Here is a 57,305-nt window from a genome sequence, read left to right as displayed (position 1 = left end):
GGCGCGAACCAGTTGCGTGCGCACCTGCTGCTCTACCGGCAATTCGGCCAGGTGGTCGAGGCTGGGGTGGCTCAGGGCCTTCAGCGCGCTTTTGGGCTGGTTGCGGGCCATGGCCAGTTCCGCGGCCAGGGTGCTGGCGAAGATCTGCTGCGCCGGTTTCATGCTGTCGAGCGGGATCTGCTCCAGGATGCGAGCGGAACGGCCGATGTCCTGCTGCTTGTACGCAAGGTCAGCAGCAGACAGGCGGAGCAGTACGGCTTCTTCCGGCTCGGCTTGGCTGGCTTGCTGCAGCAGTTGCTCGATGCTGGCCTGGGGTGTGCGGGGCAGTTCGCCAAGGCTGGACGAGGGCGAACTGGCGCAGGCAGCCAGCAGGCCAGCGAGGCAGAGGGCGGAGAGCGGACGCAGGCAAGCGATCATTTATCGGTCCCGATACTCGTTAAAGAAAGGTGCGATTGTACCCAAGCCCCGGTTGAGGCGCGATGTCGGGCCGGTGAATCGGGATACAATGCGCGCTTTCAGTCTTTTCCGAGGTGCCTTGTGACTCTTTCTTCCGCCAGCGGCAGTGCGGTCGGTACGCTTTATGTGGTCGCAACGCCCATCGGCAACCTCGACGACATCACTGCCCGGGCCCTCCGAGTGTTGCGGGACGTAAAGCTGATCGCTGCCGAGGACACGCGCCACTCGGTTCGCCTGTTGCAACACTTCGGCATAGAAACGCCGCTGGCCGCCTGCCACGAGCACAACGAACGTGACCAGGGCGGGCGCTTCCTGTCGCGACTGCAAGCCGGGGATGATGTCGCGCTGATCTCCGACGCGGGCACTCCGCTGATCTCCGATCCGGGTTTTCATCTGGTGCGCCAGGCTCGTGCGGCCGGCATTCCTGTCGTTCCCGTACCGGGCGCCTGTGCGTTGATCGCAGCGTTGTCGTCGGCTGGCCTGCCTTCGGATCGATTCATCTTCGAGGGCTTTCTCCCCGCCAAGGCCACTGCTCGCCGTGGCCGGTTGGAGGGCATAAAGGAAGAGCCGCGAACGCTCATCTTCTATGAAGCGCCTCATCGTCTCCTGGAGTCCCTGGAGGATATGCGGGGCGTATTTGGCGGCGATCGTCCGGCGGTGCTGGCGAGGGAATTGACCAAGACCTTCGAGACCTTGAAGGGGGCGCCATTGGAAGAGTTGTGTGCCTGGGTGGCGGCGGACTCGAATCAGCAACGTGGCGAATGCGTGGTGTTGGTCGGTGGCTGGCAAGCGCCGGAAGGCGAGGGTGCCTTGAGTGCGGAGGCGTTGCGGGTGCTGGATCTTCTTCTGGCCGAACTGCCCGTCAAGCGGGCCGCTGCGTTGGCTGCCGAGATCACGGGGGTGCGCAAGAACCTGCTCTATCAGGCGGCCTTGGAGCGTCAGGCGGATGTCTGAGCTTGTTCTTGAGGGCGCCTGCCGTTAACCTTGGCGGCGGAGAGTCGATCGGACAGTCGCTGTCTCATTTCGTTCTACGATTTGAGAGGGAGGAAAGTCCGGGCTCCATAGGGCGGAGTGCCAGGTAACGCCTGGGAGGCGCAAGCCTACGGAAAGTGCCACAGAAAATAACCGCCTAAGCGCGCAAGCGCCGGTAAGGGTGAAAAGGTGCGGTAAGAGCGCACCGCACGACTGGTAACAGTTCGTGGCTAGGCAAACCCCACTCGGAGCAAGACCAAATAGGAATCCATGGCGCGGCCCGCGTCGGATTCGGGTAGGTTGCTAAAGGCTGTCAGTGATGGCAGCCGTAGATGAATGACTGTCCTCGACAGAACCCGGCTTACAGATCGACTCTCTGCTTTTTCTCTTCTCGCGTTAGCTCTTCTCCGCTCTTTGTCCCGCCTTCGAAATACCGAAAAGATCTTACTCTTAACAAATTACTTTAAGTTCGAAGTTCAGCTTCTTGTAAGTGCTGGATTTTGCTTCTCCTTTGCCCCTCCAAAACCGCCCAAATGCCTTCCGAACCCTCGCTAAATTGCCGTCCTGTAAGGAGTTTTCCGCTTTTCCGCGCCTTGACGGTGGGGCTAGCGCATTTCTATAGTGTGCGGAAGTGGAGCGAAGTGGGTAGAAGTGGGATTTACTGGCACGGAAAGCCAATCAAAGGGGAAGCGCAGCCTTGTTTCGCGGAGCTAACGCCATCAGTCTCGACGCCAAAGGGCGACTCGCGATGCCAAGTCGGTATCGGGACGAGCTCGTTTCGCGTTGTGGTGGGCAGCTCATCGTCACAATCGACGCCGTCGATCCCTGTTTGACTGTCTACCCCCTGCCTGAATGGGAACTCATTGAAGCCAAGCTGAGAGAGCTGCCCTCCCTGCGCGAGGAAACTCGCCGCCTGCAACGCCTGCTGATCGGTAATGCCGTGGACCTGGAGCTGGATGGCGCCGGGCGCTTTCTGGTTCCTCCGCGCCTGCGCGAGTACGCCGGATTGGACAAGCGGGCCATGCTGGTCGGCCAACTGAACAAATTTCAACTGTGGGATGAGGATGCCTGGACCGCGATTTCCGAGGCAGACCTCATGGCAATCAAACAGCCCGGCGGTCTGCCGGACGAACTACGTGACCTGATCCTGTGAGCGCAACCAGCACCTTCCGCCATATCACCGTACTGCTCGAAGAGGCAGTGGAAGGCCTCGCCCTGCGCGCAGACGGCTGCTACCTCGACGGCACGTTCGGGCGCGGAGGGCATAGCCGGCTCATCCTGGAGCGGCTGGGGCCTGGAGGTCGCTTGCTGGGGTTCGACAAAGACCCGCAAGCGATTGCGACGGGGCAAGCTCTGGCGGCCGATGACGGCCGCTTTGTCATTGTGCAAAGGAGCTTTGCCGAGCTTGGCGACGAAGTGCGCACGCGCGCGCTTGCCGGGCAGGTTGACGGCGTTCTGCTGGACCTTGGCGTGTCTTCCCCGCAGCTTGACGATCCGGAGCGTGGCTTCAGCTTCCTGAACGATGGCCCCCTGGATATGCGCATGAACCCTGATCGCGGCCAAAGCGCTGCGCAGTGGATTGCCAGTGCCAGCGAGGACGAAATCGCCCGTGTCTTCAAAGACTATGGCGAAGAGCGATTCGCCAAGCGTATGGCGCGTGCCGTCGTGCAGCGCCGTGCCGAGAAGCCTTTCGAACGTACCGCCGACCTGGCAGCTGTGCTGACTGTTGCCAATCCGGCGTGGGAGAAAGGCAAGAATCCCGCTACCCGCGCCTTCCAGGGCATTCGTATTCATGTCAACAATGAGCTGGGCGACCTGGAGCAGGGGCTGGATGCTGCGCTCGAAGCGCTCGCTGTCGGTGGTCGCCTGGTGGTGATCAGCTTCCATTCCCTGGAAGACCGCATCGTCAAACAGTTCATGCGCAAGCACGCCAAGGGCGAGGCAGACAAGCTTCCCCGCGACCTGCCGATCCGCCTGGCTACCTTCGAACCGCGCCTGAAACTGCTCGGCAAGCCCCAGTACGCCTCCGATGAAGAGCTCAAGGCGAATCCGCGCTCGCGCAGCGCCGTCATGCGTGTGGCGGAGAAGCTGCGATGAGCCGCCTCTACGCCAAACCCCTTCCGGGCGGCAGCCTGATCATGCTGCTGCTGTTCGTCGGCGTGCTGTTCTCCGCTATCGCGGTGTCCTACAGCGCCCATTGGAATCGCAAACTGCTCAACGAGCTGTATGCGGAACTCAGCGTGCGCGACAAGGCCCAGGCCGAGTGGGGGCGCCTGGTACTCGAGCAAAGCACCTGGACTGCGCATAACCGCATTGAATCCCTGGCCAGCGAACAGCTGAAGATGCGCATCCCCGATCCGGCAGAAGTGCGGATGGTGGCGCAATGATGAAGCTGGAAGGCGCACTCTACCCCTGGCGTTTCCGGGTGGTGCTGGGTCTTCTCGCCATCATGGTCGGCGCGATTTCCTGGCGCATCGTCGACCTGCATGTGATCGACCATGACTTCCTCAAGGCTCACGGCGATGCGCGCAGCGTGCGGCACATCCCGATTCCTGCCCACCGCGGTCTGATCACCGACCGCAACGGGGAGCCGCTGGCCGTAAGTACCCCGGTCACTACCCTCTGGACCAATCCGAAGGACCTCATGGCGCTGCGCGACGAGTGGCCGCGGATCGCGCAGTCCCTCGGCCAGGACCCGAAAGCCTTTGCCCAGCGCATCGAGCAGAACGCCAATCGCGAGTTCATGTACCTGGTGCGTGGCCTGACGCCGGAACAGGGGCAGGCCATCATGGCCAACAAGGCGCCTGGCGTGTATGGCATCGAGGAATTCCGCCGCTTCTATCCGGCCGGCGAAGTGACCGCGCATGTAGTGGGCTTTACCGACGTCGATGACCGTGGTCGCGAAGGCGTCGAGCTGTCGTTCGACGAGTGGCTGGCCGGTGTGCCGGGCAAGCGCCAGGTTCTCAAGGATCGCCGTGGTCGCCTGATCAAGGATGTCCAGGTCGCTCGCAACGCAAAACCCGGCAAGACTCTCGCACTGTCCATCGACCTGCGCCTGCAGTACCTCGCCCATCGGGAGCTGCGCAACGCCCTGGTGGAGAACGGTGCCAAGGCGGGCAGCCTCGTGATCGTCGATGTGAAGACGGGCGAAGTGCTGGCGATGGCCAACCAGCCCACCTACAACCCGAACAACCGCCGCAACCTGCAACCTGCAGCGATGCGTAACCGCGCGATGATCGACGTGTTCGAGCCAGGCTCGACCGTGAAACCGATTTCCATGTCCGCTGCCCTGCAGTCCGGCCGCTGGAAGCCCGAGGACAAGGTCGAGGTCTACCCCGGTTCGCTGCAGATCGGCCGTTACACCATCAAGGACGTATCCAAGACCGAGGGCCCGATCCTCGACCTGACCGGCATCTTGATCAACTCCAGTAACGTCGGCATGAGCAAGATCGCCTTCGACATTGGCGGCGAGGCCATTTACGACACCATGCGCAAGTTGGGCATGGGCCAGGACACCGGCCTCGGCTTCCCCGGCGAGCGCGTAGGCAACCTGCCCAACCATCGCGAGTGGCGCAAGGCGGAGACCGCGACGCTGTCTTATGGCTACGGCCTCTCGACCACGGCGATTCAGCTGGTCCATGCATACGCGACGCTGGCCAACAATGGCGTGGCCGTACCGCTGTCCATGACTCGCGTGGACAGCATTCCCGACGGTGCACAGGTAATTCCCGCCGATGTGGCCAAAACGATGCAGGGCATGCTGCAACAAGTGGTCGAAGCACCGCGCGGCGTGTTCCGCGCCCAGGTGCCGGGTTACCACGTGTCCGGCAAGAGTGGTACGGCGCGTAAAGCCAGCGTAGGAACCAAGGGCTACACCCAGAACGCCTATCGCTCGCTCTTCGCGGGCTTCGGTCCTTCCACCAATCCGCGTATCGCGATGGTGGTGGTGATCGACGAGCCCAGCAAGGCGGGCTACTTCGGCGGCCTGGTTTCGGCCCCGGTATTTGGCAAGGTCATGGCGGGTGCGTTGCGACTGATGAACATCGCGCCGGACAACCTGCCCACCGAGGAACAACAGACCGCGAATGCGGCCACCGGCAAAGGAGGGCGGATCTGATGCCCATGCCACTGAACCAGTTACTGTCCCAGGCGCAAAGCGCCACGTTGATCCGCGAACTGACCCTGGATAGCCGCAAGGTACGTCCGGGCGATCTGTTCCTGGCGATTCCCGGCGCCCAGCACGATGGTCGCGCCCATATTGCTGACGCTGTCGCTCGCGGTGCCGTCGCCATCGCCTATGAAACCGCCGGTGCCGAGGTGCCTGAAGTTGCCGGTGCTGAGCTCATTCCTGTCAAAGGCCTGGCCAACCAGCTTTCGGCCATTGCTGGACGCTTCTATGGCGAGCCTAGCCGTGCACTGCGGCTGGTCGGCGTCACCGGGACCAACGGCAAGACCAGTGTCAGCCAACTGCTGGCACAGGCACTCGACCAACTGGGCGAGCGCTGCGGCATTGTCGGCACCCTGGGCACCGGTTTTTACGGCGAGCTGGAAAGCGGCCGCCATACCACGCCTGACCCGCTTGCCGTGCAGGCCACGCTGGCCAATCTGAAACAGGCCGGCGCGCGCGCCGTGGCCATGGAAGTTTCGTCCCACGGTTTGGAACAAGGGCGTGTAGCCGCACTGGATTTCGACGTGGCAGCGTTCACCAACCTGTCCCGTGACCACCTGGACTACCACGGCTCGATGGAGGCCTACGCGGCCGCCAAGTCCAAGCTGTTCAGCTGGCCCAACCTGCGGGCCCGGGTGATCAACCTGGACGACGCGTTGGGACGCAAACTGGCAGCGGAACAGCATGAGTCGCGGCTGTTCAGCTATAGCCTGGAAGACCCCAGCGCCTTCATTTATTGCCGCGAAGCCCACTTCGACGATCACGGCGTCCGCGCCCAGCTGGTTACCCATCAAGGCGAAGGCCTGCTGCGCAGCCCGTTGCTGGGTCGCTTCAACCTGAGCAACCTGTTGGCCGTGGTGGGCGCTCTGCTTGCCATGGATTACCCGCTGGTGGATGTGCTCGGCGTCCTGCCGTCGTTGCAAGGCCCCGTCGGGCGGATGCAGCGACTTGGCGGCGGCGAGAAGCCGTTGGTAGTCGTGGACTACGCACATACCCCGGATGCCCTGGAAAAGGTCCTGCAAGCCCTGCGTCCCCATGTTCGCGGAAGCCTGCTCTGCCTGTTTGGCTGTGGCGGTGATCGTGATCGTGGCAAGCGCCCGATCATGGCGGCCGTCGCTGAGCAGCTGGCCGACCGGGTTCTGGTAACCGACGACAACCCGCGCACTGAAGACCCTGCTCAGATTTTCGCCGACATTCGTCCCGGCTTCACTGCCCTGGACAAGGTCGAGTTCGTCGCTGGCCGTGGCCTGGCGATTGCCCGATTGATCGGCACTGCTGGCGTGGACGATGTCGTCCTGCTGGCCGGCAAGGGCCATGAGGATTACCAGGAGATCGCTGGCGTACGCCATTCCTTCTCCGATCTCGATGAAGCCGCCAAGGCACTGGATGCCTGGGAGGTGCCCCATGCTTAAACCCTTCCAGCTGTCTGAACTGCTTGGGCCGTTGCAGGCTGAACTGATCGGTGCGGACGTGGCGTTCAGCAGCGTCTCCAGTGATAGCCGCAAGATTGAAGCCGGGCAGTTGTTCATCGCGCTGGTCGGCCCGCGTTTCGACGGCCATGACTATCTTGCCGATGTAGCCGCCCAAGGCGCCGTCGCAGCCCTGGTACAGCGCAAGGTGGCGAATGCGCCGATCCCGCAACTCCTGGTCGCCGACACCCGCGAAGGGCTGGGTCGCCTGGGCGCCTACAATCGCGACGGTTTCACCGGTCGCGTGGCCGCGGTGACGGGCTCCAGCGGCAAGACCACGGTCAAGGAGATGCTTGCCAGTATCCTGCGTACCCAGGGTTCCGTGCTGGCCACCCGTGGCAACCTGAACAACGATCTCGGCGTGCCCCTGACCCTGCTGGAACTTGGTTCCGAGCACGACAGTGCGGTGATCGAGCTGGGCGCGTCGCGCGTCGGCGAAATCCTCTACACCGTAGGCCTGACCCGGCCACAGGTGGCGATCCTCAACAACGCCGGTACTGCCCACGTGGGTGAGTTCGGTGGTCCGGAAAGGATCGTCGAGGCCAAGGGCGAGATTCTCGAGGGCCTGCCTGCTGATGGTGTGGCGATCCTCAATCGCGATGACCGCGCCTTTGCAATCTGGCACAGGCGTGCAGCCGGTCGCACGGTGCTGAGCTTTGCCCTCGCTGACGCCGGGGCGGACCTGCGAGCCGAAAACATTACCCGCGATGCCCGTGGATGCATGGCCTTCAGCCTTCGTGGCGTAGCCGGCGAGGCGGACATCCAGCTCAACCTGTTGGGGACGCACAACGTCGCCAATGCACTGGCCGCCGCCGCCGCTGCGCACGCCCTTGGCGTGCCGCTGGTCGGGATCAAGGCCGGCCTGGAAAACCTGCAGCCTGTCAAAGGCCGCGCCGTAGCGCAGCTCGCCACCAGCGGCATGCGCGTAATCGACGACAGCTACAACGCCAACCCCGCGTCGATGCTGGCCGCCGTTGATATACTCGCCGGCTTTTCCGGCCGCACCGTCCTGGTGCTCGGGGATATGGGCGAGCTTGGCGATTGGGCCGAGCAAGGACACCGCGAAGTCGGTGAATACGCTCGCGGCAAAGTCAGTGCCCTGTATGCCGTTGGCCCGCTGATGGCGCACGCCGTCACTGCCTTCGGTTCCCAGGGACGCCACTTCGCCGACCAGGCCAGCCTGATCCAGGCACTGGTCAGCGAGCAGGACAAAAACACCACAATTCTGATCAAAGGCTCCCGCAGCGCGGCGATGGACAAAGTCGTCGCGGCATTCTGCGGGACGGGGGAGGCTCACTAATCATGCTGCTGCTGCTCGCTGAGTACCTGCAACAGTTCTATAAAGGGTTCGGTGTATTCCAGTACCTGACCCTGCGCGGGATTCTCGGCGTCCTGACAGCGCTGTCGCTGTCGCTCTGGCTCGGTCCCTGGATGATCCGCACCCTGCAGATCCGCCAGATCGGCCAGGCCGTACGTAACGACGGCCCGCAATCGCACCTGTCGAAATCTGGCACGCCGACCATGGGTGGCGCGCTGATCCTGACCGCCATCGCCATCAGCACACTGCTTTGGGCGGACCTGTCCAATCGTTATGTCTGGGTGGTGCTGGCCGTGACCCTGGCGTTCGGCGCCATTGGCTGGGTGGATGACTACCGCAAGGTGATCGAGAAGAACTCCCGTGGCCTGCCGAGCCGCTGGAAGTATTTCTGGCAATCGGTGTTTGGCATCGCTGCTGCGATCTTCCTTTATGTGACCGCGAGCACTCCGGCCGAGACCACGCTGATCCTGCCGCTGGTGAAGAACATCGAGATCCCGCTGGGCATCGGCTTCGTGGTGCTGACCTACTTCGTGATCGTCGGCTCCAGCAACGCGGTCAACCTGACTGACGGCCTCGACGGCCTGGCGATCATGCCGACCGTGATGGTCGGCGGCGCGCTGGGGATCTTCTGCTACCTGTCGGGCAACATCAAATTCGCTGACTACCTGCTGATCCCTTACGTACCGGGCGCGGGCGAGCTGATCGTGTTCTGTGCCGCCCTGGTGGGCGCCGGTCTCGGCTTCCTCTGGTTCAACACCTACCCGGCCCAGGTGTTCATGGGCGACGTGGGCGCTCTCGCCCTGGGCGCGGCGCTGGGCACCATCGCCGTGATCGTGCGCCAGGAAGTGGTGCTGTTCATCATGGGTGGCGTCTTTGTGATGGAGACGCTCTCGGTGATGATCCAGGTAGCCTCGTTCAAGCTGACCGGTCGTCGTGTATTCCGCATGGCCCCTATCCATCACCACTTCGAGCTGAAAGGCTGGCCCGAACCCCGGGTCATCGTACGGTTCTGGATCATCACCGTGATCCTGGTCCTGGTGGGCCTTGCCACCCTGAAACTGAGGTAACCGAGAGTGACGTTGATCGCTTCCGACCAGTTCCGCATCGTTGTCGGCCTCGGCAAGAGCGGCATGTCCCTGGTGCGCTTCCTGGCGCGGCAGGGCGTTCCGTTTGCCGTGGCCGATACCCGCGCGAACCCGCCGGAACTGGCGACGCTGCAAAGCCAGTTCCCGCAGGTGGAAGTGCGTTGTGGCGAGCTCGATCCGGATTTCCTCAGTCGCGCCAGCGAGCTTTACGTGAGCCCCGGTCTTGCCCTGGCAACTCCGGCGCTGCAGGAAGCCGCGAGCCGCGGCACCAAGCTGTCCGGTGATATCGAACTGTTCACTCGCAATGCCAAGGCGCCGATCGTTGCCATCACCGGTTCGAACGCGAAGAGCACTGTCACCACCCTGGTGGGTGACATGGCTGCGGCTGCCGGCAAGCGCGTCGCCGTCGGCGGCAACCTCGGCACGCCGGCGCTGGACCTGCTGAATGATGACGTTGAGCTTTACGTGCTTGAGCTGTCCAGCTTCCAGCTGGAAACCACGGATCGCCTGAATGCCGAGGTGGCCACAGTCCTCAACGTCAGCGAAGACCATATGGACCGCTACGCCGACATGCAGGCCTATCACCTGGCCAAGCACCGTATCTTCCGGGGCGCGCGTCAGGTCGTGGTCAATCGTGGAGATGCCTTGTCGCGGCCGCTGGTAGCTGACCAGCTACCGTGCTGGACCTTCGGGCTTAACAAACCCGACTTCAAATCCTTCGGCTTGATCGAGGAAGAGGGCGAGAAGTTCCTGGCCTATCAATTCGACAAGCTGATGTCGGTACGCGAACTGAAAGTCCGTGGTGCCCACAACCAGTCCAACGCCCTGGCGGCGCTTGCACTGGGGCATGCGGTCGGTCTGCCGTTCGAACCGATGCTGGATACCCTGCGCACCTTCACCGGCCTGGCCCACCGTTGCCAGTGGGTCCGCGAGCTGCACGGTGTGTCCTACTACGACGACTCCAAGGCCACCAACGTCGGAGCGGCACTGGCTGCGATCGAAGGCCTGGGTGCCGACATCGATGGCAAGCTCGTGTTGATCGCGGGCGGTGACGGCAAAGGTGCCGACTTCTCCGCTCTCAAAACTCCGGTGGCAAGCTTCTGCCGTGCCGTCGTGCTGCTGGGGCGCGATGCGGAACTGATTGCCGAAGCCTTGGGTCATGCCGTACCGCTGGTGCGGGTCAAAACCTTGGATGACGCTGTGCAGCGTTGCGCCGAACTCGCTGAAGCGGGGGATGCGGTGCTGTTGTCGCCGGCATGCGCCAGCCTGGACATGTTCAAGAACTTCGAAGAACGCGGGCGCCTCTTCGCCCAGGCCGCGGAGGGACTTTCCTGATGCTGGCCCGTCTGCTCGCCGCCCCGTCGCCGCTGCGCAGTCGCCGCGGAATCGACATCGACTTCCCGCTGCTGGCCGGCTGCCTGTCGCTGCTGGGCCTGGGCCTGGTGATGATCACCTCGGCTTCGTCGGAAGTGGCTGCGGCGCAGTCCGGCAACCCGCTGTACCACATGATCCGCCACCTGATTTACCTGGCGATCGGTCTTGGCGCGGCGCTGGTTACCCTGCAGATCCCCATGGCCTTCTGGCAGCGCCACGGCGCGCGGCTGATGCTCGCGGCCATCATTCTGCTGGTGCTCGTACTGCTGCCGGGCATCGGCCGCGAAATCAACGGCGCCAAGCGCTGGATCGGCTTCGGTCTGTTCAACCTGCAACCGTCCGAGCTGGCCAAACTGTTCACCGTGATGTTCATCGCCGGCTACATGGTGCGTCGCCAGGATGAAGTTCGCGAGAAGCTGACCGGCTTCATCAAGCCCATGCTGGTTCTGGGTCCGATCGCCGTACTGCTGCTGGCCGAGCCGGACTTCGGCGCCACCGTGGTGCTGGTTGGTTCCTGCATCGCGATGCTCTTCCTGGGCGGTATCAACCTGGTTCGCTTCATCCCCCTGGCAGGCGCGGTACTGGCTGCCGGCGTCCTGGTAATGACCAGCCAGAGTTACCGGATGCAGCGTCTGACCAACTTCGTGGACCCCTGGGCCGACCAGTACGGCGCCGGCTATCAGCTGAGCCAGGCGTTGATCGCTTTCGGTCGCGGCGAATGGTTTGGCGTCGGTCTGGGCAACAGCATCCAGAAGCAGTTCTACCTGCCGGAGGCCCATACCGACTTCGTGTTCGCCGTGCTCGCCGAAGAGCTTGGAATGCTGGGTGCACTGGCAACGGTCGGCCTGTTCGTCTTCGTCAGTGTCCGAGCCCTCTACATCGGTCTGTGGGCCGAGAAGGCGCGCCAGTATTTCTCCGCCTACGTCGCCTACGGCCTCGCTTTCCTCTGGATCGGCCAGGTGTTGATCAACATCGGCGTGAACGTCGGTCTGCTGCCGACCAAGGGCCTGACCCTGCCGTTCCTCAGCTATGGCGGCAGCTCTCTAGTGATCTGCTGCGTCAGCCTGGCCTTGTTACTGCGTATCGAATGGGAGCGGCGTACCCAATTGGGCAATGAGGAAGTGGAATTCGTCGAAAGCGATTTCTTCGACGAGGAGGTGCGCCCATGAGCGGCAATGTGCTGATCATGGCCGGCGGCACCGGCGGCCACGTATTCCCGGCCCTGGCTTGCGCTCGTGAGTTCCAGGCGCGCGGGTTCAAGGTGCATTGGCTCGGTACGCCGAAGGGAATCGAGAACGAGTTGGTACCCCAGGCGGGCCTGCCGCTGCACCTCATTCAAGTGAGCGGCCTGCGCGGCAAGGGGCTGAAGTCTTTGCTCAAGGCACCCTTCGAGTTGCTCAAGTCGCTGTTCCAGGCACGCCGAATCGTGCGTGAACTGAAACCCGTCTGCGTACTCGGCATGGGCGGCTATGTCACCGGTCCCGGTGGACTGGCAGCACGCCTGTCCGGTGTGCCGCTGATCATCCACGAGCAGAACGCCGTGGCGGGGACCGCCAATCGCAGTCTGGTGCCTCTTGCCAGCCGCGTGTGCGAGGCCTTCCCCGATACCTTCGGACAAAGCGACAAACGGCGCACCACCGGCAACCCGGTGCGCGAGGAGCTGTTCCTGGAAACGCCACGTGACGCTCTGGCAGGACGCAAGCCGCGCCTGCTGGTGCTGGGCGGCAGTCTGGGCGCCGAGCCGTTGAACAAATTGCTGCCGGAAGCGCTGGCGAAGGTCCCTGCTGACCTGCGTCCGGAAGTGTTCCACCAGGCGGGTCGCAAGCATGACGAGATCACCGCGGAGCGTTATCGCGAAGCCGCGGTCGAAGCCGAAGTCGCACCCTTCATCAAGGACATGGCACGTGCCTATGCCTGGGCCGACCTGGTCATCTGCCGTGCAGGTGCCCTGACCGTGAGCGAATTGGCCGCCGCCGGGCTGCCGTCGTTCCTGGTGCCGCTGCCCCATGCGATCGACGACCACCAGTCGCGCAATGCCGAATATCTGGCGAAGGAGGGCGCAGCTGTCCTTCTTCCGCAACATTCCACTGACGCGGCCAAGCTTGCCGCTCAGCTGACCGAGGTTCTGATGCAGCCCGAAAAACTCAAGGCCATGGGCACCACCGCCCGCCGTCTGGCCAAACCCGCCGCCACCCGCACCGTGGTCGAGATCTGCCTGGAGGTGGCCCATGGTTGAGAGCCAGAAAGCCATGCCCCAGCCGGAAATGCGCCGCATCCGCCGGATCCATTTCGTCGGTATCGGCGGCGTGGGCATGTGCGGGATCGCTGAAGTGCTGCTGAACCTGGGCTACCGCGTGTCCGGTTCCGACCTCAAGACCTCGGCGGTCACCGAGCGTCTGGAGAAGTTTGGTGCCCAGATCTTCATCGGCCACCGCGCCGAGAACGCTGAGCACGCCGATGTTCTGGTGGTGTCCAGCGCCGTGAACAAATCCAACCCCGAGGTTGCGGTTGCCCTGGAGCGCCGTATCCCGGTGGTACCGCGCGCCGAGATGCTGGCCGAACTGATGCGTTACCGTCACGGCATCGCCGTCGCCGGTACCCACGGCAAGACCACCACCACCAGCCTGATCGCTTCGGTGTTCGCTGCCGGTGGCCTTGATCCGACCTTCGTCATTGGCGGTCGTCTGAACGCTGCCGGCACCAACGCCCAGCTTGGAACCAGTCGCTATCTGGTAGCCGAGGCGGACGAGAGCGACGCCAGCTTCCTGCACCTGCAGCCGATGGTGGCCGTGGTCACCAACATCGACGCGGACCACATGAGCACCTACGAAGGGGACTTCAACAAGCTGAAGAAGACCTTCGTGGAGTTCCTCCACAACCTGCCGTTCTACGGGCTGGCCGTGCTTTGCGTGGATGACCCGGTCGTGCGCGAAATTCTGCCTCAGGTCGCACGTCCCACCGTGACCTACGGCTTCGCCGAAGACGCCGACGTACGCGCCATCAATGTTCGCCAGGAAGGCATGCGCACCTGGTTCACCGTCCTGCGCAAGGACCGCGAGCCGCTGGATGTCTCGGTGAACATGCCGGGTAACCACAATGTCCTGAATTCCCTCGCGACCATTGCCATTGCCACCGACGAAGGCATCAGCGACGAAGCCATCGTCCAGGGCCTTTCCGGCTTCCAGGGCGTGGGTCGACGCTTCCAGGTCTATGGCGAGCTGGAAATCGAAGGCGGCAGCGTGATGCTGGTGGACGACTACGGCCACCATCCCCGTGAAGTGGCTGCGGTGGTCAAGGCCGTTCGCGGCGGCTGGCCGGAGCGTCGCCTGGTGATGGTCTATCAGCCGCACCGCTATAGCCGGACCCGCGATCTCTACGACGATTTCGTGCAGGTCCTCGGCGAGGCCAACGTACTGCTGCTGATGGAGGTCTACCCGGCCGGCGAAGAGCCGATCCCCGGCGCCGACAGCCGTCAGCTGTGCCACAGCATCCGTCAGCGCGGCCAGTTGGACCCGATCTACATCGAGCGCGGCGTCGACCTGGCGCCCCTGGTCAAGCCGCTGCTGCGTCCCGGCGACATCCTGCTCTGCCAGGGTGCCGGCGACATCGGCGCGTTGGCCCCGCAACTGATCCAGAACCCGCTGTTTGGTGGCCAGTCTGACGACGCCACCAAGAGGAAGTCGAAATGAGCGCGCAATTGAAATCCACCCTCGAACCGGCTGCGTTCGGTCGGGTCGCCGTGCTCTACGGTGGCAAGAGCGCTGAGCGTGAAGTGTCGCTGAAATCCGGCGCGATGGTGCTGCAGGCCCTGCAGGCTGCTGGCGTGGACGCCTTCGGCATCGACGTGGGCGATGATCTGCTGCAGCGACTGCTGGCCGAGAAGATCGACCGCGCCTTCATCATCCTCCACGGCCGTGGCGGCGAAGACGGCAGCATGCAGGGCCTGTTGGAGTGCCTGGGCATTCCCTATACCGGCAGCGGCATCCTTGCCTCGGCCCTGGCGATGGACAAGCTCCGCACCAAGCAGCTGTGGATCAGCCTGGGTCTCCCGACCCCGCGCCATGCCGTGCTCGCCAGCGAGCAGGACTGCCGCCAGGCCGCAGAAGAACTGGGCTTCCCGCTGATCGTCAAACCAGCCCACGAAGGCTCCAGCATCGGCATGGCGAAGGTCGAGAACGTCGAGGCGCTTATCGAAGCCTGGCGCGCGGCTGGAACCTATGACCCGCAGGTCCTGGTGGAGCAGTGGATCCACGGTCCGGAGTTCACCGTCGCCTGGTTGCGCGGCGACGTACTGCCGCCTATCCGCCTTGGTACCCCGCACACCTTCTACGACTACGACGCCAAGTATTTGGCCAGTGACACCCGCTACCAGATCCCCTGTGGCCTGGATGCGGAAAAGGAAGAGGAGCTGAAGCAGCTCACCGCGCGCGCTTGTGAAACCCTCGGTATCCAGGGTTGGGCTCGCGCCGACGTGATGCAGGACGCCGAAGGGCGCTTCTGGCTCCTCGAAGTCAACACCGCACCAGGCATGACTGATCACAGCCTGGTGCCCATGGCCGCACGCGCCGCGGGCCTGGATTTCCAGCAACTGGTGCTGGCAATCCTGACCGACAGCGTCGAGGCAAGGGGCTGATCCCATGCGTAACGCCACTATCCGCCGCCAGGAACCCGTTATCGGCCGCGCCGCTCCCTCGCGCAAGCCGATGCCGCGTGGCGCCAGTCGGATGGTGGCCAAGGAGCCGCTGACCCAGCGTCTGCCCAAGCCCAGCTTCGGCTTCCTGCGCAAGCTGCTGTGGCCGGTGATGCTGGCGGTGCTCGGTTTCGGCGCCTACGAAGCGGCCCAGCGCCTGCTTCCTTATGCCGACCGGCCCATCGCCAAGGTCAATGTGCAGGGCGATCTGAGCTACATCAGCCAGCAGGCGGTGCAGCAACGGATCGCGCCTTACATCGCTGCGAGCTTCTTCAGCATCGACCTGGCCGGCATGCGCCGCGAGCTGGAGCTGATGCCGTGGATCGCCCACGCCGAGGTACGCCGTGTGTGGCCGGACCAGGTAATGGTCCGACTGGAAGAACAATTGCCCATCGCCCGTTGGGGCGACGAGGCACTCCTGAACAACCAGGGCCAGGCCTTCGCCCCGCGCGAACTGGCCCACTACGAACAGCTGCCGCAGCTCTGGGGCCCACAGCGGGCGCAGGAGCAGGTGATGCAGCAATACCAGATGCTCAGCCAGATGCTGCGTCCGCTCGGCTTCTCGATAGTCCGGCTGGAGTTGCGTGAACGCGGTAGCTGGTTCCTGTCCACCGGACAGGGTGTCGAATTGCTACTGGGGCGGGATCACCTGGTAGAGAAAATGCGGCGATTCATCTCGATCTACGAGAAAACGCTGAAGGACCAGATTGCGAACATCGAGCGCGTCGACCTGCGATACCCCAACGGCCTGGCTGTGGCCTGGCGGGCGCAGATCGAGGCCCCCGCGGCGACCACGGTCGCCGTGCAGTGAATTAGAGAGAAGGTTAGAACCATGGGAAGCGTACAGAGCGGCAAGATGATCGTCGGCCTGGACATCGGCACCTCCAAGGTGGTGGCGCTGGTGGGCGAGGTCGCAGCTGACGGCCAACTGGAAATCGTCGGTATCGGCACTCATCCGTCGCGCGGCCTGAAAAAGGGCGTGGTGGTCAACATCGAGTCCACCGTTCAATCCATCCAGCGTGCGGTGGAAGAGGCCCAGCTGATGGCGGGCTGCCGCATCCACTCGGCATTCGTCGGGATCGCCGGCAACCACATCCGCAGCCTGAACTCCCACGGCATCGTGGCGATTCGCGACCGCGAAGTGAGCGGTGCCGACATCGAACGTGTGCTGGACGCGGCGCAGGCGGTGGCCATCCCAGCCGATCAGCGTGTGCTGCACACCCTGGCCCAGGATTACGTGATCGATAACCAGGAAGGCGTACGCGAGCCGCTGGGCATGTCCGGTGTGCGTCTGGAAGCCAAGGTTCACGTGGTGACTTGCGCGGTGAATGCGGCGCAGAACATCGAGAAATGCGTACGTCGCTGCGGTCTCGAAGTCGACGACATCATCCTCGAGCAACTGGCCTCGGCCTACTCGGTCATCACCGATGACGAGAAAGAGCTGGGCGTCTGCCTGGTGGACATCGGCGGCGGCACCACCGACATCGCCATCTTCACCGAGGGCGCGATTCGCCACACCGCGGTGATCCCGATCGCGGGTGACCAGGTGACCAACGACATCGCCATGGCCCTGCGTACGCCGACCCAGTACGCCGAAGAAATCAAGATTCGCTACGCCTGCGCCCTGGCCAAACTGGCCGGCGCCGGCGAAACCATCAAGGTGCCCAGCGTCGGCGACCGTCCGCCGCGCGAACTGTCGCGCCAGGCCCTGGCCGAGGTGGTCGAGCCGCGTTACGACGAGCTCTTCACCCTGATCCAGGCCGAGCTGCGCCGCAGCGGCTACGAGGACCTGATTCCGGCGGGCATCGTCCTCACCGGTGGCACCGCCAAGATGGAAGGTGCGGTCGAGCTGGCTGAAGAAATTTTCCACATGCCGGTACGCCTCGGCGTCCCGCATAGCGTGAAGGGGCTCGCGGACGTCGTGCGCAACCCCATCTATTCCACGGGCGTGGGCCTGCTGATGTACGGACTGCGCAAGCAATCCGACGGCATGCCTGTCTCCACTGGCAGCTACGGCTACGCCGAAGAGGCCAAGGCTCCTGTGCTGGAACGGCTCAAGCGCTGGGTTCAGGGCAATTTTTAAACGCGGTACGCAGTAGGCGAAAAACTAAAAAAGGAAGGAGAGGGGAAAATGTTCGAACTCGTAGATAACGTTCCGCAAACAGCGGTCATCAAGGTTATCGGCGTCGGTGGTGGCGGTGGCAACGCCGTGAACCACATGTCGAAGAGCAACATCGAAGGCGTCGAGTTCATCTGCGCCAACACTGATGCTCAGGCGCTGAAGAACATCGGTGCGCGTACCGTGCTGCAACTCGGCCCAGGCGTGACCAAGGGCCTGGGTGCCGGTGCCAACCCGGAAGTCGGCCGTCAGGCTGCCATCGAAGACCGCGAGCGCATCGCCGAAGTGCTGCAAGGCGCTGACATGGTCTTCATCACCACCGGCATGGGCGGCGGTACCGGTACCGGTGCTGCGCCGGTCATTGCTGAAGTGGCCAAGGACATGGGCATCCTCACCGTTGCGGTGGTGACCCGTCCGTTCCCGTTCGAAGGTCGCAAGCGCATGCAGATCGCCGACGAGGGCATTCGCTCCCTGGCGGAAAGCGTCGACTCGCTGATTACCATCCCCAACGAGAAGTTGCTGACCATCCTCGGCAAGGACGCCAGCCTGCTGGCTGCTTTCGCCAAGGCTGACGACGTGCTCGCCGGCGCGGTGCGTGGCATCTCCGACATCATCAAGCGTCCTGGCATGATCAACGTCGACTTCGCCGACGTTAAAACCGTGATGGGCGAGATGGGCATGGCGATGATGGGCACCGGCTGCGCCAGCGGTCCGAATCGTGCTCGCGAAGCGACCGAAGCGGCCATCCGCAACCCGCTGCTGGACGACGTGAACCTGCAGGGCGCCCGCGGCATCCTGGTAAACATCACCGCAGGCCCGGACCTGTCCCTGGGCGAGTACTCCGACGTGGGTAACATCATCGAGCAGTTCGCTTCCGAGCACGCCACCGTCAAGGTGGGCACCGTGATCGATCCGGACATGCGCGACGAGCTGCACGTGACCGTAGTGGCCACTGGCCTGGGCGCGCGCATCGAGAAGCCGGTCAAGGTCATTGACAACACCGTTCAGGCAGCCGCTGTGGCCACCACCACTGTCGCCGCTCGTCCGGAGCAGCCGTCCGTCAACTACCGCGATCTGGATCGCCCGACCGTGATGCGCAACCAGGCTCATGGTGGCGCTGCCACCGCGGCGAAGCTCAACACTCAGGATGACCTGGATTACCTGGACATCCCGGCGTTCCTGCGTCGCCAGGCCGATTGATGATTTGTATCAGGAGCATTAGGGTGATTGGTGTTCAGCAAAGGGCGGTTCTGCTATTATCGCCGCCCATTGTTGAAAACAGTTCGCAACTTGCGCACAAGCGGCCAATGCCATGATCAGACAACGCACTCTCAAGAACATTATCCGTGCCACTGGCGTGGGGCTGCATTCCGGGGAAAAGGTCTACCTGACCCTCAAGCCCGCTCCCGTGGACACTGGCATAGTGTTCCGCCGTACCGACCTCGATCCCGTCGTGGATATTCCTGCACGCGCCGAGAATGTCGGTGAGACCACCATGTCGACCACACTGATCAACGGTGAGGTCAAGGTGGACACCGTGGAGCACCTGCTTTCGGCCATGGCAGGCCTGGGCATCGACAACGCCTACGTCGAACTCTCCGCGTCGGAAGTGCCGATCATGGACGGCAGCGCTGGTCCCTTCGTCTTCCTGATTCAATCCGCCGGCCTGCAGGAGCAGGAAGCGCCGAAGAAGTTCATCCGTATCCTGCGCGAAGTGACAGTAGAAGAGGGCGACAAGCGCGCCACCTTCGTGCCCTTCGACGGTTTCAAGGTGAGCTTCGAGATCGATTTCGATCACCCGGTATTCCGCAACCGCACCCAAAGTGCGAGCGTGGATTTCTCCAGCACCTCGTTCGTCAAGGAGGTCAGCCGCGCGCGGACCTTCGGCTTCATGCGCGACATCGAGTTCCTGCGTTCTCAGAACCTGGCACTCGGCGGCAGCGTGGAGAATGCCATCGTGGTAGACGAGAACCAGGTGCTCAACGAAGACGGCCTGCGTTACGAGGACGAGTTCGTCAAGCACAAGATTCTCGATGCGATCGGTGACCTCTACCTGCTCGGAAACAGCCTGATCGGCGAATTCCGTGGCTTCAAGTCGGGCCACGCGCTGAACAACCGCTTGCTGCGCCAGCTCATCGAGCAGAAGGACGCCTGGGAAGTGGTGACCTTCGAGGATGCCAGGACTGCACCTATCTCCTATATGCGACCGGTAGCAGCCGTTTAAGCAATACCCTCTTTCCTGACTTCAAAGGCCGCCTTCGGGTGGCCTTTTTTTATCTTCGCTATTCCGACGTGTCTTTCGGTTTGCCGTGGCGCGCCAGGCGCTCCAGAGCCTCACGCAGGCGTGGGTCGGTGACGGTCTCCGCGGTGGCTTGCAGGCTTTCCGCTGCAGTGGAAGACAGGCGGCCCTCGGTTGCCGGCGCGCTGCTCGGCGTGAAGCTCGGCTGGACCTTGAAAACGATCCGCTCCAGGCCTGCAAATGCTTCGAATCCCTTCAGTTGTCGCAGCAGTCGGGTTTGCTGGTAGCGCAGGCGCGTGGCCCAGTGGCCGTCGGTGACGATCAGCAATAGGCGCCCTTCGCGCCATGCGGCCACATGACAGTGATCACGGGCGGCGGGCTGCAACTGGCTGGCCAGCAATTGCTGCAGTTGTTCGATGCGCTGGGCCTCGTTGAACAAAGCCCGCAGAGGTTTTTGCTCACGCAGCAGTGCAGCAGGGGAGCGGGCGGGCAAAGGGCGAAACGCCATGATGGGCTGCTTGAATGAAGGGAGGTGCGCCCATATTAACAGAGGGTGACCTTGGCCTCGGCGTTCATACGTGGTTCGGCTGTCCTGGCAGTCGACGCGCCTGTGCATTTGCAGTGGGCCCCTGGCCAGGGACTATGGAAGCTCTCCTACGGCGACCGGGAAGTGCTCCCGCTTTCCTCAGCAAGGAATCCGGGTAGAATGCCCCCTTCGCAAGCAGCCATGGCGGCTGCGCGGGCGACTACAGGCCGCCCTCCATCTCAATGTGTGGAAGATCCTCTCTATATGTTTGCGCCATTGTTGAAGAAACTCTTTGGAAGCAAGAACGAACGCGAAGTGAAGCGCATGGCCAAGGCTGTGCAGGCTATCAACGCGTTCGAAGAGCAGATGGTGGCCCTGTCCGATGACCAGCTGCGTGCCAAGACCGAAGAGTTCAAGGCGCGTCTGGCCAAGGGTGAGACCCTTGACCAGTTGTTGCCGGAAGCCTTCGCCGTGGCGCGTGAGGCCGGCAAACGCGTCATGGGCATGCGCCACTTCGACGTCCAGCTGATCGGCGGCATGACCCTGCATGAAGGCAAGATCGCCGAGATGCGTACCGGTGAGGGCAAGACCCTGGTGGGGACCCTGGCCGTGTACCTGAACGCGCTGTCCGGCAAAGGCGTGCACGTGGTCACCGTGAACGACTACTTGGCCCGCCGCGACGCCAACTGGATGCGTCCGCTGTATGAGTTCCTCGGCCTCTCCGTGGGTGTCGTCACGCCCTTCCAGCCGCCGGAAGAGAAGCGCGCAGCCTACGGCTCCGACATCACCTACGGCACCAACAACGAATTCGGTTTCGACTACCTGCGCGACAACATGGCGTTCAGCCTGGATGACAAATTCCAGCGCGAACTGAACTTCTCCGTGATCGACGAAGTGGACTCCATCCTCATCGACGAAGCGCGCACCCCGCTGATCATCTCCGGCCAGGCCGAAGACAGCTCCAAGCTCTACATCCAGATCAACAAGCTGATCCCGCGCCTCAAGCAGCACATCGAAGAGGTTGAGGGGCAGGTCACCCAGGAAGGCCACTACTCGGTCGACGAGAAGACCCGTCAGGTCGAACTCAACGAGATGGGTCACCAGTTCATCGAGGAAATGCTCACCCAGGCCGGTCTGCTGGCCGAGGGCGAGAGCCTGTACTCGGCGCACAATCTCAGCCTGCTGACCCACGTCTATGCCGGACTGCGCGCCCACACGCTGTTCCACCGCAACATCGAATACATCGTGCAGAACGACCAGGTCCTGCTGATCGACGAGCACACCGGCCGTACCATGCCGGGCCGTCGCCTGTCCGAGGGCCTGCACCAGGCTATCGAAGCCAAGGAAAACCTGCCGATCCAGGCGGAGAGCCAGACCCTGGCCTCCACCACCTTCCAGAACTACTTCCGCCTCTACAAGAAGCTGTCCGGCATGACCGGTACCGCCGACACCGAGGCCTTCGAGTTCCGCCAGATCTACGGCCTGGACGTGATCGTCATCCCGACTCACCGCCCTGTTGCCCGTAAGGACTTCAACGACCTCGTCTACCTGACGCAGGAAGAAAAGTTCAGCGCCATCATCACCGACATCAAGGACTGCCAGGCCAGCGGCCGTCCGGTGCTGGTGGGTACCGCTTCGATCGAGAGCTCCGAGTACGTCTCCCAGCTGCTGATCAAGGGCGGTATCGAGCACAAGGTGCTCAACGCCAAGTACCACGAGAAGGAAGCCGAGATCATCGCCCAGGCAGGCCGTCCGGGCGCCGTGACCATCGCCACCAACATGGCCGGTCGTGGTACCGACATCCTCCTCGGCGGCAACTGGGAAGCTGAAGTCGCCGCCCTGGAAGCCCCGACTGACGAGCAGGTCTCGCAGATCAAGGCCGAATGGCAGAAGCGTCACCAGCAGGTGATCGAAGCTGGCGGCCTGCACGTGGTCGCGTCCGAGCGCCACGAATCCCGCCGTATCGACAACCAGCTGCGTGGCCGTGCCGGTCGCCAGGGTGACCCGGGTTCCAGCCGTTTCTACCTGTCGCTGGAAGACAACCTGATGCGCATCTTCGCCTCTGACCGGGTGAAGAACTTCATGAAGGCCCTTGGCATGCAGTCCGGCGAGGCCATCGAGCACCGCATGGTGACCAACGCCATCGAGAAGGCCCAGCGCAAGGTCGAAGGCCGCAACTTCGACATCCGCAAACAGCTCCTCGAATACGACGACGTGGCCAACGAGCAGCGCAAGGTGATCTACCACATGCGCAACAGCCTGCTGGCCGCCGAGGACATTGGCGACACCATCAAGGAATTCCGCGACGAGGTGCTGAGCAGCACCATCGACGCCCACATTCCGCCGCAGTCGATGCCGGAACAGTGGGACATTTCCGGCCTGGAAGCCGCGCTGTACAGCGATTTCGGCCTCAAGCTGCCGATTCAGCAGTGGCTGGACGAAGACGACAAACTGTACGAAGAGACCCTTCGCGAGAAGATCCTCGAGCAGTTGCTGGCGGCCTACAACGAGAAGGAAGACCTCGCCGGCGCCGAAGCCCTGCGTGCCTTCGAGAAGCAGATGCTGCTGCGCGTGCTGGACGACCTGTGGAAAGACCACCTGTCCACCATGGACCACCTGCGCCACGGCATCCACCTGCGCGGTTACGCGCAGAAGAACCCGAAGCAGGAGTACAAGCGCGAGTCCTTCACCCTGTTCCAGGACCTGCTCGACTCCATCAAGCGCGATACCATCCGCGTCCTCTCCCACGTTCAGGTCCGTCGCGAGGATCCGGCCGAGGAAGAGGCACGCCTGCGCCGCGAAGCCGAGGAAATGGCCCGCCGCATGCAGTTCCAGCACGCCGCTGCACCGAGCATCGACGAGCCGGAATTGGCGGACGAGCAAGGTGATGTGGCCGTTGCCACCGCTGCTGCGCCGGTGCGTACCGAGCCCAAGGTGGGTCGTAACGAACCCTGCCCCTGTGGTTCCGGCAAGAAATACAAGCACTGCCACGGTCAGATCGACTAAGGCACTGCTGTAGTTACAACGCCGCGACCGGCCCTGCCGCTCGCGGCGTTTTTCCTGATATCCCTGGCCGCCTGCGCCGCCCGCAGCCGGTCACCCGCTGACAAAGGAGCGCTTCCCATGGCTGTTGGTCTTGGCCCTCTGCCTACGCTGCACCCGGTACCCGGTTTCGAACTCGGCATCGCCTCTGCCGGCATCAAGCGCCCCGGCCGCAAGGACGTGGTAGTGATGCGTTGCGCCGAGGGGGCGACAATCGCCGGCGTGACCACCACCAACGCATTCTGCGCCGCCCCGGTACTGGTTACTCGCGAGCGTCTGGATGGCGAAGTTCGCTATCTGCTGACCAACACCGGCAACGCCAACGCCGGTACCGGTCCGGACGGCCTGGTCCGTGCACGTCGCTCCTGCGCCAGGCTGGCCGCGCTGGCCGGTGTCAGTGAAGACGCGGTGCTGCCGTTCTCCACAGGCGTGATTGGCGAGCCGTTGCCAGTCGAGAAGATCGAAGGCGCACTGGAAGCCGCATTGGCCGACCTCAAGGTGGACAACTGGGCCCAGGCCGCCGAAGGCATCATGACCACCGACACCCAGCCCAAGGGTGCCAGCCGCCAGTTCGAGCACGACGGCGTGACCGTTACCATCACCGGAATCAGTAAGGGCGCCGGCATGATCCGTCCGAACATGGCCACCATGCTCGGCTACATCGCCACGGACGCCAAGGTTACCCGCGACGTGCTGCATGCCCTGGTGCGCGATGCCGCGAACAAGTCGTTCAACCGCATCACCATCGACGGCGACACCTCCACCAACGACTGCTGCATGCTGATCGCCACCGGGCAGGCTGCACTGCCTGAAATCACTGCGGCCAGCGGCGAGCTGTTCGCCAAGCTCAAGCAGGCAGTATTCGACGTCTTCATGGAAATCGCCCAGGCCATCGTGCGCGACGGCGAAGGCGCGACCAAGTTCGTCACCGTGCAGGTCAATGGTGGTGGCAACCATCAGGAGTGCCTCGACGTGGCCTACGCCGTGGCCCATTCGCCGCTGATCAAGACCGCGCTGTTCGCATCCGACCCGAACTGGGGTCGCATCCTCGCGGCCGTGGGCTACGCCGGCGTGCCGAACCTGGACGTGAGCAAGATCGACGTGTTCCTCGGCGAAGTCTGCATCGCCAGCCAGGGTGGCCGTGCCGCCACCTATACCGAGGCGCAGGGTGCGGCGGTGATGGCCCGCGAGGAAATCACCATCCGCATCGAGCTCGGCCGTGGCGATTGCAGTGAAACCATCTGGACCACTGATCTGTCCCACGAGTACGTGAAAATCAACGCCGAGTACCGCACCTGATATTCCTTCCACGATCAGCTGTCCGGCAGTTGATCGTGAAGGCGTTCCAGGCATTCCCGATTTTCATCCCCCGATGAAAATCGGGAATTTGCCATGGGCACACTCGCTCTTCATGATCCAGCGACACCCCCGAGGAACTGGAAAGAAGGAGCTGAACATGTCCCTGATATTGGTAATCGGCAACAAGAACTACTCGTCCTGGTCCCTGCGTGCATGGCTGGCCATGGAGCTGACCGGCTCGCCCTACGACGAAGTACGTATCCCGCTCTACCAGGCGGATAGCCACAAGCGCCTGCTCGCCTATTCGCCCACCGCCAAGGTGCCCGTGCTGCAGTCCGAAGATGGCACCATCTGGGACTCCCTGGCCATCGCTGAATATCTCGCCGAACGCTTCCCCGAGGCACATCTGTGGCCTTTCGGTCAGGCCGCCCGCGCCTTCGCTCGTGCCGTCTGTGCCGAGATGCACAGTGGCTTCGTTCCCCTGCGCAGCCACATGCCGATGGACATGAAGCGCAATCAGCCCCTGGCCGAGGTCCCGGAAGAAGTGGCCGAGGACATTCGCCGCATCTGCGCGATCTGGGCCGAGTGCCGCTCGCGCTTCGGTCAGGACGGCCCCTATCTGTTCGGCCATGCCAGCATCGCCGATGCATTCTACGCGCCGGTGGCCTGCCGCCTGCGCAGCTACGGCGTTGAGCTGCCGGCGGATGCCGAGGCCTATGTCGAAACCATTTACCGGTGGCCTGCCTTCCAGCGCTGGTACCAGGCCGCCTTGCAGGAAACGGAGATCATTGAATGAAACGAGTGCATGTTGCCGCCGCAGTCATCCGCGGCGCCGACGGCCGGGTACTGATTGCCAGGCGCCCTGATGACAAGCACCAGGGCGGCCTCTGGGAATTTCCCGGCGGCAAGGTAGAGGAGGGCGAGGCCGTGCAGGTCGCGCTCTCCCGCGAACTGGAGGAGGAACTGGGCATCCGTGTTAGCGCAGCCCGGCCGCTGATCCAGATTCACCATGACTACCCGGACAAGCACGTGCTGCTGGATGTCTGGGAAGTCAGCGCCTTCACGGGCGAGCCCCATGGCGCCGAAGGCCAGCCGCTTGTCTGGGCGTCACCGCGAGAGCTGGGTGACTATGAATTCCCTGCCGCCAACAAGCCGATCGTGGCCGCTGCGCGGCTGCCGGATCGCTACCTGATTACCCCGGATGACATCGAACCACCGGCCCTGCTGGCTGGCCTCAAGACAGCCCTGGCGAGTGGCGTACGTCTGGTGCAGTTGCGCGCGCCGCGCATGTTCGATGCCCAGTACCGTGACCTGGCCGTGGATGTACAGGGGCTCTGCGCGGGCAAGGCGCAGCTCATGCTCAAGGGACCGCTGGAGTGGTTGGGTGACTTCCCCGCCGCCGGCTGGCACCTGACCGCCGAGCAACTGCGCAAGTACGCCCCCAACGGCCGTCCATTCCCACGCGAGCGCTGGCTGGCGGCGTCCTGCCACAGCATCGAGGAACTGCAGCTTGCGGCGGCCATGGAAGTGGATTTCGTCACCCTCTCGCCGGTGCAAGCCACTCAGACCCACCCCGAGGCACAGCCCCTGGGTTGGGAGCGCGCCGAGGAACTGCTTCGCGGCTTCAACCAGCCGGCCTATCTGTTGGGCGGTGTTGGCCCTGATGAACTGGAGCGTGCCTGGAGGGCGGGTGCCCAGGGCGTGGCGGGAATTCGCGCGTTCTGGCCAGAGTCGTAGGTTGGGCTGAGCTCGGCGAAGCCCAACGCTGAGGCGCTAGATTGGGCTTCGTTTCGCTCCAGCGGATCGCTGTCCTTACCAGCCTACGGCCGACTTGCTGCCTGCCAAAGCACCTCGCTTACGCCCTGCCTTAAGGCAATCAGGCGCGCGGCGACGAACAGCAGGTCGGAGAGGCGATTGAGGTAGGCCAGCAGCTCTTCGCGCAGCGGTTCCTCGCCGTTCAGCGCCTGTGTGCGGCGTTCGGCGCTGCGGGCCTGGCTGCGGCAGATGTGGGCCTGGGCCACCAGGCGGGAGCCACCGGGAAGAATGAAGTTCTTCAACGGCCCGAGTTCGTCGTTCCAGAGGTCGATGGTGGCTTCCAGCCGCTCGATCTCCGACTTTTCCACAACCTGGTACTCCGGCATCGCCAATTCGCCGCCGAGGTCGAACAGACGATGCTGGCAAGGGGCAAGCACGTCGATCACCTCGCTCAAGCCGGGCGATTGCGGCAGGGCTTCGAGCAGTTCCGCGAGCAACAGGCCGAGTTGGCTGTTCAGCGTGTCGACCTCGCCTATAGCTTCGATTCGCGGGTGGTTCTTCGGCACGCGCCGTCCGCTGGACAGACCGGTTTCGCCCTTGTCGCCGGTGCGGGTATAGATCTTCGAAAGGCGATTGCCCATTTCAGGTTCCTGCTTCCGTGGCGGCGGAAGTCAGCGGCAGGCGCAGGGTGAAGCAGGTGCCCTGGCCAGGCTTGGACTGCACTTCCATCTGCCCCTTGTGGTTGTTGGTGATGATGAAGTACGAAACCGACAGTCCGAGCCCCGTGCCCTGGCCGACTTCCTTGGTGGTGAAGAAGGGTTCGAAGATGCGCTTGCGCACGCTCTCGGGGATGCCCATGCCGGTGTCCTCCACCTGGATTTCCGCCCAGGGCGGGCACAGCCGGGTGCGAAGCGTGATGCGGCCTTCCTCGTCGTCCTCGCGCAGGTGAATGGCCTGCGCGGCGTTCTTCAGCAGGTTGAGCAACACCTGCTCCAGCTCATTGGCCGTGCCGGGGACCGGTCCCAGCTCGGGGTCGAATTCGCGGACGATCTTGAGGCCCTTGAAGTCGAACCCTTCCGTCAGGTCGAAGTCGTTGCTGGCGATTTCCAGCGCCTGGTCGATCAGCACCGGCAACTGACAGGGCGCCAGCTGGCGATTGCTGCGTCGGCTGAAAGCGAGCATGTGCGTGACGATCTTGGCCGCCCGGGCACCAGCCTGGTGAATGTCGTCCAGCAGTTTGGGCACCTCTCGGGCCTCCAGGTACTGGTTGACGGACGTCAGGCTGAGGCCATTGATCGCCGCCTGTTCCTGGTTGCGGTCGAGCTCCGGGGAGATTCGTCTGCGGATGTTCTGCACGTTGTGCAGGATGGCCCCTAGCGGATTGTTGATCTCGTGGGCCATACCGGCGGCCAGGCCGCCCACCGAGAGCATCTTCTCCGATTGCACCATCAGTTCTTCCATCGACAGGCGCTGGGTGATGTCGTCGATGCGGATCACCACGCCACGCCCGGTGCCCCCCATCAGCGGGTAGAAGGTCAGCGCATAGTTGTGGACGTTCTCGCCGACCAGCCAGCTCACCCGTTCCACCTTTTCCACCTTGTGCTTTTCGGCGGTCAGGCGGATCTGCGGGAGGAAGGGCTTGAGCGAGGGAAAGGCGAGGAACACCGGCTGGTTCAGCGCATCGTCCATGGGAGTGCCGGAGAGCGCGCTGGCCTCCTGGTTCCACTGGGTGACGTAGAGCTGCTCGTCCAGTGCGATGAGTGCCGAGGGCATGGAGTCGATGATGCTGTTGAGGTAGTTCTGGAAGCCGGTGAGCTTCTTCTCGATCTTGCTGCGCACCTGGACTTCCAGCTCCAGCTTGCGGTTGGAATGGCGGGTTTCTTCGGCCAGTTCGTGGGCCTGGTCGAAGGCGGCCTGGGCATCGTCGCGGGCGCGCTTGAGTTGCTGCTCGCGGGCCTCGATGCGACTGAGCATGGTGTTGAAGGCATCCGCCAGGCTGCCGATTTCGTCGCGATTGCCACGGGGAGCCCGCAAGGCGTAGTTCTCCTCGCGGGTCACCTGGCGCGAAAGCTCCTCCAGGCGGCGGATGGGGCGGGTGACCATGCGCCTGATCTGCCGCGCTACCAGCAGCCAGAGCAGTACGCTGCAGGCCAGGATGGCCAGGCTCGCGGTCAGGGTACCGGTATAGAACACGCCGGGTAGTTCGCTGGAGGCCACCAATAGCAGGTGGCCGGCGGGTTTTCCGGGAATCGGCAGTTCGGTCACATAGGACGTGCGGAACTCTCGCAGCCGCCAGGTGGAAATGTCGCCGGCCTTCAGTGGCAGATCCAGCTGTTCGCCGCGCTGCAACTGCGCCAGCAGACGGCCATCGGTGTCGTAGAGGGCCGCGACCCGCAAAGGCGTATAGCTGTTCAGGCGCTGCAGCATCGCCTTCGCGTTCTCTTCCGAGGACAGGGCTTCCGGGCCGACGGCCGAGGTGGCGAAGAGCCGCCCGAGGGTTTCCAGGCCCTGTGGTGCCACGCTTTCCTGGGAGATCCAGTAGGCGGCGCTGATGAAGGCCAGGTTGGCGATGAGTAGGACGGTGGCAAGCAGGACCAGCAGTGCGGCGAGCAGTTTGCGGCCGACCGACAGGTTATCTAGGCGCTGACGCAGATTGGTCAAGGAAATATCCGCGGCTGGGGTGAAGGGCAGGTTGGGCTTTGCACGAACACCTGATTGTCGCTCGATGGCTTTTCGAACAGAGCCTAGCGCGGGGTCAGGTGACGGGCAATCCACGCTTTTCCAGATGGGTCCTGAGGCGAGCGTGCAGGCTGGCCAGATGCGGCAGGCTGATTCGGTGGCGAGCGGCGGTGGTGCAGGCGTGGCCGAGCAGGTAGCTGATCTCGGTACGGCGACCGTTTGCGACGTCCTGGTACATGGACGAGTAGTTCGCTGCAGTGGCCTGGATCACGCGTTGCACTTCCTCGTGCAGGCCTTCGGCGGCGTCCGGCTGGCCGCAGCGGTGCAGTAACTCGGCCAGCTCGAGGCAGAGCACGCCGACTTCCGCCGGGTGCTCGGCAAGTCCGCCGTTGCGGCAGTCATAGAGCACGGTAAGGGGGTTGATGGCGCAATTGAGCGCCAGCTTGCGCCAGAGGCGCGAAAGGATGTCGGGTGTCCAGCCATGGGGAATTCCCGCCTGTTCCAGCTCATCCAGCCAGGCGGGGGCGGCGGGCTGCAGAGGATCGCCCAGCCAGGTGAAGCCGTGGCCGGCGAAGACCACGCGGAAGTCCGCTTCGCGAAAGGCGCCTTCGGTGCTGGAGGCGAGTATGCAGCGGGCGTGGGGCAGGCGCAGGGCAACGGCGTCCTGACTGCCCAGGCCGTTCTGCAACAGGATGAGTTCGGCGCCAGGTGCCAGATGCGGCAGCAGTGGCTGGACCGCCGCTTCGGCGTCGTAGGCCTTGCAGGCGACCAGAAGGCGCCTGATCGGTCCGGTCTTGCTGGGCAGCTCGGCCGGGATGGCGTACTGCTGCGCCTGGCCCTGCTCGACCAGGGTCAGGCCACCGGCCGCTTCATAGGCCTGCAGCCGCGCGCGATCGCGCAGGATCAGCCGTACCGGCGTCCCGGCGCGCGCTAGGCGGGCGGCCCAGAGGCTGCCCAGGCTGCCGGCGCCGAGAATATGCCAGGTCATGGTTGTGGCAGGCGCAAGGCGGTGACGCGACCGCTGGCGTAGGCTTCAGGGAGCATCGCGCTGGCTTTTTCCAGAAGCTCCTCGACATCCAGGGGCAGGGCCTTGGTATCGAGGCCGACGAGGGCGATGCCGGCTTTGAGGGTGATGAAACCCTCGCTGGTCTTGAAGGCCTTCAGGTTCAGGCCTTCATGCAGGCGACGGAAACTGCTCGGCGAGCATTCGTGGAGGTCTTCGAGCAGGGTGATCAGGCCGAAATGGCTGTCGTCCACGCGCGTCAGGACGTCCAGCGGACGCACCAACTGCTGCAGGCGCCGGGCGACGCCGTGCAGCAGCTCGTTGTAGAAGGATTCCCCGTACTGCTGGCGCAGCTGTGGAGCATCCAGCAGGCCGATCAACAGGTAGCACATGGCGCCCCCCCGGGATTCCACCTGACGCAGGCTGTCGGCGAGCTTCTGGCGCAGGTAGCGCGGGTTGCCGAGGCCGGTGAGGGAGTCCACCAGGTTACGTTGTTCGAGGCTGGCGATGTTCTGGGTCAGCAGGCGGTTCTCCTGCAACAGGCGCTGCAGGGTGTTGCACAGGCGATCAGCCGCGTAGACCCGGGGGACCAGTTGCTCGCTCATCGCCGCCTTGCTGATGAAGTCGTCCACGCCGCGATCGAAAGCTTCGCCAAGGACGTTCTCACCTTCCTTGCCCGTGAGCAGGATGATGTAGCTGTAGTGATCGGTCATTTCATCCAGCTGACGCACGCGGGCGGTCAGTTCCAGGCCGTCGATCTCGGGCATCAGCCAGTCGGCGAGGATGACGTTGGCGGGCTTGGACTCCAGCAGCTGCAGGGCTTCGCTGGCGCTGCTGGCGAATCGCAGATCCTGGTAACCGGCCTGACTGAGGGCTCGGCCGATCATGGCGCTGGAAAACTTGGCATCGTCCACCACCAGGATACTGAGATGAGGGTTGGGCATGTGGCAGGCTCGCAAGGGGAGTGGGATAGCGGTATATGGCGTTATGATATCAAGCCTCGTTCGGGTTGCCTTGTCGCCCTACCGTTCTGCCGGTTTCGGACTGCTGGGGAAGGTCTCCAGAAGGCGGCTTGTCGCTCGGTTATAATGGGTGCGCATTTTTTACCGTCAAGCCAGGCGCGCTCATATCCGTGAAGTAGATCGCGCCGTCTATCTGGAGGAATCCCATGCCCTCGTTCGACGTGGTGTCCGAATTGGACAAACACGAAGTCACTAACGCCGTCGACAACGCCATGAAAGAGCTCGATCGCCGCTACGACCTGCGCGGCAAGGGCAGTTTCGAGTTCAAGGAACTGACGGTCACCCTGACGGCCGACGCCGATTTCCAGCTGGAGCAGATGCTGGAAATCCTCAGGATGGCGCTGGTCAAGCGCAAGATCGATGTCCAGTGCCTCGAGATCAAGGACTCCTACGCTTCCGGCAAGATCGTGAAGCAGGAAGCCGTTCTGCGCGAAGGTATCGACAAGGAACTGGCGAAAAAGATCGTCGCCCACATCAAGGAAAGCAAACTCAAGGTCCAGGCCGCGATCCAGGGTGAGCAGGTGCGTGTCACCGGCAAGAAGCGCGACGACCTGCAGGAAGCCATCGCTGCCCTGCGTGCCAAGGAATTCGGCATGCCCCTGCAATTCAACAACTTCCGCGACTGAGCGGAACCTTCGCGGCCGAATCGCGTCGCAAAACTGAAGTCCTTTGAACCGTCGCTGCCATGGCTTGTCCATGGCGGCCCGGTTTTTTGCATTGCTGAAATAGTGCGGGAGAGTGCCCATGGAGATGAACGTCGACGAACTGGTGAAGGCATCCCAAGCCTGGTTGCCCGTAGTGCTGGAGTACAGCGGCAAGCTGACGCTGGCCCTGCTCACCCTGCTGATCGGCTGGTGGTTGATCAATGTGCTGACCGGCCGAGTCGGAACCCTGATGCAGCACCGCCGCGTCGACCGTACGTTGCAGGGGTTCATCGGCAGCCTGGCCAACATCGTCCTGAAGGTGCTGTTGCTGGTCAGCGTGGCGTCCATGATCGGCATATCGACCACGTCCTTCGTTGCCGCCATCGGTGCGGCGGGCCTGGCCATCGGCCTGGCGCTGCAGGGCAGCCTGGCCAACTTCGCGGGAGGTGTGCTGATCCTGCTGTTCCGCCCCTTCAAGGTCGGTGATTTCATCGAGGCGCAGGGCGTTTCCGGCACGGTGGACCACATCCAGATCTTCCACACCGTGCTGCGCACCGGCGACAACAAGACTGTGATTATGCCCAACGGCGGCCTGTCCAACGGCATCATCACCAACTACTCCAAGCAGGCCAATCGCCAGGTCCTTTATGACGTGAAGGTGGATTACTCCACCGACCTCGCCAAGGCCCGCGATGTGCTGCTGAAGCTGGCCCAGGACCCGCGCGTGCACAAGGACCCGGAGCCGGTGGTGGTGGTTTCGTCCCTGGGCGATACCTCGATCAACCTGTCGCTGCGCCTGTGGACATCCAACGCCGATTACTGGGGCGTGATCTTCAAGCTCAACGAAACCGTACGTGACAGCCTCAACGCGGTTGGCGTCGAGCTGGCGCAGCCGCCGCGCATGGTGCAGGTGGTGCCGAGCTGAGGTTCGGCACGAACGAAAAAGGCCGGCATTCGCCGGCCTTTTTCATGGCTGTGTGGATAAATCAGGGCTGCTCGGTAGAGCCGGGCGCCGCCGATGCGTCGGAGGAGCCATTCTCCTTCGGCTGTTGGCGATCGCGGCCCCACTGGATGGCGATCAGCACCAGCGTGGGAATGCCCAGCAATGCCGTGATGAGGAAGAAGTTGTGGTAGCCCACGCTTTCCACCATCACGCCCGAGTAACCGCCGATCAGGCGTGGCAGCAGCAGCATGATGGAGCTGAGCAGGGCGTACTGGGTCGCGGAGAACTTCAGGTTGGTCAGGCTGGAGAGGTAGGCGACGAACGCCGACGTGGCCAGCCCTGCACTGAAGTTGTCGCAGGAAATGGTCAGGATGAGCATGTTCAGGTGGGCACCCATGTCGCTCAGGGCCACGAACATCAGGTTGGTGGCTGCCGAGCTGATGCCGCCGATGAACAGGATCGGCAGGATGCCGAAGCGCACGATGAGCACCCCGCCGGCACCCGCGCCGAGCAGCGTCATCACCAGGCCGAACAGCTTGCTGACGCTGGCGATCTGCTCCTTGGTGAAGCCCTGGTCGATGTAGAACACGTTGGCCATCACGCCCATCACGGTGTCAGACATGCGGTAAGTGGCGATCAGCCCCAACAACAACAACGCCTGCCAGCGGTAGCGTTGGACGAACTCGCTGATCGGGGTGAGCACCGGTGCCATCAACAGGCGGCCAGCGGCGGAGAAGCACGCCAGGGTGATCAGCAGGAACATGGTTCCGCGTGGCCAGGCGCCGGAGGAGAAGGCTTTGGCGGCAGCGGCGATGGTCACCAGGATCACGATCAGGACGATGATCGAAACCGCCTGGTGGACGAAGTCGAAGTTGGGCATCACCTTGCCCCGCGCGGCTACCAGCAGTTGGCGGCGCTGCTGGCTGAGCAGTTCGCGCACCGGCAGGATCTGGCGCATGCCCCAGGGCGAGAGGCAGGTGACCAGGAAGATGGCGTACAGCGCGGCGCGTGGCCAGGCACGGTCGAGCAGGCCGGTGATCATTGCTGGCAGGGAGATCAGCATGACCAGCAGGATCAGCACGGAAGAGAGCTGGTGCTTGAGCTTGAAGCGCGAGGTGGTGCTGGTTGCCGGCAGGTCCACCGGTGGCTCACGCATCCACAGGCTGGTGATCAGCCCCGGCAGCATCAGCAGGGCGAACAGCAGGTAGGTGCCGGCCCAGGCGCCGTATTCATAGACCTGGGCGGTGGAGCCGAACCACTCGGCGAAGTAGAGCGCGCCGGCGGTGGCGAGTAGTGCGGAGACGCGGTAGCCGGTCATGTAGCTGGCGGCCAGGGCGGCCTGTCGGCTGTCTTCGGCGATTTCCAGGCGATAGGCATCGATGGCGATGTCCTGGGTGGCGGAGGCGAAGGCCACCAGCACCGCCAGCGCGATGAGCCAGGTAAGGTTGGTCTTGGGATCGCACAGGGCCATGCCCACCAGCCCGACGCCCACCAGCGCCTGGGACAGCACCAGCCAGGAGCGGCGCCGGCCGAGTCGGCCCAGCAGCGGCAGGCGCCATTGGTCGAGCAGCGGCGACCAGATCCATTTGAAGGCGTACGCCAGGCCGATCAGGCTGGCGAAGCCGATGGCCTCGCGAGAAACACCTGCCTCGCGAAGCCAGACGGAAAGGGTGGAAAACACCAGCATGTAGGGAAGGCCCGCGGCGAACCCGAGCAGCAATAGCGAAAGCGTGGCCGGTGTGGCGTAGGCGGCGATGGCTGCGCGCCAGGAGCGATGGGGCATTAGCGGTGTGGTCCGGAAAGCGTGGTGCTGGGCATAAGGCTGCTCGCGGCGTCCATGGTGGGAGCGGAAAACAGGGCAGGGCGCACTCTAACCCTTGGGTGGCATGGGATGCCAGCCGTGCCGACGCATGTCCACCCGATCGTTCTGGATACTGACCCCTTCGGCGCGTAAACGTGCCCGCTGCTCATTGCCCGAAGGCGTGCCCAGCGCCAGACTGAAGCGTCCGCCAGCGCCCAGCACCCGATGCCAGGGCAATTGGGTGCCGGTCGGCAACTGGCTCAGGGTGCGACCGACCCAGCGAGCGGCACGGCCCAGACCAGCCAGCTCGGCCAACTGACCATAGGTCACGACCTTGCCTTCCGGAACCTGGCCCAGGGTCAGGTAGAGCGCTTCGCGGCGGACGTCCGTGCTTGCTGTCGGCAAGTCGGCCCATGCATGCTCTGGCGCTTCTACTTTCTTCTTCTTACCGACCATGCTGCTCCGTAGCCTGATTGCTTCGTTCGTGTTGCTTAACTGCCTGCCGCTCTGGGCCGACACCGTGTGGTTGAACAACGGTGACCGCCTGACCGGGGAAATCATCCTGCTGGATGGCGGCAAGCTCGCATTGAAAACCAAATATGCCGGCCAGGTCCTGATCGACTGGAAGGATATCGACACCCTCCGCTCCGAAAAACCCTTGCTGATCAAGCGCGAGGGCCTCGACAGCCAGCATAGTCGCAGCCTTGGCGCGGCGGGAAAGGGCATGGTGCACTTGGTCAATGGCAAGAGCGAGACGGTGCCGCTGGCGAGCATTCGGCAGATGGTGCCGCCACGCCCTGTCCTCAAGGACCGGGTCTGGGAGGGCAACCTCGATGCCAAGCTGGACATGGAGCGTAACGACGACAAGACGGACGAGTGGAAGCTCAAGGGCGATACCCGCGTCGAACATGGCCGCTGGCGGCATGTCATGAGCGGCCAGTTCGAGAAGGAAACCAAGAACGACGAGCGTACCGAGGACAGCTGGGAGCTGGAGTACGACCTCGACCGCTTCCTCACCGAACACTGGTTCGTGCGGGGCAGTTACGACCAGGAGAACGACGAGTTCCAGTTCTTCGAGCGGCAGCGATCCTATGGCCTCGGGCCCGGCTATCGCTTCTGGGACAACGAACTGGGCCGTTTCGACCTGATCGCGCAGTTGTCCCGTTTCCAACTGGAAAGCGATGAGGGCAACCTGGATTTCAACGCCTATTCCTTCGAGTGGGACTTCAAGCGACTGATCTGGGGAACCCGTTTCGAGCTCTATTCCAAGGCCCAGCTGCAGGTGCCGCAGATAGACGAGGTCGACTACGTGCTCGACAGCGAATTTGGCCTGCGCTATCGCCTGAACGACTGGGCACGCCTGTCGCTGCTCTACGAACTGGATCAGTTGCGAGGGCTGGGCCAGACGGACTCGGACAAGCACTATCTCATCGGTGTCGGTATCGGCTGGTAGGGCAGGGAAGGGGCACGTCCATCGATTTTCCGGAACTCAGCAGGTGTTGGCCGGTCAGTCCTTGCTCTGCTGTCGGTCATACGGATAATGCCCGGCTTTTTTTGAAGACCCGAGCAAAGAATCCGCTTTATGTTGTCCAGAAACCTGCTGTGCATGGCGCTCGCCGCCGCTTCCTCCGCCTCTTTCGCCGACACCGTCTGGATGAAGAATGGCGACAAACTCACCGGTACGATCCGCGTGTTCGATGGTGGCAAGCTGGTTCTCGAGACCGACTACAGCGGCACCATCCCGCTGGACTGGAAGAAAGTCGCCACCCTGGAAAGTGACCGCGAGCTGCTGATCAAGCAGGACGATCTCAACGGCGAACGCGCCAAGTCGCTGCATCGCGCCGACGAAGGCAAGGTGATCCTCGCCAACGGCGAGGCGCCGAAGGAAGTCGAACTGGCCAGCATCGAACAGATCATGAAGCCCAAACCCCTGGTGGAAGACCTCACCTGGAGCGGCAACATCGATCTGGCCCTGGACTACAAGCGCGCCGAGCGGGACACCGACGACTACGACGTCGACTTCAAGACCAAGGCGCGCCACGGCCGTTGGCGGCACAACGCCTCGGGCGAGTACAACCGCGAATTCACCGACGACGAGAAGACCACGGACAACTGGGAAACCGAGTACGCCCTCGATCGCTTCATCACCCAGAAGTTCTTCTGGCAGGGCCGCGGTGAGTACAAGCGCGACAAGGTCGAAGACCTGGAGCGCCAGCGCACCCTGGGTACCGGTCCCGGTTACCAGTTCTGGGACGACGAACTCGGGGCCTTCTCCCTGGCCGGGCTGGTCAACCGCAGTGACTACCAGTTCTCCAACGGCGAGAAGGAAAACTTCTACTCCATCAGTACCAAGTGGGATTACAACCGCTACCTGGTGGGCAAGACCGTGGAGCTCTTCACCAGCGGCGAGGTGGGCCGTCCCCTCGACAACACCGCCGACTACGCGCTGGATGCTGAAGTGGGCCTGCGCTACAAGCTCACCGACTGGGCCTCGCTCAACATGAAAGCGGAGAAGGACCAGGTCAGCGGCGCCGAGGGTGAAGTCGACGAAACCCGCTACACCGTGGGCTTCGGCGTAGGCTGGTAAAAGCCGGATTGTCTGTAGGAGCGAGCTTGCTCGCAAAAGATCGTGCGCGGACTGTTCGCGAGCAAGCTCGCTCCTACAAGTCGGTCGCGATTGAAATCGCTCCTACACGCGATGCCTGGTCTTATACCCAGGCGCCAAACTCGTACATCCGGTCGGTTGTCCCCTTGCTGGTATAAACTTAAAAGTCCAAGATGGACAAATTGTTTATGCCAGTCTCGGGAGCATCCCCCATGTCCAGCACCCCGCCCATCGTTCTCCAGCAAGCCGAAGCTCGCCGCCTGCTCCAACAGGTGGACGTTCACCAGGCCATGCGCAGCATGTTCCTCGACCTCGCCGCCGGTGAAGCGGTACAGCCGGCCCAGCAGTTGGTGGAGTTCCCCAATGCCGCAGGCGACTTCATCAACTACCTGGGCGTGCTGGCCAAGGAGGGGGTCTATGGCGTCAAGACCTCGCCCTACATCAAGAAACCCGATGGTGCCCTGGTCACGGCCTGGACGCTGCTGATGTCCATGGACAGCGGCCAGCCTCTGCTCCTCTGCGATGCCGCCGAGTTGACCACCGCACGCACCGCCGCAACCACCGCCGTAGCCGTCGAGGTCCTCGCACCGGCCCAGGCGCGTCGACTCGCCGTGGTCGGCAGCGGCCCAGTGGCCCGAGCCCACCTGCATTACGTGAAAGGCCTGCGTGACTGGCAGCGTATCGCCGTCTATTCGCCCTCCCTCTCGGACGACGCCCGGACGCAACTGGCTGCCCAGGACCCGCGCGTGGAATTCAGTACCACGCTGGAGGACGCAGTCACCGAAGCCGACGTGGTGATGCTCTGTACGTCGTCGGCCGGCCCGGTGCTGGACCCACGCAGCCTGGCCAGGCCCTCCCTGGTCACCTCCATCAGCACCAATGCCCCGCGCGCTCATGAAGTGCCGCCGCAGGCGCTGGGTGAAATGGATGTGTATTGCGACTATCGCGCTACCACACCGGGCTCCGCAGGCGAGATGCTGCTCGCCGCCGAGCTTCACGGCTGGAGCCGCGACGCCATCCGTGGCGACCTGCCGGAGCTGGTGAGTGGCAAGTCGGCGCGTCCCGATTACAGCCGCCCGGTCTTCTTCCGCTCCATCGGTCTGGGCCTGGAAGACATGGCCCTGGCCAACGCCCTCTATCATCTGCAACGCCAAGGCCAGTGAGGTAGACGCCATGCAACAGGCTGACTTCATCATCATCGGCGCCGGTATCGCCGGTGCCTCCACCGGCTTCTGGCTCTCCCGCCACGGCCGCGTGCTGGTGCTGGAACGCGAGGAACACGCCGGTTACCACTCCACTGGCCGTTCCGCCGCACTCTATACCGTCGCCTACGGCACGCCCCAGGTGCGCGCGCTGACCGCCGCGAGCCGGGCATTCTTCGACGCGCCGCCGGAAGGTTTCAGCGAGCACCCACTGCTCACTCCGCGTGGCGAGATGGTGGTGGACTTCACCGGTGATGCCGAGGAACTGCAGCGCCAGTTCGACAGTGCGCTGGAGAACGTCCCCGAGATGCAGATGCTCACGCCTGACCAGGCCTGCGCCCTGGTGCCAGTGCTGCGCCGCGACAAGGTGCAGGGCGCCATGCTCGACCCCAGTGCCGCCGATATCGACACCGATGCCCTGCACCAGGGCTACCTGCGCGGTATCCGCCGCAATGGCGGCGAAGTACGTCATAGCTGCGAAGTGACCGGGGTGACCCGTGACGGTGACCAGTGGCGGGTGGAAACCTCCCAGGGCAGCTTCCAGGCCGCGACGCTGATCAATGCCGCCGGTGCCTGGTGCGACCAGCTCGCGCAGCTTGCCGGCGTCCAGCCGCTGGGGCTGCAACCCAAGCGCCGCGCTGCGTTCATCTTCTCGCCGCCGGAAGGCATCGATGCGCACAAGTGGCCGGCGCTGGTGAGCCTGGACGAGTCCTTCTACTTCAAGCCGGACGCGGGAGTGCTACTGGGCTCGCCGGCAAACGCCGACCCGGTCGATCCCCACGACGTGCAGCCGGAAGAACTGGACATCGCCCTCGGTATCTACCAGATCGAGGAACACACCAGCATGACCATTCGCCGTCCCGCACGGGTCTGGGCCGGGCTGCGTTCATTCTTCCCCGATGGCGACCTGGTGTCCGGCTACGACTTGCGCACGCCGGACTTCTACTGGGTGGCGGGGCAGGGCGGCTACGGTATCCAGACCTCCGCTGCCATGGGCGAGGCCAGTGCCTGCCTGATCCTGCGCCAGCCGTTGCCGGAGCACCTGACGCAATTCGGTCTGACCGAGGCCATGCTGTCGCCCGCGCGACTGGGGTGACGACGTTGGCGCTTTGCGCCACACTCGCTGCGCCGGGCCCCGCGCCCGGCGCCGATCTTCCTGCTCCAGGAGCCGTTCCATGACCTCTCGACCAGACCTCGCCCTGGACAACTATCGCGCCATCGCGGACGCCATCGCCACGCTGTTCTTTCCCCATGCCGAGGTGGTGCTGCACGACCTGCGGACACAGAAGATCGACTACATCGCCAACAACATCTCCAAGCGCTGCGTTGGCGACGATGCGGCGCTGGAAGACATGCTCGGCGAGGAAGTGGGGGAGCGGAACATCGGTCCTTACGAAAAGCTCAACTGGGACGGCCAGAAGATCCGCTCGGTGAGCACCGTGCTGCGCGATGCCCAGGGCGCGCCGCTTGCCATGCTCTGCATCAACCTGAACATCTCCATGTTCGAGGCGGCCAAGGCGGCCCTCGACCTGTTCCTGTCATCCAGCAAGCTCATTCCCCAGCCCGACGCGCTGTTCCGCGACGACTGGCAGGAGCGTATCAACACCTTCCTGCACAACTGGCTACGCCAGCGTCAGCTCGGCCTCAACCTGCTGACCCGTGATCACAAGCGTGAACTGGTCCTGGCCCTGCATGCCGAGGGCGCCTTCAAGGGAAAAAGCGCTGCCAACTACGTGGCCAACGTGCTCAACATGGGCCGCGCCACCGTCTACAAGCACCTCAAGGAACTGAAGGAAGAGTCGGTTTAAAGCACCTGCTCTTGTAGGTTGGGCTGAGCGAAGCGAAGCCCAACGTCTTCGCGAACAAGCGTTGGGCCGCGCTTCGCTTGGCCCAACCTACGGTGATTCCGGTGCGCGCAGCCTGCGCCTGAACGCCCCCGGCGTTTCCCCGCACAATTGCTTGAACAACTTGGCGAACGTCGCCCGATCGGCGTAACCCACCTGCGCCGCCACCTGTTCCAGGGACCGCGCCGGGTTGCGCAGGGCGATCTGCGCTGCGCTGATACGCAGCCGTTGCAGGTAGGCATTTGGGGTCAGGCCGGTGGCGGCCCTGAAGCGTCGCAACAGGGTGCGGCTCGAGCAGTGGGCGCGGGTCGCCAGGGCGTCCACGTCCAGCGGTTCGGCCAGGTTGCGCTGCAGGAAGAGCAGCAGCGGGCCTATCTGTGGATCGTCACCGCCGGCGGCTGGCAACAACGGAGCGAATCGCGATTGGAGACCGCGCTGCATGTCGAACACCATGGCGCTGGCCACCCGTTGCGCGAGCCAGTCGCCCGCGTGCCAGCCGATCAGGTGCAGGCAGAGGTCCAGCCCCGCCTGGGCACCACCCGAACAGAACAGGTTGCCGTCCTCCGTCAGCATGGCATCCGCGTCCAGCCGGACCTGTGGATAACGTTTGCGGAAGGCCGGTGCCAGTGCCCAGTGCGTCGTGGCGCGGCGGCCGTCGAGGCGACCCGAGGCGGCCAACAGGAAGGCACTGCTGCAGAGGCTGGCAAGTTGCTGGGTATCCGGCCGGGCGGCCAGCCAGGGCAGCAGTGCCTGATTGGCTGCGAGGGTTTTCTCCACGCCAGGGCCGGTCGCTGTCAGCAGTACCAGATCGGCGTCCTCCGCCAGGGCCAGGTCGCCATCCACCCGCACCTCGGCCATGCCGATATCCACAGCGCGGCCATCACGGCTGAAGCGCTGGACCTGGAACAACGGCTCGCCGGCCAACTGGTTGGCCAGGCGAAAGGCGTCATCAGCCGTTGCCAGGCTGGAGCAGACGGTCTGTGGGCAGACGAACAGGGCGACGCGGATCATGGATTGGACTCTAGATAGGGTTGGCGATTATTGACACAAAGTTGGCAATGCCGCCAATCGCCCTCCGGGCCATTCGGGTCAATACTGCTAGTCATACAGTCTTGTCGGAGTTGTCCATGGCTCACCCCAATGCTGAACTCATCACCCGCTTCTACCAGGCCTTCCAGCAGCTCGATGCTGAGGCCATGGCCGCCTGCTACAGCCCGGATGTGCACTTCAGCGACCCGGTGTTCACCGATCTCAATGGCCAGGAAGCCGCTGACATGTGGCGCATGCTCGCCAGCCGTGCGCAGCGGTTCAGCCTGACCTTCGACGGCGTCGAAGCGGACGACCTCTCCGGGCGCGCCAACTGGGTCGCCACCTACCTTTTCAGTCAGACCGGGCGAATGGTGGAGAACCGTATCCAGGCGCGCTTTCTCTTTTCCGACGGCAAGATCATCGAGCACCACGACAGCTTCGATCTCTGGCGCTGGGCCCGTCAGGCCCTGGGTGCCAAGGGGACGCTGCTGGGCTGGTTGCCGCCGGTGCAGAACGCCATCCGCGAGCAAGCGGCGCGAGGCCTTGCGGCGTATCGAGCCGGGGCATTGAAGGACTTGTCTTGATCAGGTGAGGCAATGCCTAATGCGGCGGCCTTTCCTCAGGACCCCGCAATGCCCGAGCAATCCGAATCCGCCCCCGCCGCCAAGCTCTGGTACGTCTATCTGGTGCGCGCCGAGAACGGTGCCCTCTACTGCGGCATCAGCGACGACCCGCAGCGACGTTTCGCCCAGCACCAGAGCGGCAAGGGCGCACGGTTCTTCCATTCCAGCCCGGCCCAGGCCCTGGTGTTCATCGAGGCCTGCGCCGACAAGAGCGAGGCCTTGCGCCGCGAGATCGCCATCAAGCGCATGAAGAAGGCGGTCAAAGAGTCGCTGATAGAGGACTGGGTGCGCGCCGAAAGGATAGGCCTCGACCAAGTGACCGGATAAGCTCCGGCCTCATCACAATCGCAGCGGAGCCCTGCAATGTCCGAACTCATCCTGCACCATTACGAACCCTCGCCCTTCGCCAAGAAGGCGCGGCTGATGCTCGGTTACAAGCAACTGTCGTGGCGCTCGGTAGAGATCCCACGGATTCTGCCCAAGCCCGATCTGATGGCGCTGACCGGCGGCTACCGCAAGACGCCGGTTTTGCAGGTGGGCGCCGACATCTACTGCGACACCGCATTGATCGCCCGTCGGCTGGAGCAGGAAAAGGCCGGTCCGGCGCTGTTCCCGGAGGGGCAGGAGTTCAACGTTGCGAGCTTCGCCCTGTGGGTGGACTCGGTGGTCTTCCAGCACGCCGTGACCCTGGTGTTCCAGCCCGAATCCATGGCCGTGCGCATAGGCCAACTGCCGCCAGCGGTGCAGCAGGCTTTCCTCGCCGACCGCGCCAAGCTGTTCTCCGGCGGCAGCTCGACTCGCCTGCCGGCAGACCAGGCCCGCAGTAACTGGCCGGTGCTGATGGGGCGACTGCAGGACCAACTGGAACGCAGCGAAGGCGACTTCCTCTTCGGCGAACCGTCGGTGGCTGATTTTTCCCTGGCCCACTGCCTGTGGTTCCTCAAGGCCACGCCGGTTACCGCGCCGCTGGTGGACGACTATCCGGAAGTGGCGGCCTGGTTCGGCCGCGTGCTGGGATTCGGCGAGGGCGCGAGTAGTCCGCTGTCTGCCGCGGAGGCGATTGAAATCGCTCGCCAGGCCACTCCGGCCGCCTTGCCCGTCGAGGACTTCGTCGATCCCAACGGCTTCGCGCCCGGCCAGAAGGTATTGGTGGCAGCTACGGACTACGGCGTCGATCCGGTGGAAGGCGAACTGATGTTCGTCGGCCGTGAGGAGATCATCCTGCGCCGCCAGGACGAGCGCGCCGGCGTGGTGCATGTGCACGTACCACGGCTGGGGTTCCGTATCGAGGCTCGCTGAGCCGGGGATAACTTCATTTCTGTTGTGGGAGCGAATTCATTCGCGAAAGGGCTGCGCAGCAGCCCCATTGCTCCGAGGGGCAGCCCTGCGGGCTGCATTCGCGAATGAATTCGCTCCCACAGGAAAAACGAAGCCCGGCATCTGCCGGGCTTCGTCGTTATCAGTCCTTGCGCCGTTTCAACTGGTCTTTCAGCTGAGTCGGCAACTGACGAATGATCAGCATGTCGCGGCCTTCGTCGTATTCGATCTTCGAGCCCAGCAAGTGGGCTTCGAAGCTGATCGACAGGCCCTCGGCACGACCGGTGAAGCGCTGGAACTGGCTGAGGGTGCGCTTGTCCGGCGGAATCTCCGGCGACAGCCCGTAGTCCTTGTTGCGGATGTGCTCATAGAAAGCGCGCGGGCGGTCTTCGTCGATCAGTCCGGACAGTTCGTCGAGGGTGATGGGTTCGCCCATCTTGGCCTGGGTGGTGGCGTAATCGACCAGGGTCTTGGTCTTTTCGCGGGCCTGTTCCTCGGCCAGGTCTTCGCTTTCCACGAAGTCACTGAAGGCCTTGAGCAGGGTGCGCGTTTCGCTCGGCGGGTCGACACCTTCCTGGCAGCCGATGAAGTCGCGGAAATAGTCCGAGACTTTCTTGCCGTTCTTGCCCTTGATGAAGGAGATGTACTGCTTCGACTGCTGGTTGTTCTGCCACTCGGAAATATTGATGCGCGCTGCCAGGTGCAGCTGGCCCAGGTCCAGGTGCTTGGCGGGCGTCACTTCCAGCGAGTCGGTCACGGCGACGCCTTCGCTGTGGTGCAGCAGGGCGATGGCCAGGTAATCGGTCATGCCTTGCTGGTAATGGGCGAACAGCACGTGCCCGCCGGTGGAGAGGTTGGATTCCTCCATCAGCTTCTGCAGGTGCTCCACGGCCTGGCGGCTGAAGGCGGTGAAGTCGCGGGCGCCGTCCTGGTACTCCTTCAGCCAGCCACTGAAGGGATAGGCGCCGGACTCCTCGAAGAAGAAGCCCCAGGCCTTGCCTTGCTTGGCGTTGTAGCTTTCGTTGAGATCAGCCAGGAGGTTTTCCATGGCCTGGGACGCGCCCAGTTCGCTATCCCGGGCATGCAGCACGGCGGCGCTGCCGTCGGGCTTCTTGTCGATGAAGTGAACGATGCAGTGGCGGATGGGCATGGATCTTCGCTCTCAGGGGCACATCCGGCGCGAGGACGCGCCGGCAGGAAAAGTGCGCCAGTTTACCCGACCTGCTCTTCGGCTGCCTGCCGTCTCTGCACCGCCTGCCGGCGCTCGATCACATAGCGCAGGTGCACATGCAGGTCGTACAACTCGTTGGAGTACGACAGCGGCACTTCGACCTTCGCCAGGCGCTGTTCCAGCTTCTCGAGCTGGTCGATCTCGTTGGCCAGTTGTTCCGGCGGCGTGCCCCTGTCCAGCTTGCGGTCGATTTCGCGCAGATATTTGTACCAGCGGTAGATGCGCGCGCGGATGCGCCAGCGGTAGATCGGGCCTATCGCCTTGCTCAGCGGAATCATGATCACCAGCAACGGAATCAGCAGGATGATGTAACGGTCGGCCAGCGAGGCGATGCGGAAGGGCAGGTAGCGCTGCAGGATCGGCAAACCCTTCTCGTAGTAGTAATCGGCTTCGTCCAGGCTGGCGAGCATCTGCGGCTTGGCGCTCGGATAGGTGCCAGGCGGATCGAGCAGGGTGCCGTTCTTCATCACTTCGCGGGCTGCTTCGAGGATCAGCGGCGTGAGCGAGGGATGGAACTCGTCGTTGGCTACCAGCGTGGCCACTGGGGCGAGGGTGCGAATGTCACGCGAGGGGCTGTTGCTGGCGAGGTTGAGCAGGCCTTCGCCCACTTCCAGCTTGGTCAGGTAGGGCAGTCGCGCGCGATAGGCGGCGCTACGACGCAGATTGACCAGGTCCAACTCCGGGCTGGCCGCCAGGCGCTGCACCACGGCGCTTTCTGCCGGGCCGAGGAAGAAGCCAGCGTCCAGTTCACCGCCGAGCAGGGCGTTGGCCGCCGAGCTGCCGCTGATGGGCTGCCACTGTGGCGGATAGCGCTCGGGGCTGATCTGGTTGGCGGCGAGGAGCGCGTCGCTGACCGAGCGGGTGCCGCTGTTCGGGGCACCGATGGCGATCCGCAGCTGCAGCAGGTCGGCCATGCTGTCGACATCCAGTTCCTTGCGTTTGAACAGCCAGAGCGGCTCCTGGTACATCACACCGAGACCGTGAAGGTGCTGGCGCTGCTTCGGGCTCAGGGTGAGTTCCTGGCCACTCTGGACCAGGGCGATATCCACTTCGCCGCTTTGCAGCTTCGCCAGGTTGTCCAGTGAGCCCGTACTGCGCACCAGTTCCAGCTCGAAGCCTTGTTTGGCCAGTTCCTCCTTGAGCTTCTCGCCAAACGCGTTGTAGCCGCCCGAGGGGCCTCCGGTCGCCAGCCGTGCGTGCATGGGCGGTGGTGGCGCGACGAAATAGAAGAGCGCACCCACCAGTGCCGCCATCACCGGGATCAGCCAGAGGTTGGCCAGGAGCATGATCTTGATGTCACGAAAGATGCGTTGCATGTCAGTCCTTGTCTGCAGCGAATGCTGGGAAGGATAGCGGCTCCGTGGTTGCCAGGCCGCGAAGGAAATGACAGGGTTGCCCGCATTTCCGTTCCTTCACCGTGATTCCCGATGCGCATTCTCCATACCTCCGACTGGCACCTGGGCCAGCACTTCATGGGCAAGACCCGCCAGGCCGAGCACCAGGCCTTCTGTCGCTGGCTGATCGAGCAGGTACGTGAACGCGAGGTCGACGCGGTACTGATCGCCGGGGATGTGTTCGACACCGGCGCACCGCCCAGCTACGCCCGCGAGCAATACAACCAGTTCATCGTCGAACTGCGGGACGCCGGCGCCAGCCTGGTGGTGCTCGGCGGAAACCACGATTCGGTCGCGATGCTCGGCGAGAGCCGCACGCTGCTGGCGCAACTGGACACGCGGGTGGTGCCGGCGGTGGGCGTGGAACCGGACGAGCAACTGCTGGTGCTCAAGCGCCGCTCCGGCGAACCGGGGGCGATTCTCTGCGCAATTCCCTTCATTCGTCCGCGCGATGTGCTGCAGAGCCAGCCCGGGCAGAGCGCCGCGGACAAGCAGCTGTCCCTGCAGCAGGCTATCCAGGATCACTATCAGCAACTGTTCGCCCTCGCCGAACAGCGCCGTGCCGAACTGGGCGGCGGCCTGCCCATCGTCGCTACCGGCCACCTGACCACCGTGGGCGCCAGCGCGAGCGAGTCGGTGCGGGAAATCTACGTCGGTGCGCTGGAAGCCTTCCCCACCAGCGCCTTCCCGGCGGCCGACTACATCGCCCTCGGACATATCCACAGGCCGCAGAAGGTGGGCGGTCTGGACCACATCCGCTATTGCGGCTCGCCCATTCCGCTGTCTTTCGACGAAGCGAGGCAGCAGAAGGAAGTGCTGCTGGTGGAGCTGGACAGCATTGGCCTGCACAAGGTGGAGGCCCTGGCGGTACCGCGCTTCCAGCCCCTCTACTCGTTGCGTGGCAGCCTGACGGAGTTGCCGGCCCTGTTCGCCGAAGTGGCGCGGGACGGCAGCCCGGAACAACCGGTTTGGGTGGAAGTGCAGATCAGCACCGACGACTACCTCAACGACCTGCAAGCGCGTCTTGCGGTGCTCTGCGATGGCCTGCCGGTGGAGGTGTTGCGCATTCGCCGCGACCGCGGCGCGGCCCAGGCTGGCCTGCAACGTGAGGCACGGGAAACCCTCGATGAGCTGAATCCGCAAGAGGTGTTCGACAAACGCCTGGAAAGCGAAGAGCTGGAGCAGGAGCTGCGGCAGCGACTCCAGGGGCTGCACCGCGAAGTGCTGGCCGAATTGCAGGAGGGCCAGGCATGAAGATCCTCAGCCTGCGCCTGAAGAATCTCAATTCGCTCAAGGGCGAGTGGAAGGTCGATTTCACCGGCGAACCCTTCGCTGGCAACGGCCTGTTCGCCATTACCGGACCTACCGGTGCCGGCAAGACGACCCTGTTGGACGCCATCTGCCTTGCGCTCTATCACCGCACGCCTCGCATGGGCACCGTATCGGCCAGCATCAACGAGCTGATGACCCGTCACACCGCGGACTGCCTGGCCGAGGTGGAATTCGAGGTGAAGGGCGTGGCCTACCGGGCCTTCTGGAGTCAGCGCCGTGCCCGCGACAAGGCTGATGGCGGCCTGCAGCCACCCAAGGTGGAGCTGGCGCGGGTGCTGGATGGGGAAATCCTCACCGACAAGATCAACGACAAGCTCAAGCTGACCGAGAGCCTGACCGGTCTCGATTTCGAGCGTTTCACCAAGTCCATGCTGCTGGCCCAGGGTGGCTTCGCCGCCTTCCTGGAGGCCAACGCCAACCAGCGCGCGGAGCTGCTGGAAGAACTGACCGGCACCGAAATCTACGGGCGCGTGTCCCAGCGGGTATTCGAGCGCACCCGTGAAGTGAAGACCGGACTGGACCAACTGCGCGCCCGAGCCGAGGGTGTCGAGCTGTTGAACGAAGTCACCCGCGCGGCCTTGCAGCAGGAAGCCGGCATGCTCGCCGACGAAGAACGCCAACTGCAGACGCGCCAGGCCGATCTGCAACGTCAGCGGCAATGGCGCGACGAACTGGACAAGGCCCTGGCCCGCCAACAGGCAGCCGGACAACAGGGCCAGGCTGCCCGTGCCGCCCTGGAACAGGCGCAGCCGCAATTGTCCCGGCTGGCTGCCAGCGAGCCGGCCAGCCAGCTGCTGCCCGTGTATCGCGACTGGCAGCGGACCCAGCAACAGTTGAACCAGGGTGAAAGCGAGCTGCGCGTCACCCGGCACGAATTGCAGACGCTGGCCGAACGCATCCTCGACCAGCTCTGGCAGGGCGCCCAGTTTGGCGAGCAATGGGCAGATGCGCGCCAGAATGCCCTTGAAGGCCTCCAGGCCGAGCGAGAAGCCCTGCAAAGGAGGATGGCTGAACAACCCCAGCGGTCCCGTCTTGGTGAGCATCTGGGGGGCTGGCGGGCGGAATTTGGCGCCCTGGCCAGGCGCCAGGACGAGTTGAGCGGATTGCAACGTGCCCAGGCCGAGTTGAAGCGTCAGTCCGACGAACTGGGAGCGCGCTTCGGCCTGGCCCGTGGCGCCCTGGAGAGTGCCAGGGCCGAACAGGCGCAGGCGCTTCACGGCGAGACGGAAGCGCAGGCCCGGCTCGACGGGCTTCTGGGAGGGCTGGATGACGCTGCCCTTCGCTCGCAGTGGCAGCAATTGTTGGAACGAGGCCGCCTGTTAGAGCGCCTTGACCAGCTGTCCCAGCAACGCCGGCAACTGGCCGAGCGCCAATCGCGCGCCCGTGAGCAGCTGCAACCGTTGCAGGACGAGCAGAAAACCCTGGTCGAACAGCGCGACGCCTTACGTCGCCGCTTCGCCGAACTCAAGCAACAGATCACCGACAAGGAAAAGCTCCTCGAACAGGAGCAGCGCATCCAGCAACTGGAGGCTTACCGCGCAGCCTTGCAGCCGGGCGAGGCCTGCCCGCTGTGCGGTTCGCACGAGCACCCAGCTATCGCCGAATACCAGGCCCTCAACCTCTCCGCCACCCAACAGGGGCTGTTGGATTGCAAGGCCGCGCAGGACGAGGTGCGCCAGCAAGGGGAAACCCTGAGCAATCGCCTGGCTTCCCTGGAAGCGCAGGTTGCCCAGCTGGGCGAAGCCTTGCAGGGCGCCGAAGTCGAACAGCGGCAGTACGTGGAGCAATGGCGCGAGCTGTGCCAGACCCTCGAACTTCAGTTGCCGGACCTGGCGGCGCTGCAGGCCGAGCTGTCAGGTCATGCCGAGCAACTGCACGCGCTGCAGGATCGACTGGCACAACTGGATCAGCTCAAGGCTGGCCTGATCTCGGCCCGCGACCTGCGCCAGCAGCGCGACAAGGTCCTGCACGACTGCACCAGCCAGCTCGCCTTGCTGGAGAAGGACCAAGCCAGCCTGCGCCAGCAGGAACAGGGCAACGCCCAGCGGCTGGAGCAACTGGACCGCGAGCAGGAGGAGGCGCGCGAGCAGTTGTCCGCCAGTCTGGCGACATTGGGCTACGGCCTGCCGACGGCAGGTGACGTCTGGCTCACCGAACGCGAAGCCGAGTGGCAGCAGTGGCAGCAGGACCAGGCGACCGGCCAGCAACTGGAAGTCCGCCTGCGTGACCAGCAGCATGCCCTGGAGGCCGCTCGGGAACAGGCTCGTCTGTGGCAAGGCCGCTGGCAGGCTTCCGGGCATACCGGACAAACACCGCTGGCGCCGGTAGAGGATCCCCAGGCCGCGCTGGCGCTGGTGCAGACCGAGCTGGACGCTGCACAACAGCGGCTGAACCAGCTCAAGGGCAGTGAGCGCAGCCAGGACCAGCGGGTCCAGGAAGCCCGGCACCAGTTGCACGTGCAGCTCGATGCCTGGCGCCAGGGCCTGGCGGCCAGTCCCTTTGCCGATGAGGCGGCCTTCCTCGCAGCCCTGCTGGACGAGGCGGAGCGCACTGTTCTGTTGGAGCTGCAACAGCGCCTGAACCGCGAACTGGGTGATGCGGAGGCCCTGTTGGCCGACGCCCGAGCCCAGGCCGAACGCCTGCAGGCTGAGCCCCAGAGCGAGCTGGATCGCGAGCGGCTGGAGAGTGAATGGCAGGCCCTGGGCGAGCGCGTGCGCCAGCTCAGTCAGCGACAGGGTGAAATCCGTGCCCAGCTCTCCGGCGACGAGCAGCGCCGACAGAACCAACAGGCCCTGTTCGCCGACATCGCCCGCCAGGAAGCCGAATACGACCTCTGGCAACGCTTCAACGGCCTGGTGGGATCGGCCGACGGCGCCAAGTACCGCAAGTTCGCCCAGGGGCTGACCCTGGACCACCTCGTGCATCTGGCCAACCTGCAGTTGCAGCGCCTGCACGGCCGCTATCAGTTGGCCCGGCGCCAGGGCGGAGAGTTGGAGCTGGAAGTAGTGGATACCTGGCAGGCCGATGTCGTCCGCGACTGCAAGACCTTGTCCGGCGGCGAGAGCTTCCTGGTCAGCCTGGCGCTGGCGTTGGCGCTGTCCGATCTGGTCAGCCACAAGACCAGCATCGATTCGCTGTTCCTCGACGAAGGCTTCGGCACCCTCGACGGTGAAACCCTGGAAGTCGCCCTCGATGCCCTGGATGCGCTGAATGCCAGCGGCAAGATGATCGGCGTGATCAGCCACGTCGAAGCATTGAAGGAGCGCATCCCGGTGCAGCTCAAGGTGCACAAGGGCGTGGGCATGGGGTACAGCCGGCTGGATGCCTGTTTCGCGGTTGGGGCGTAGGTCAATCGGTCAATGTAGGAGCGAATTTATTCGCGAATGAATTCGCTCATACAAGGAAACGCCAATCTCGGGCACGAACGCTGTGGGGGCGATTTCAATCGCCAAGCGAGCCGAAGGTTCGCCAAACAGGCTTCACGGGTCAGCTTCGCTGCCCATAGCGAATAAATTCGCCCCCACAGGAAGATCAGCGACACGTGCCCGCGTTGTAGGAGTCGTTATGCCCAGCGCTCTTTTCGCCACGCCTCGCGCTGTGCGGCATCCAGGAAGGTCCAGGCGACGAAGCGACTCTGCTTCTGGCCCTGGGCCATTTCCAGCACGCGGATGTCCACGGCATCGCTGCGCCGCAGGCGGGCCTCGAGGCCGGGCAGGTTGCCAGCCTTGGAAACCAGGCTGCTGAACCAGAGCACCTGTGTCTTGAAGTGCACGCTCTCATCCACCATCCGTTCCAGGAAACCGACTTCGCCGCCTTCGCACCAGAGTTCCGCGCCTTGGCCGCCGAAGTTCAGCACTGGCAGCTTGCGCTTGGGATCGAGCTTGCCAAGGTTTTTCCACTTGCGCTGGCTGCCGCGAGTGGCTTCTTCCAGCGAGCTGTGGAAGGGCGGGTTGCACAGGGTCAGGTCGAAGCGTTCTCCCGGTGCGATCAGGCCCTTGAAGATATTGCGCGATCCGGCCTGCTGGCGCAGGTCGATGGCGCCGTCCAACTGGTTGGACTGGACGATGGCGCGCGCCGAGCCGAGGGCCGTCGGGTCGATATCGGCGCCGGTGAAGTGCCAGCCGTACTCGCTATGGCCGATCAGCGGGTAGATGCAGTTGGCGCCGACACCGATATCCAGCGCCTGGATGCCCTTGCCGTGGGGAATCTGCCCGCCGTTATCCGCGGCCAGCAGGTCGGCCAGGCCGTGCAGGTAGTCAGCGCGACCCGGTATGGGCGGGCAGAGGTAGCCGGCGGGGATGTCCCAGTGCTGGATGCCGTAGAACTGCCGCAGCAGGGCGCGGTTGAACACCTTGACCGCCTCGGGGTCGGCGAAGTCGATGCTCTCCTTGCCGTAGGGGTTGGTGATGACGAAGCGCGCCAGCTCGGGGCTGCCCTGGATCAGTTGGGGAAAGTCATAGCGGCCCTGATGGCGATTGCGCGGGTGCAATTGCCCCTTGCTGGCGGGCGGCTTGGCTGGTGCGTTACGAGAGCGCTTGGGGGGCTGGGGCATGGTGGCGGTGTCGGCAGGTGAAAACGCGGCATTTTCCCACAGCCGACGTGTCCGGTGGTGCACTACGGTGCGGCTGTAGGTTGGTCCGAGCTTGGCGAGGCCCAACAATCGAAGCTCGGCTCCGCAGTGTTGCGCTTCGTACCTCAGCCCAACCTACGTTTGCCTTGCACGCAGGGTGGCGATGATGGTCAGAGCGGGAACACCAGCGGCACCAGGAACACGCTGACGACCATCACCAGCAGGGTGAAGGGCACGCCGACTTTCACGAAGTCGCCGAAGCGGTACTGGCCGGGCCCCAGCACCAAGGTGTTCACGGGCGAGGAAATGGGTGTCATGAAGGCTGCAGAGGCCGCCAGCGCGACGATCATCGCGAAGGGATAGGGCGACATCCCCAATTGCTGGGCTGTGGCGATGGCCACCGGCGCCATGAGCACGGCGGTGGCGGTGTTGGAAATGAACAGGCCGATCAATGCGGTGACGATGAACAGGCAGGCCAGCATGGCGTAGGGGCCGGCATTGCCGAGCAGCGCGACCAGCCCCTTCACCGCAAGGTCGATGCCGCCGGTTTGCTGCAGGGCCTGGGCGAACGGCAGCATGCCGACGATGAGGATCAGCGTGGGCCAGTGGATGGCGCGGTAGGCGCTGTCCAGGTCGATGCAGCGGAAGGCCCCCATCAGCAGGCAGCCGATCAGCGCCGCCATCACGTTGGGCACCAGGCCACTGACCATCAGGAAGATCATCACCGCCAGACTGAGCAGGGCGTAGGGTGCCTTGCGCGCGCTGGGCGCTACTTCGTCCACCTCGGCAGGCAGGCTCAGTACGAGGAAGTCGCGACTTTGCCCCTGCAACTGATGGATGGCCTTCCACTCGCCGGCAACCAGCAGGGTGTCAGAGGCCTTCAGCTTCTCGTCCACCAGCACGCCTTCCAGTGCCTCACCATGACGGCGCAGGCCCACCACGTTGAGCTGGTGGTTGGAGCGGAAACCCAGTTCCTGGATGGTCTTTCCCGGCAGCTTCGACTCGGGCGGCAGGGCGACCTCGGCGAGTCCCAGCGAATGGGCGTGCAGGCTGTAGTAGGAGGAGGGCAGCGGCAAGGGCTCCAGGCCCAGTTCCTGGTAAGCGCCCAGCAGGCCGATGGTCGGGCTGGCCAGGTCCACCAGCAGCACGTCGCCGGGCTCCAGCAGGGTATTGCCGGTGGCCATCAGCAGCAGGGTGCGAAAGCGGCGCTGGCGCTCGACGGCGATCACGTTGATGCCGTACTGCTTGCGCAGCTCCAGCTCGTTGAGGGCCTGGCGAACCAGAGGGGAGTCGGCGCGTACTCTCAGCCGTCGTTCACGTTCTTCGAGGGCGTAGGCCGTGGCCAGGTCGGTGAGCGTCAGGCGCGGTACGGCGTCGGCCTGGTCGCTGCCCCTGGGGGTCAGCCAGTGCCGAGTGAGCAACATGTAGACGATACCCAGCGCCAGTACCGCAAGCCCCACCGGGGTCAGGCTGAAGAAGCCGAAGCCGTCGAGGCCGGCGCGGCGCAGTTCGCTGTGTACCACCAGGTTGGGGGCGGTGGCGACCAGGGTGAGCATGCCGCTGATCAAGCCGGCGAAGGCCAGCGGCATCATCAGCCGCGCCGGGGCGATCTTCAGCCGCGCAGCGACCCCCAGGGCCACGGGAATGAAGATGGCGACCACGCCGGTGGAACTCATTACCGAGCCCAGGGCCGCGGCGGCCAGCATCAGCAGCACCAGCAGGCGTGTTTCGCTGCTGCCGGCGCGGGCCACCAGCCAGTCACCCAGGCGATAGGCGATGCCGGTACGCACCAGTCCATCGCCGATGACGAAGAGAGCGGCGATCAGCACCACGCTGGGGTCACTGAATCCGGCCAGGGTATGACTGATATCGAGAATTCCGGTCAGTGGCAGAGTGACGATGACCAGCAGGGCGACCACGTCCATGCGTGGCTTGTTGAGGACGAACAGGGTGATGGCGGCGAACAGCAGGGCCAGCACCAAGAGCAATTCGTGGTTCAAGCAGTACTCCCGGAGGTTCCTTGGCGGGGAGCGGCAGTCTGTCAGGGGTATCCCAGGACAGCCTTGATCTGTTGCAGGTTAGCGGCGATCCAGCGCTTGTCGATGGCACCCCAGTCGCGGATCACGTAGTGCCCGGCGTTGTTGCGCTCGCCGGACTGCTGCTCGAAATGGCAATCGATATCCAGCTCACCCAGGGCCAGCAGCGTGTCCTGTGCGGTGCGCCGGGGCATTCCGGTGGCGTCCATGATGGCCGGCACACTGACAGCGGTGCCGCTGTCGATCAGCCAGGCGACGTAGAGGCGGCGGTAGAAGCTGGTCTTGGTCTTGCTGGTTTCCATGGACTGTCCTTCAGCAGATAGAACAAGGCCCGCAGTAGCGGGCCTTGTTGGGAGTTACAGGCTGGCGATTCGCGAGCGTTGTTCGGTCAGGTTGGCCAGGGCCTGTTCGGCTTCGGCCAGCTTGGCGCGCTCCTTCTCGATCACCTCGACCGGAGCCTTGGCAACGAAACCTTCGTTGCCCAGCTTGCCGCCGACACGCTTCACTTCGCCGTCCAGCCGCTGGATTTCCTTGTCCAGGCGGGCCAGTTCCGCGTCCTTGTCGATCAGGCCGGCCATGGGCACCAGCACCTGCATGTCACCCACCAGGGCGGTGGCGGACATCGGTGCTTCTTCGCCAGCAGCCAGGACGCGAATGGTCTCCAGCTTGGCCAGCTTCTTCAGCAGCGGTTCGTTGTCGGCCAGCCGGCGACGGTCTTCCCCGTTGGTATTGGCGAGGATGATGTCGATGCGCTTGGCCATGGAGATGTTCATCTCGCCACGGATCTGCCGCACGCCGAGCATCAGTGCCTTGACCCACTCGATGTCGCCTTCGGCGGCAGCGTCGATGCGCTCTTCCACGGCCACCGGCCAGGGTTGCAGCATCAGGGTGGCGCCGCTCTTGCCTGCTTGGCCCTTGATGCGCTGCCAGATTTCTTCGGTGATGAAGGGCATGAACGGATGCGCCAGGCGCAGAGCCACTTCCAGCACGCGGATCAGGGTACGGCGGGTGCCGCGCTGGCGCTCGATGGGGGCGTTCTCGTCCCACAGCACTGGCTTGACCAGTTCTAGGTACCAGGCGCAGTACTGGTCCCAGACGAACTCGTAGAGGGTCTGGGCGGCCAGGTCGAAGCGGAAGCCGTCCAGATGACGGGTGACTTCGGCTTCGGTGCGTTGCAGGGCGGAAATGATCCAGCGGTCGACCGAGGACAGTTCGACCGGCTCGTCGTTGACGCCGGTGTCCTGGCCATCGGTGTTCTCGATGACGAAGTTGGCGGCGTTCCACAGCTTGTTGCAGAAGTTGCGGTAACCCTCGACGCGGCCCATGTCGAACTTCACGTCACGGCCGGTGGACGCCAGCGAGAGGAAGGTGAATCGCAGGGCGTCGGTGCCGTAGCTGTTGATGCCTTCGGGGAACTCGGCCTTGGTCTGCTTGGCGATCTTCTCGGCGAGCTTCGGCTGCATCATGCCGCTGGTGCGTTTTTCCAGCAGGGTATCCAGGTCGATACCGTCGACGATATCCAGCGGGTCCAGGACGTTGCCCTTGGACTTGGACATCTTGTGGCCCTGGGAGTCGCGCACCAGGCCGTGGACGTAGACGGTCTTGAACGGAACCTGCGGGGTGCCGTCTTCGTTCTTCACCAGGTGCATGGTCAGCATGATCATGCGGGCAACCCAGAAGAAGATGATGTCGAAGCCGGTGACCAGCACGTCGGTGGGGTGGAAGGTCTTGAGGAACTCGGTCTGCTCCGGCCAGCCCAGGGTGGAGAAGGTCCACAGGCCCGAGCTGAACCAGGTGTCCAGCACGTCTTCGTCCTGGGTCAGGGGGAGGTCGCCCAGGTTGTGCTTGGCGCGGACTTCGGCTTCATCACGGCCGACGTAGACATTGCCTTCTTCGTCGTACCAGGCCGGGATGCGGTGGCCCCACCACAGCTGACGGCTGATGCACCAGTCCTGGATATCGCGCATCCAGGAGAAGTACATGTTTTCGTACTGCTTGGGCACGAACTGGATGCGGCCATCTTCCACGGCGGCGATGGCAGGTTCCGCCAGCGGCTTGGTGGAGACGTACCACTGGTCGGTCAGCCAGGGTTCGATGACGGTGCCGGAGCGGTCGCCCTTGGGCACTTTCAGCGCGTGGTCTTCGATCTTCTCGAGCAGGCCGAGCTGTTCGAAAGCCGCGACGATCTGCTTGCGGGCTTCGAAACGGTCGAGGCCGGCGAACTGGCCTGGCAGGCTGCCGTCCACTTCGTGATTGACGTTGCCGTCGAGGTTGAACACCTGGGCATGGGCCAGCACGGCGGCGTTCTTGTCGAAGATGTTGATCAGCGGCAGGTTGTGGCGCTTGCCGACTTCATAGTCATTGAAGTCGTGGGCCGGGGTGATCTTCACACAGCCGGTGCCGAACTCGGGGTCGCAGTACTCGTCGGCGATGATCGGGATGCGGCGGCCCACCAGGGGCAGCTCGACGAAGGTGCCGATCAGGTTCTTGTAGCGCTCGTCTTCCGGGTGAACGGCGACGGCGCTGTCGCCCAGCATGGTTTCCGGACGGGTGGTGGCGACGATCAGGTAATCCTTGCCGTCGGCTGTCTTGTGGCCGTCGGCCAGCGGGTAGCGCAGGTTCCACAGGCTGCCTTTCTCGTCGTGGTTTTCCACTTCGAGGTCGGAGATGGCGGTGTGGAACTTGGTGTCCCAGTTGACCAGGCGCTTGCCGCGGTAGATCAGGCCGTCTTCGTGCAGGCGTACGAAGGCTTCCTTGACCGCGTCGGACAGGCCGTCGTCCATGGTGAAGCGTTCGCGCGTCCAGTCCACGGAGGAACCGAGGCGGCGGATCTGGCGGGTGATGGTGCCGCCGGACTGTTCCTTCCATTCCCAGACTTTCTCGAGGAATTTCTCGCGGCCGAGGTCATGGCGGCTGACGCCCTGGGCGGACAGCTGGCGCTCCACCACCATCTGGGTGGCGATGCCGGCATGGTCGGTGCCCGGCTGCCACAGGGTGTTGCGGCCCTGCATGCGACGGAAGCGGATCAGGGCATCCATGATGGCGTTGTTGAAGCCATGACCCATGTGCAGGCTGCCGGTCACGTTCGGCGGCGGGATCATGATGGTATAGGGGTCACCGGAACCTTGCGGGGCGAAGTAGTTGTTCTTCTCCCAAGTCTGGTACCAGGAAGTTTCGATGGCGTGGGGCTGGTAGGTCTTGTCCATGGTTCGGCGGGGACCCTAGAGGCGTCTGAACGGGAAAACGGGAGAGTATAACGGCAACGGCCCCTCGAAAGAATTGGCGCGCGTTGCCGTTGCCGCCCGGTGGTTACCGGGCGCGCCGGATCACTGCCGGCGTGGCGGCAGCAGGCGGGTCAGGCGGGCTTCGAGGCGGCGTTTCAGTTCGGCTTCGATCTGCGGCACGAAATCGTCGATCACATCCTGCAGGATCAGCTGCGCGGCGGCGCGCAGTTCGCTGTCCAGGCGGACCAGTTCCGGATTGCTCGCCGGCGTCATGCGCTGGCGTATCGCTTCGGC

The 57,305-nt window shown here is 63.9% G+C and carries 48 protein-coding genes, 1 other RNA gene and 1 pseudogene (2 of these 50 cut by a window edge); 34 read left to right on the top strand and 16 right to left on the bottom strand.

Translation table 11 applies throughout. The features are described 5' to 3' along the window. Positions 1 to 417: the beginning of a penicillin-binding protein activator gene (locus tag DM872_RS23935; RefSeq protein ID WP_179061757.1), read on the bottom strand. 1,395 nt of this gene lie to the left of the window's left edge; only the first 417 of its 1,812 coding nucleotides appear in the window; it begins with the start codon at positions 415 to 417; the stop codon falls past the left edge of the window. A gap of 120 nt (positions 418 to 537) precedes the next feature. Between DM872_RS23935 and rsmI the strand changes: the two genes are divergently transcribed. From rsmI to lpxC, 18 genes are all read left to right on the top strand, one after another. Further along, complete coding sequence (gene rsmI, locus DM872_RS23930; RefSeq protein WP_179061756.1) at positions 538 to 1,410, top strand: 16S rRNA (cytidine(1402)-2'-O)-methyltransferase; 873 nt, start codon at positions 538 to 540, stop codon at positions 1,408 to 1,410. A gap of 40 nt (positions 1,411 to 1,450) precedes the next feature. Continuing rightward, an RNA gene (gene rnpB / locus DM872_RS23925) (RNase P RNA component class A) lies at positions 1,451 to 1,808 on the top strand. A gap of 317 nt (positions 1,809 to 2,125) precedes the next feature. After that, complete coding sequence (mraZ, locus tag DM872_RS23920; RefSeq protein WP_179061755.1) at positions 2,126 to 2,581, top strand: division/cell wall cluster transcriptional repressor MraZ; 456 nt, start codon at positions 2,126 to 2,128, stop codon at positions 2,579 to 2,581. Further along, positions 2,578 to 3,525 (top strand): 16S rRNA (cytosine(1402)-N(4))-methyltransferase RsmH, encoded by a 948-nt coding sequence (gene rsmH / locus DM872_RS23915; RefSeq protein WP_179061754.1) that lies wholly within the window; start codon positions 2,578 to 2,580, stop codon positions 3,523 to 3,525. Before mraZ ends, rsmH begins: the two co-directional genes overlap by 4 nt. Beyond that, entirely contained in the window at positions 3,522 to 3,815 is a 294-nt protein-coding gene (gene ftsL, locus DM872_RS23910; protein ID WP_077526487.1) for a cell division protein FtsL, read from the top strand. The genes rsmH and ftsL overlap by 4 nt, the downstream gene beginning before the upstream one ends. Continuing rightward, a complete protein-coding gene (locus tag DM872_RS23905) occupies positions 3,812 to 5,545 on the top strand; it encodes a peptidoglycan D,D-transpeptidase FtsI family protein (RefSeq protein WP_373273737.1) in 1,734 nt (577 codons plus the stop codon). The genes ftsL and DM872_RS23905 overlap by 4 nt, the downstream gene beginning before the upstream one ends. Continuing rightward, on the top strand, positions 5,545 to 7,008 hold the full coding sequence (gene murE / locus DM872_RS23900) for a UDP-N-acetylmuramoyl-L-alanyl-D-glutamate--2,6-diaminopimelate ligase (RefSeq protein ID WP_179061753.1): 1,464 nt from the start codon (positions 5,545 to 5,547) through the stop codon (positions 7,006 to 7,008). Before DM872_RS23905 ends, murE begins: the two co-directional genes overlap by 1 nt. Then, on the top strand, positions 7,001 to 8,365 hold the full coding sequence (locus DM872_RS23895) for a UDP-N-acetylmuramoyl-tripeptide--D-alanyl-D-alanine ligase (protein ID WP_179061752.1): 1,365 nt from the start codon (positions 7,001 to 7,003) through the stop codon (positions 8,363 to 8,365). Before murE ends, DM872_RS23895 begins: the two co-directional genes overlap by 8 nt. A gap of 2 nt (positions 8,366 to 8,367) precedes the next feature. Next, on the top strand, positions 8,368 to 9,450 hold the full coding sequence (gene mraY, locus DM872_RS23890) for a phospho-N-acetylmuramoyl-pentapeptide-transferase (protein ID WP_179061751.1): 1,083 nt from the start codon (positions 8,368 to 8,370) through the stop codon (positions 9,448 to 9,450). A gap of 6 nt (positions 9,451 to 9,456) precedes the next feature. Continuing rightward, a complete protein-coding gene (murD, locus tag DM872_RS23885; protein ID WP_179061750.1) occupies positions 9,457 to 10,803 on the top strand; it encodes a UDP-N-acetylmuramoyl-L-alanine--D-glutamate ligase in 1,347 nt (448 codons plus the stop codon). Further along, positions 10,803 to 12,011, top strand: coding sequence for a putative lipid II flippase FtsW (ftsW, locus tag DM872_RS23880; protein ID WP_179061749.1), 1,209 nt, complete (start codon positions 10,803 to 10,805; stop codon positions 12,009 to 12,011). Before murD ends, ftsW begins: the two co-directional genes overlap by 1 nt. Beyond that, positions 12,008 to 13,078, top strand: a complete 1,071-nt coding sequence (murG, locus tag DM872_RS23875; RefSeq protein ID WP_179061748.1) for an undecaprenyldiphospho-muramoylpentapeptide beta-N-acetylglucosaminyltransferase — start codon at positions 12,008 to 12,010, stop codon at positions 13,076 to 13,078. Before ftsW ends, murG begins: the two co-directional genes overlap by 4 nt. Beyond that, the gene (murC, locus tag DM872_RS23870) at positions 13,071 to 14,531 is read left to right on the top strand and encodes a UDP-N-acetylmuramate--L-alanine ligase (RefSeq protein ID WP_179061747.1); all 1,461 of its coding nucleotides are present in this window, start codon (positions 13,071 to 13,073) and stop codon (positions 14,529 to 14,531) included. Before murG ends, murC begins: the two co-directional genes overlap by 8 nt. Then, the gene (locus DM872_RS23865; RefSeq protein WP_179061746.1) at positions 14,528 to 15,475 is read left to right on the top strand and encodes a D-alanine--D-alanine ligase; all 948 of its coding nucleotides are present in this window, start codon (positions 14,528 to 14,530) and stop codon (positions 15,473 to 15,475) included. The genes murC and DM872_RS23865 overlap by 4 nt, the downstream gene beginning before the upstream one ends. A 4-nt stretch (positions 15,476 to 15,479) precedes the next feature. Beyond that, positions 15,480 to 16,343, top strand: coding sequence for a cell division protein FtsQ/DivIB (locus DM872_RS23860; RefSeq protein WP_179061745.1), 864 nt, complete (start codon positions 15,480 to 15,482; stop codon positions 16,341 to 16,343). A 21-nt stretch (positions 16,344 to 16,364) separates the two neighbouring features. Beyond that, positions 16,365 to 17,615, top strand: coding sequence for a cell division protein FtsA (gene ftsA / locus DM872_RS23855; protein ID WP_179061744.1), 1,251 nt, complete (start codon positions 16,365 to 16,367; stop codon positions 17,613 to 17,615). A gap of 48 nt (positions 17,616 to 17,663) precedes the next feature. Continuing rightward, a complete protein-coding gene (ftsZ, locus tag DM872_RS23850) occupies positions 17,664 to 18,851 on the top strand; it encodes a cell division protein FtsZ (protein WP_179061743.1) in 1,188 nt (395 codons plus the stop codon). 112 nt (positions 18,852 to 18,963) lie between these two features. After that, positions 18,964 to 19,875 carry a UDP-3-O-acyl-N-acetylglucosamine deacetylase gene (lpxC, locus tag DM872_RS23845; protein ID WP_077526468.1) on the top strand — a complete coding sequence of 304 codons (912 nt, stop codon included), beginning with the start codon at positions 18,964 to 18,966 and terminating at the stop codon, positions 19,873 to 19,875. Between the two features lie 58 nt (positions 19,876 to 19,933). On the opposite strand, the gene DM872_RS23840 is transcribed toward lpxC, so the two are convergent. Continuing rightward, on the bottom strand, positions 19,934 to 20,398 hold the full coding sequence (locus DM872_RS23840) for a DUF721 domain-containing protein (RefSeq protein ID WP_179061742.1): 465 nt from the start codon (positions 20,396 to 20,398) through the stop codon (positions 19,934 to 19,936). Between the two features lie 282 nt (positions 20,399 to 20,680). On the opposite strand from DM872_RS23840, the gene secA reads away from it, so the two are divergent. The 4 genes from secA (at position 20,681) to DM872_RS23820 (ending at position 26,494) form a co-directional block, all read left to right on the top strand. After that, positions 20,681 to 23,422: a preprotein translocase subunit SecA gene (secA, locus tag DM872_RS23835; protein WP_179061741.1), complete on the top strand. Its 2,742-nt coding sequence runs from the start codon at positions 20,681 to 20,683 to the stop codon at positions 23,420 to 23,422. Positions 23,423 to 23,539: 117 nt separating this feature from the next. Next, on the top strand, positions 23,540 to 24,757 hold the full coding sequence (gene argJ / locus DM872_RS23830; protein ID WP_179061740.1) for a bifunctional glutamate N-acetyltransferase/amino-acid acetyltransferase ArgJ: 1,218 nt from the start codon (positions 23,540 to 23,542) through the stop codon (positions 24,755 to 24,757). A gap of 157 nt (positions 24,758 to 24,914) precedes the next feature. Beyond that, positions 24,915 to 25,553 carry a glutathione S-transferase family protein gene (locus DM872_RS23825; protein WP_179061739.1) on the top strand — a complete coding sequence of 213 codons (639 nt, stop codon included), beginning with the start codon at positions 24,915 to 24,917 and terminating at the stop codon, positions 25,551 to 25,553. Further along, a complete protein-coding gene (locus tag DM872_RS23820) occupies positions 25,550 to 26,494 on the top strand; it encodes a Nudix family hydrolase (RefSeq protein ID WP_179061738.1) in 945 nt (314 codons plus the stop codon). Before DM872_RS23825 ends, DM872_RS23820 begins: the two co-directional genes overlap by 4 nt. 83 nt (positions 26,495 to 26,577) lie before the next feature. Here DM872_RS23820 and DM872_RS23815 read toward each other — a convergent pair whose 3' ends face one another. From DM872_RS23815 to DM872_RS23800, 4 genes and pseudogenes are all read right to left on the bottom strand, one after another. After that, entirely contained in the window at positions 26,578 to 27,153 is a 576-nt protein-coding gene (locus tag DM872_RS23815) for a cob(I)yrinic acid a,c-diamide adenosyltransferase (protein WP_179061737.1), read from the bottom strand. Position 27,154: 1 nt separating this feature from the next. Continuing rightward, positions 27,155 to 29,173: a sensor histidine kinase gene (locus DM872_RS23810; RefSeq protein WP_179061736.1), complete on the bottom strand. Its 2,019-nt coding sequence runs from the start codon at positions 29,171 to 29,173 to the stop codon at positions 27,155 to 27,157. 94 nt (positions 29,174 to 29,267) lie between these two features. After that, entirely contained in the window at positions 29,268 to 30,179 is a 912-nt protein-coding gene (locus tag DM872_RS23805; RefSeq protein WP_179061735.1) for a putative 2-dehydropantoate 2-reductase, read from the bottom strand. Then, a pseudogene (locus tag DM872_RS23800) lies at positions 30,176 to 31,141 on the bottom strand (response regulator); the annotation flags it as partial. The pseudogene DM872_RS23800 and the gene DM872_RS23805, both read right to left, overlap by 4 nt. 221 nt (positions 31,142 to 31,362) lie before the next feature. Here DM872_RS23800 and DM872_RS23795 point away from each other — a divergent pair. Beyond that, complete coding sequence (locus DM872_RS23795) at positions 31,363 to 31,842, top strand: YajQ family cyclic di-GMP-binding protein (RefSeq protein WP_120652845.1); 480 nt, start codon at positions 31,363 to 31,365, stop codon at positions 31,840 to 31,842. Between the two features lie 118 nt (positions 31,843 to 31,960). Next, the gene (locus DM872_RS23790; protein ID WP_179061733.1) at positions 31,961 to 32,785 is read left to right on the top strand and encodes a mechanosensitive ion channel family protein; all 825 of its coding nucleotides are present in this window, start codon (positions 31,961 to 31,963) and stop codon (positions 32,783 to 32,785) included. Between the two features lie 61 nt (positions 32,786 to 32,846). Here DM872_RS23790 and DM872_RS23785 read toward each other — a convergent pair whose 3' ends face one another. Continuing rightward, positions 32,847 to 34,586, bottom strand: coding sequence for an AmpG family muropeptide MFS transporter (locus tag DM872_RS23785; protein ID WP_179061732.1), 1,740 nt, complete (start codon positions 34,584 to 34,586; stop codon positions 32,847 to 32,849). 87 nt (positions 34,587 to 34,673) lie between these two features. Next, positions 34,674 to 35,060 (bottom strand): MGMT family protein, encoded by a 387-nt coding sequence (locus DM872_RS23780; RefSeq protein WP_256873461.1) that lies wholly within the window; start codon positions 35,058 to 35,060, stop codon positions 34,674 to 34,676. Here DM872_RS23780 and DM872_RS23775 point away from each other — a divergent pair. The 5 genes from DM872_RS23775 (at position 35,059) to DM872_RS23755 (ending at position 40,219) form a co-directional block, all read left to right on the top strand. Beyond that, a complete protein-coding gene (locus DM872_RS23775; RefSeq protein WP_179061731.1) occupies positions 35,059 to 36,057 on the top strand; it encodes a DUF481 domain-containing protein in 999 nt (332 codons plus the stop codon). The genes DM872_RS23780 and DM872_RS23775 overlap by 2 nt on opposite strands. Positions 36,058 to 36,186: 129 nt before the next feature. Beyond that, positions 36,187 to 37,191: a DUF481 domain-containing protein gene (locus DM872_RS23770; RefSeq protein WP_179061730.1), complete on the top strand. Its 1,005-nt coding sequence runs from the start codon at positions 36,187 to 36,189 to the stop codon at positions 37,189 to 37,191. A 230-nt stretch (positions 37,192 to 37,421) separates the two neighbouring features. Continuing rightward, the gene (locus tag DM872_RS23765; RefSeq protein WP_179061729.1) at positions 37,422 to 38,372 is read left to right on the top strand and encodes an ornithine cyclodeaminase family protein; all 951 of its coding nucleotides are present in this window, start codon (positions 37,422 to 37,424) and stop codon (positions 38,370 to 38,372) included. A gap of 10 nt (positions 38,373 to 38,382) precedes the next feature. After that, on the top strand, positions 38,383 to 39,507 hold the full coding sequence (locus tag DM872_RS23760; protein WP_179061728.1) for an NAD(P)/FAD-dependent oxidoreductase: 1,125 nt from the start codon (positions 38,383 to 38,385) through the stop codon (positions 39,505 to 39,507). A gap of 79 nt (positions 39,508 to 39,586) precedes the next feature. Further along, entirely contained in the window at positions 39,587 to 40,219 is a 633-nt protein-coding gene (locus DM872_RS23755) for a helix-turn-helix transcriptional regulator (RefSeq protein WP_179061727.1), read from the top strand. Between the two features lie 87 nt (positions 40,220 to 40,306). On the opposite strand, the gene DM872_RS23750 is transcribed toward DM872_RS23755, so the two are convergent. Further along, positions 40,307 to 41,266: a GlxA family transcriptional regulator gene (locus DM872_RS23750; protein WP_179061726.1), complete on the bottom strand. Its 960-nt coding sequence runs from the start codon at positions 41,264 to 41,266 to the stop codon at positions 40,307 to 40,309. 116 nt (positions 41,267 to 41,382) lie between these two features. Here DM872_RS23750 and DM872_RS23745 point away from each other — a divergent pair, with 116 nt between their 5' ends. Genes DM872_RS23745 through DM872_RS23735 form a run of 3 tightly spaced genes read left to right on the top strand, consistent with a single transcriptional unit; the run spans position 41,383 to position 43,206 of the window. Continuing rightward, positions 41,383 to 41,868 (top strand): nuclear transport factor 2 family protein, encoded by a 486-nt coding sequence (locus tag DM872_RS23745; protein WP_179061725.1) that lies wholly within the window; start codon positions 41,383 to 41,385, stop codon positions 41,866 to 41,868. A gap of 48 nt (positions 41,869 to 41,916) precedes the next feature. Then, a complete protein-coding gene (locus DM872_RS23740; RefSeq protein ID WP_179061724.1) occupies positions 41,917 to 42,234 on the top strand; it encodes a GIY-YIG nuclease family protein in 318 nt (105 codons plus the stop codon). A 36-nt stretch (positions 42,235 to 42,270) separates the two neighbouring features. After that, positions 42,271 to 43,206, top strand: a complete 936-nt coding sequence (locus DM872_RS23735) for a glutathione S-transferase family protein (protein WP_179061723.1) — start codon at positions 42,271 to 42,273, stop codon at positions 43,204 to 43,206. A gap of 160 nt (positions 43,207 to 43,366) precedes the next feature. Here DM872_RS23735 and yejK read toward each other — a convergent pair whose 3' ends face one another. Then, positions 43,367 to 44,374: a nucleoid-associated protein YejK gene (gene yejK, locus DM872_RS23730; protein ID WP_179061722.1), complete on the bottom strand. Its 1,008-nt coding sequence runs from the start codon at positions 44,372 to 44,374 to the stop codon at positions 43,367 to 43,369. 62 nt (positions 44,375 to 44,436) lie between these two features. After that, complete coding sequence (locus DM872_RS23725) at positions 44,437 to 45,771, bottom strand: TAXI family TRAP transporter solute-binding subunit (protein ID WP_179061721.1); 1,335 nt, start codon at positions 45,769 to 45,771, stop codon at positions 44,437 to 44,439. Positions 45,772 to 45,882: 111 nt separating this feature from the next. On the opposite strand from DM872_RS23725, the gene sbcD reads away from it, so the two are divergent. Next, positions 45,883 to 47,103: an exonuclease subunit SbcD gene (gene sbcD, locus DM872_RS23720; protein WP_179061720.1), complete on the top strand. Its 1,221-nt coding sequence runs from the start codon at positions 45,883 to 45,885 to the stop codon at positions 47,101 to 47,103. Then, positions 47,100 to 50,528, top strand: a complete 3,429-nt coding sequence (locus tag DM872_RS23715; protein WP_179061719.1) for an AAA family ATPase — start codon at positions 47,100 to 47,102, stop codon at positions 50,526 to 50,528. Before sbcD ends, DM872_RS23715 begins: the two co-directional genes overlap by 4 nt. A 215-nt stretch (positions 50,529 to 50,743) precedes the next feature. Here DM872_RS23715 and rlmF read toward each other — a convergent pair whose 3' ends face one another. The 5 genes from rlmF to DM872_RS23690 all read right to left on the bottom strand — a co-directional run. After that, entirely contained in the window at positions 50,744 to 51,733 is a 990-nt protein-coding gene (gene rlmF, locus DM872_RS23710) for a 23S rRNA (adenine(1618)-N(6))-methyltransferase RlmF (RefSeq protein WP_179061718.1), read from the bottom strand. A 188-nt stretch (positions 51,734 to 51,921) separates the two neighbouring features. Then, positions 51,922 to 53,751 carry an SLC13 family permease gene (locus tag DM872_RS23705; protein WP_179061717.1) on the bottom strand — a complete coding sequence of 610 codons (1,830 nt, stop codon included), beginning with the start codon at positions 53,749 to 53,751 and terminating at the stop codon, positions 51,922 to 51,924. Between the two features lie 41 nt (positions 53,752 to 53,792). Beyond that, entirely contained in the window at positions 53,793 to 54,089 is a 297-nt protein-coding gene (locus DM872_RS23700) for a winged helix-turn-helix domain-containing protein (RefSeq protein ID WP_179061716.1), read from the bottom strand. 54 nt (positions 54,090 to 54,143) lie between these two features. Beyond that, a complete protein-coding gene (locus DM872_RS23695) occupies positions 54,144 to 56,993 on the bottom strand; it encodes a valine--tRNA ligase (RefSeq protein WP_179061715.1) in 2,850 nt (949 codons plus the stop codon). Between the two features lie 120 nt (positions 56,994 to 57,113). Then, positions 57,114 to 57,305: the 3' portion of a DNA polymerase III subunit chi gene (locus DM872_RS23690; protein ID WP_179061714.1), read on the bottom strand. The gene runs 285 nt beyond the window's last position; 192 of the gene's 477 nt are visible here — the last part of the coding sequence; its start codon lies beyond the right edge, outside the window — the gene reads right to left on this strand; the stop codon is at positions 57,114 to 57,116.

The organism is Pseudomonas taiwanensis, from assembly GCF_013393345.1.
Lineage (GTDB): Bacteria > Pseudomonadota > Gammaproteobacteria > Pseudomonadales > Pseudomonadaceae > Metapseudomonas > Metapseudomonas resinovorans_C.
This window is presented reverse-complemented; position numbering and strand designations above follow the sequence as displayed.

Bases quoted from the DNA above. Each gene is read 5' to 3' on its own strand.
- DM872_RS23770 (WP_179061730.1), top strand. From the start codon at position 36,187: ATGTTGTCCAGAAACCTGCTGTGCATGGCGCTCGCCGCCGCTTCCTCC.
- DM872_RS23865 (WP_179061746.1), top strand. From the start codon at position 14,528: ATGAGCGCGCAATTGAAATCCACCCTCGAACCGGCTGCGTTCGGTCGG.
- yejK (WP_179061722.1), bottom strand. From the start codon at position 44,374: ATGCCCATCCGCCACTGCATCGTTCACTTCATCGACAAGAAGCCCGAC.
- secA (WP_179061741.1), top strand. From the start codon at position 20,681: ATGTTTGCGCCATTGTTGAAGAAACTCTTTGGAAGCAAGAACGAACGC.
- DM872_RS23700 (WP_179061716.1), bottom strand. From the start codon at position 54,089: ATGGAAACCAGCAAGACCAAGACCAGCTTCTACCGCCGCCTCTACGTC.
- DM872_RS23790 (WP_179061733.1), top strand. From the start codon at position 31,961: ATGGAGATGAACGTCGACGAACTGGTGAAGGCATCCCAAGCCTGGTTG.
- sbcD (WP_179061720.1), top strand. From the start codon at position 45,883: ATGCGCATTCTCCATACCTCCGACTGGCACCTGGGCCAGCACTTCATG.
- mraY (WP_179061751.1), top strand. From the start codon at position 8,368: ATGCTGCTGCTGCTCGCTGAGTACCTGCAACAGTTCTATAAAGGGTTC.
- lpxC (WP_077526468.1), top strand. From the start codon at position 18,964: ATGATCAGACAACGCACTCTCAAGAACATTATCCGTGCCACTGGCGTG.
- rlmF (WP_179061718.1), bottom strand. From the start codon at position 51,733: ATGCCCCAGCCCCCCAAGCGCTCTCGTAACGCACCAGCCAAGCCGCCC.
- ftsW (WP_179061749.1), top strand. From the start codon at position 10,803: ATGCTGGCCCGTCTGCTCGCCGCCCCGTCGCCGCTGCGCAGTCGCCGC.
- DM872_RS23775 (WP_179061731.1), top strand. From the start codon at position 35,059: ATGCTGCTCCGTAGCCTGATTGCTTCGTTCGTGTTGCTTAACTGCCTG.
- ftsL (WP_077526487.1), top strand. From the start codon at position 3,522: ATGAGCCGCCTCTACGCCAAACCCCTTCCGGGCGGCAGCCTGATCATG.
- murE (WP_179061753.1), top strand. From the start codon at position 5,545: ATGCCCATGCCACTGAACCAGTTACTGTCCCAGGCGCAAAGCGCCACG.
- DM872_RS23750 (WP_179061726.1), bottom strand. From the start codon at position 41,266: ATGATCCGCGTCGCCCTGTTCGTCTGCCCACAGACCGTCTGCTCCAGC.
- DM872_RS23805 (WP_179061735.1), bottom strand. From the start codon at position 30,179: ATGACCTGGCATATTCTCGGCGCCGGCAGCCTGGGCAGCCTCTGGGCC.
- DM872_RS23905 (WP_373273737.1), top strand. From the start codon at position 3,812: ATGATGAAGCTGGAAGGCGCACTCTACCCCTGGCGTTTCCGGGTGGTG.
- DM872_RS23815 (WP_179061737.1), bottom strand. From the start codon at position 27,153: ATGGGCAATCGCCTTTCGAAGATCTATACCCGCACCGGCGACAAGGGC.
- DM872_RS23745 (WP_179061725.1), top strand. From the start codon at position 41,383: ATGGCTCACCCCAATGCTGAACTCATCACCCGCTTCTACCAGGCCTTC.
- DM872_RS23740 (WP_179061724.1), top strand. From the start codon at position 41,917: ATGCCCGAGCAATCCGAATCCGCCCCCGCCGCCAAGCTCTGGTACGTC.
- DM872_RS23785 (WP_179061732.1), bottom strand. From the start codon at position 34,586: ATGCCCCATCGCTCCTGGCGCGCAGCCATCGCCGCCTACGCCACACCG.
- argJ (WP_179061740.1), top strand. From the start codon at position 23,540: ATGGCTGTTGGTCTTGGCCCTCTGCCTACGCTGCACCCGGTACCCGGT.
- DM872_RS23755 (WP_179061727.1), top strand. From the start codon at position 39,587: ATGACCTCTCGACCAGACCTCGCCCTGGACAACTATCGCGCCATCGCG.
- ftsA (WP_179061744.1), top strand. From the start codon at position 16,365: ATGGGAAGCGTACAGAGCGGCAAGATGATCGTCGGCCTGGACATCGGC.
- ftsZ (WP_179061743.1), top strand. From the start codon at position 17,664: ATGTTCGAACTCGTAGATAACGTTCCGCAAACAGCGGTCATCAAGGTT.
- DM872_RS23695 (WP_179061715.1), bottom strand. From the start codon at position 56,993: ATGGACAAGACCTACCAGCCCCACGCCATCGAAACTTCCTGGTACCAG.
- DM872_RS23825 (WP_179061739.1), top strand. From the start codon at position 24,915: ATGTCCCTGATATTGGTAATCGGCAACAAGAACTACTCGTCCTGGTCC.
- DM872_RS23840 (WP_179061742.1), bottom strand. From the start codon at position 20,398: ATGGCGTTTCGCCCTTTGCCCGCCCGCTCCCCTGCTGCACTGCTGCGT.
- murG (WP_179061748.1), top strand. From the start codon at position 12,008: ATGAGCGGCAATGTGCTGATCATGGCCGGCGGCACCGGCGGCCACGTA.
- DM872_RS23860 (WP_179061745.1), top strand. From the start codon at position 15,480: ATGCGTAACGCCACTATCCGCCGCCAGGAACCCGTTATCGGCCGCGCC.
- DM872_RS23735 (WP_179061723.1), top strand. From the start codon at position 42,271: ATGTCCGAACTCATCCTGCACCATTACGAACCCTCGCCCTTCGCCAAG.
- DM872_RS23760 (WP_179061728.1), top strand. From the start codon at position 38,383: ATGCAACAGGCTGACTTCATCATCATCGGCGCCGGTATCGCCGGTGCC.
- DM872_RS23780 (WP_256873461.1), bottom strand. From the start codon at position 35,060: ATGGTCGGTAAGAAGAAGAAAGTAGAAGCGCCAGAGCATGCATGGGCC.
- DM872_RS23765 (WP_179061729.1), top strand. From the start codon at position 37,422: ATGTCCAGCACCCCGCCCATCGTTCTCCAGCAAGCCGAAGCTCGCCGC.
- DM872_RS23820 (WP_179061738.1), top strand. From the start codon at position 25,550: ATGAAACGAGTGCATGTTGCCGCCGCAGTCATCCGCGGCGCCGACGGC.
- DM872_RS23895 (WP_179061752.1), top strand. From the start codon at position 7,001: ATGCTTAAACCCTTCCAGCTGTCTGAACTGCTTGGGCCGTTGCAGGCT.
- DM872_RS23715 (WP_179061719.1), top strand. From the start codon at position 47,100: ATGAAGATCCTCAGCCTGCGCCTGAAGAATCTCAATTCGCTCAAGGGC.
- DM872_RS23725 (WP_179061721.1), bottom strand. From the start codon at position 45,771: ATGCAACGCATCTTTCGTGACATCAAGATCATGCTCCTGGCCAACCTC.
- murC (WP_179061747.1), top strand. From the start codon at position 13,071: ATGGTTGAGAGCCAGAAAGCCATGCCCCAGCCGGAAATGCGCCGCATC.
- DM872_RS23795 (WP_120652845.1), top strand. From the start codon at position 31,363: ATGCCCTCGTTCGACGTGGTGTCCGAATTGGACAAACACGAAGTCACT.